Source organism: Rhodococcus sp. NPDC059234 (assembly GCF_042754225.1).
In the GTDB taxonomy this organism is placed as follows: Bacteria; Actinomycetota; Actinomycetes; order Mycobacteriales; family Mycobacteriaceae; genus Rhodococcus_G.
Map to the genome: position 1 here is coordinate 1 of NZ_JBHZAH010000031.1, position 44689 is coordinate 44689.

Below are 44689 nucleotides of genomic sequence, written 5' to 3' on the forward strand. Positions count from 1 at the left end.
CCTCTGGTTTGTCGAGACGCTACTTCGGCAGCGCCTGGTAGGCGTTCACCGCCTTCTGCAGGCGATCGAGCGCGGCGCCGTAGGCGTTGAAATCGCCGCTCTGCTGCGCCACCTTCAACGCGGCCATCGAGGCGTCCACCTCCGCCAGCGCCTTGTCCACGGCGGCCGACGGGGCGGGCGCAGGCACCGGCGTGAGCGGTGCCGCGGCGCCCGGCGGCGTCACCTGCCCCTGCTCGGGCTGCGCCGGCGGCGTCGCCACCGCACTCGGCGCGGTTGCCAGCGCTCCGACGGCCGGACTGAACACCTGGCTCAGGGCCTCGGCGAGTGTCGGCGCATAGCCGACCCGGATGCCCTTGGTGTCGCTGTAACTCAGCAGCACGCTGGTCAACTGCGGGAAGGCGTTCGTCGAATTCCGCTGCGTGTACAGCGGTTCGACGTACAGGATCCCGCCGTTCGCGATCGGCAGCGTGAGCAGATTGCCGTACTGCACCTTGTTGGACTGCTTGAGCAGCGACAGCGCGCTCGCCACCCGAGAGTTCGACGTCATCGAGGACTGTGCCTGCTGCGGACCCTGGGTCTGGGTGTCCGTCGGCAACTGCAGCACCGTGAACTTGCCGTAGTTCACCGGATCGGCGGCCACCGAGATGTACGCCGAGAGCAGTTCACGGTTGTAGCCGACCATCGGGCTCGTCAGCCGGAACTCCGGCTTGGCCGTCTCCTGGTTGCCCAGCAACACGTAGTACGGCGGCTGGTTCTTGTCCGTCTCGATCGTCGGATCGCTCGGCACCGACCAGAAGGCGTTGTTGGTGAAGAACTCGTTGGGATCGTCCACGTGGTACTTCGCCAGCATCTCGCGCTGCACCTTGAACAGGTCCTCCGGGTACCGGAAGTGGGCACGCAGGTCGTCGGTGACCGCGCTCTTCGGCTGGACCGTGCCGGGGAAGACGCCCATCCACGCCTTGAGGACCGGGTCCGTGTCGTCCACCTGGTACAGCGTCACAGTGCCGTCGTACGCGTCGACCGTCGCCTTGACCGAGTTCCGGATGTACGAGACCTCCTTCTTCGGCAGCAGCCGGCCCGTGTTGGCGTCCACGCTGTCGGTGACCAGCCCCTCGAGCGAGCTGCGCTGCGCGTAGGGGTAGGTGTCGAGCGTGGTGTACGCGTCCACGATCCACTGCATCCGCCCGTTGACCACCGCGGGGTAGACGGTGCCGTCGGTGGTCAGCCACGGCGCCACCTTGCTCACCCGGTCCCGGGGATCCCGGTTGTAGATGATCTTCGAGTCGGATCCGATCGCGCCGGAGAACAGGATGTTGCGCTCGGTGTACTTGGCCGCGAAGGCGAGGCGATTGAACCAGTTCCCGATCGGGACGCCACCGGAACCGGTGTAGGTGTACTTCGAGTCGTCGGTGTCGTACTCGCGCGGGGCGCTGCCGTTCGCGCCGACGATCGCGTAGTCCGCATCCGTCTTGGCGATCACCTCTCCGTAGTAGATCCGCGGATTGTCCACGTGCAGTGCCGGATCCGAAGGCTGCGTCTTGAGGTCGCTGACGCTGTAGATCGGGTAGCCGCCGGTGGCGTTCTGGCTCTCACCCTCCACCGCGGTGACCTGGTTTGCGGGCGCCGCGACGAAGCCGTTGCCGTGCGTGTACACGGTGTGCCGGTTGATCCAGTCGGTCTGGTTGCCACTGAGATTCGACGGCGACAGCTCACGAGCGGCCACTACGAAGTCGCGCAGCTGCCCGTTCATGTTGTACCGGTCGACGTTGAGGTTCGGCGGGAAGGCGTAGAAGTTCTTCAGCTGCTGCTGCGCGGTGAACGTGGGCGAGAGGATGTTCGGGTCGAGCAGTCGCGCGTTCGCGATCGTCGTCACGTCCGCCGGCAGGTCCTGCGGCTGAACCTTCGCGTCACCGCTGTAGTCCACGTACTGCACCTGATCGTCGGTGATGCCGTACGCCTGCCGCGTCGCCTGGATGTTGCGCTCGATGTACGGCGCCTCCTTCTGAGCGGCGTTCGGCTTGACCGAGAACTGCTCGACCACCAGCGGGTAAACCGCACCGACGAGGATCGAGGACAACACCAGGAGCGCCGTGGCCATGGCGGGGATCCGCATGTCCCGCAGGAAGATCGCGGCGAAGAACGCGAGCGCGCAGATCACCGCGATCGCGAGCAGGATCAGCTTGGCGGGCAGCACCGCGTTGATGTCGGTGAAGCCGGCGCCGGTGAACGTGGGTTCCTTCCGGCTGCTCGACAGCAGCGAGTACCGGTCCAGCCAGTAGGCCACCGCCTTCAACAGCACGAAGGTGCCGGCCAGGACCGCCAGCTGGACGCGGGCCGCCCGCGTCAACGCGCCGTCGCGGCCGCTCAGGCGCAGCCCGCCGAAGACGTAGTGCGTGACCAGGTTCGCCAGGAAGGCGATGACCACCGCGACGAACAGCCAGTTCAGCACCATCCGGTAGAACGGCAGGTCGAAGGTGTAGAAGCCGACGTCGAGGCCGAACTGCGGATCCTTGATGCCGAACGATCCACCGTGCAGGAACAACTGCACCGCAACCCAGTTCGACTGCGCGACCAGTCCGGCGAGCACGCCGATCACGGCAGGCACCACGACGCCGAACAGCCGCAGCCGGCCCATCACCGTGGTGCGGTACCGCGCGATCGGATCGTTCGGCCCCGCCACCGGCACGAACACCGGCCGGGACCGGTAGGCCAGGAACAGGGCGAGGAACACCGCGGCGCCGATGAGCAGCCCCACGACCAGGAACAGCAGCAGTCGCGTCACGAGAACGGTGGTGAAGACGTTGCGGAACTTGACCTCGCCGAACCACAACCAGTTCGTGTACGCATCGATCAGGCGGGGTCCGATCAGCAGCAGTGCCGCCGCTACGAGCGCGAGTACCAACAACACTCGGCTCCGTTTGGACAACGACGGTAGACCGGTGGGGGGCCGCATGCCCACGTGCCACACTCCCGTGAATCGGGCGGCGCGCAGGGCGACCGCGTGGTGTTTTGTCCCACTCTACGTCGCTTCGGCGCCGGGCAGCGGCGTCGTCCGAGATGCCCGAGTGGGAGGATGGATCGGTGAGTGATTTCGATGGCGAGTACCACAGCCCGGCCGATCTGTCCCCCGACGCACTGCCCCGCTGCGTGCGCGAGGTGGCCGACTACTCCGACGCGGGCGGCTGGGGGCACCCCCCGCAGATGTTCGCCCTCGTGCCCACCGCGGTCCTGGCGGCCGCCGAGCCCGACCTGCTCGACCAGCTCGAGGACGGCGCCGAGCTGACCCCGCTCGAACAGGAACCGTTCCCCGAGGACATCGGCGGGGGCTCCCCCGCCCTCGACGAGTTCCTCTCGACGACCAGCTGGCCGGCCGAGGTGGCCGGCTGCGTACTGGTCCAGGAGATCGTGGTGCTGCCGCCGGCCGCCGAGTCGGACCTCGACAGCGCGGTCGCGCCGGTGGTGACCGACGAGCACGCCGCCGACGAGATCGCCCGGGCCACCGCGCAGGCTCACCCCGAGAGGCGCGACGCCCGGCTGATCGCCGCGGTCCTTCGCGACGGACCGTCCGTCTGCGTGCTGCAGCTCAAGCCGACCGACGACGAACCCGACGCCGAGCCGGAGCTGCTGACCTACGAGGACCTCGCCCCGAACCTGATCAACGCGCTGTACGCGACCTTCGACGCGCCCGACGACTACTGACGGGCGTCAGCAGGCGGGCGCGTCGCCGCCGGCATTGAGCGACGCGAGCGCCTGCACGGCTCCGTCGAGGTTCTCGACCTTGACCAGCCGCAGTCCGTCCGGCGTCCGCTGCTTGGCCTCGTCGCAGTTGCGCGCGGGCACCAGGAAGGTGGTCGCGCCGGCGTCGCGGGCCGCGATGAGCTTGTACGGAATGCCGCCGATCGGACCGACGTCGCCGTCGGAGTCGATCGTGCCGGTGCCCGCGACGAACTTCCCGCCGTTGAGCTCGCCCGGCGAGAGCTTGTCGATCACCGCAAGCGTGAACATCAGCCCCGCCGACGGCCCGCCGACCTCCGCGAGATTGAAGTTCACCGTGAACGGCACCTCGGGCCGTTCGGTCGGGGTGATGCCCAGGTAGCCCTTGGCCGGGGCGCCGGGGCGCGCGCCCAGCGTGACCGGCACCGTGACGTCCTGGCCGTCGCGTTTGACGACGACGCTCACCACGGCGCCGGGGGCGAGGTCGGCGACCGCGCGCTGCACCTCGCCGACGGTCGTCACGGACTTCCCGTCGATGCTGACCAGCTGGTCGCCCACACGCAGTGCGTCCTTGGACGGTCCGTCCGGACTCACCTCGGACACCTCGAGCGCGACCGGCTTGTTCAGATAGTGCAGCGCGGCGAGTTCCGCAGACTGCTCGGACTGCTGGAAGTCCGCCTGGTTCTCCTGCTTCACCTCGTCCCGGCTCTTGTCCGCGGGGTAGACCTCCTCGCGCGGCACCAGTCCGTGGTTTCCGCTGAGCCAGAACCCGAAGGCCTCGAAGATGTTCAGGCCGTCGCGAACCGACACGGTGGTCATGTTGAGGTTGCCGGAGGTCGGATCGAGCTCGGTGCCCTCGATGTCCACCACCGGCTTACCGTCCACGTCCCCGAGGGTGTTGAACGTCGGGCCCGGCCCCAGCGCCACGAACGGCACCGTGACCCACATCCCCACCAGTAGCAGCGCCACCACCGGCACCAGCGCCGCGAACAGGGTCACCCTCCGTCGATTCACCCGGTCCAGGGTAGAGGTCGGGCCGCGTCGGCCGTGTTCGCCCTCGGCGTGATTTCCGCCGGCCCTCCGGAGGCCCGGGCCTTGTACCGTTGAGATATGAGCAATCTGCCCTTCGGTTTCTCGAACTCCGACGACGACCAGGACCCCGACAAGAACCGGTCCGGCGGCGAACCGACCGGACCCGGCGGTGTCCCGTTCGGTTTCAACCCCGAGGGCTTCGACCCTGCGCAGCTCGGGCAGATGCTCACCCAGTTCGGACAGATGCTCAGCGGCATGGGCAGCGCGATGGGCCCGGGAGGCTCGTCCGGGCCGGTGAACTACGACGTCGCCAAGAAGCTCGCCCTGCAGCAGCTGGGCACGGTCGCCCCCGTCTCCAGCGGCACCGCGGCCGCGGTCACGGACGCCGCGCACCTGGCCGAACTGTGGCTGGACGGGTCGACGACACTGCCCGCCGGCGCCACCCGCACGGTCGCATGGACGGCCGCCGAATGGCTCGACAACACCCTCGACACCTGGAAGCGGCTGTGCGATCCGGTCGCCGAGCAGGTGTCCGGGATGTGGGTCTCCGGCCTGCCCGAGGAGGCCCGCCAGATGGCCGGCCCGATGCTCGGCATGCTCGGCCAGATGGGCGGGCTCGCCTTCGGCTCGCAGCTGGGCCAGGCCCTCGGCCAGCTCTCCTCCGAGGTGCTGACCTCCACCGACATCGGTCTGCCGCTCGGCCCGAACGGGGTCGCAGCGCTGCTCCCGGCTGCGATCGAGAAGTTCAGCGAGGGCCTCGAACAGCCCGACCGCGAGATCCTCGTCTTCCTGGCCGCGCGTGAGGCCGCACACCAGCGGCTGTTCGTGCACGTGCCGTGGCTGCGGCAGCGACTGCTCGCGACGGTCGAGGACTACGCCCGCGGCATCAAGATGGACTTCTCCGCGATCGAGGAGGCCGCGCAGGGCATCGACCCGAGCGCGCTCACCGACCCGTCGAAGCTCGAGGAACTGCTGCAGCAGGGCACGTTCGAGCCGCAGACCACCCCCGAGCAGAAGCAGGCCCTCGAACGTCTCGAGACGCTGCTCGCGCTGATCGAGGGCTGGGTCGAGACGGTGGTCGCCGCCGCGCTCGGCGAGCGGCTGCCGGGTGTGGCCGCCCTCAGCGAGACGCTCCGTCGCCGCCGCGCGACCGGCGGTCCCGCCGAACAGACCTTCGCCACCCTCGTCGGACTCGAACTTCGGCCCCGCAAGGTCCGCGAGGCGTCCCAGCTGTGGCGTCAGCTCACCGAGGCCGCCGGCATGGACGGCCGCGACGGTGTCTGGGCCCATCCCGACCTGCTGCCCGACTCCACCGACCTGGACAACCCCGCCGCCTTCGTGGACCGGGTCGTCGGTGGCGGCTCGAGCACGTTCGACGACCCGATCGCGCAGCTCGAGGCCACCGAGGCACGCGAGCGGGAGGAGCGCGAGGGCCCCGGCGGCGCCGGGTCGCCGGAAAAGTAGTCCACCGACCCGTCGACGCAGGCCACAGCGCTGTCGCCCTGTGGACAACCCGGCCAGAGCCCGCGAGTCTCGGGTGCGGCCGTGGCACTGTCGGACCATGACACCGGTTGCCGCACCCACCGCCGGGCCACGGCTCGACCCGCGAATTCCGGTACTGGTCCGGCCCAGCGGGACGCTGCAGCTGGGTTGGGACCCCGAGCGCGCACTGCTGCTGCGTCCGCCGCACGGGGTGACCGCGGTCGCGCTGGCCACGCTGTTGCGCCGGCTCGACGGCCGGCACAGCCGTGCGGACGTCGTCTGGCAGGCCAACCTGGTCGGGATCGACACCGCCGACATCGCGCAGATCCTCGCCGAACTCGACGAGGCCGCGATCCTGCTGCCCGGCGTCCGCGCGGCGGTGGTGCGGTCGGTGCACCTGCACGGTCGCGGGCCGCTCTCGGACGGGATCGCCGCCGCGCTCGCCGACGGCCGAATCCGGTTGTCCCGCAGCGTCCCGGGCGGGCTCGGCGACCGGCCACGACTGCCGGCCGCCGACTGCGTGGTGCTCGCCGACGATCTCGTACCCGACCCGCGGATGGTCGCCGACCTGGTCGCGGAAGGGACCGCGCACCTTCAGGTCCGGTTACGTGACGGTCGCGGTGTGGTCGGCCCGCTGGTCCTCCCCGGACGTACCAGCTGCCTGCGCTGCGCCGACCTCACCCGGACCGATCTCGACGACGAATGGCCGCACCTGGCCGCCCAACTGCTCGGCGCGGTCGGGCACGCCGGACCGGAGACCGTGCTCGCCACCACAGGTCTGGTGCTGGCCGAGCTGGATGCGCTCGTCCGCGGCGACCCGTCGCGCGCCCCCGCGAGCCTGGACGCCACCCTCGAACTCGACGTCGGCTCGGCGCGTCTGCTGCGGCGACGGTGGCGTCCGCACCCGCGCTGCGGCTGCCGCGCGGGTATAGGCGAATCTCAGGATCGTCAGCAATGATGGGGGTCGTGCCTGACATCCCCCGCCGCAGCTCTGCCCGCACCGCCAAACTCGCGAGCATTCCGCTGGGGATCGCTGGGCGCGCCGCCGTCGGATTCGGCCGCAAGCTCGCGGGCGGCGACCGCGACGAGATCGACGCGAAGCTGACCCAGCAGGCCGCCGAGCAGCTGTTCACCGTGCTCGGCGAGCTCAAAGGCGGGGCGATGAAGCTCGGGCAGGCGCTGAGCGTGATGGAGGCCGCGGTCCCGGAGGAGTTCGCCGAGCCCTACCGGGACGCGTTGACGAAACTGCAGGCCGAGGCGCCGCCGCTGCCTTCCCGAAAGGTGCACCGCGTCCTCGACGAGCAACTCGGGACGCGGTGGCGCGAGCGCTTCAGCAGCTTCGACGACTCGCCCACCGCATCAGCGAGCATCGGGCAGGTGCACCGGGCGGTGTGGTCGGACGGCCGCGACGTCGCCGTGAAGGTGCAGTACCCGGGGGCGGACGAGGCGCTGCGGGCGGACCTCAAGACGCTCTCCCGCCTCGCCGGACTGTTCAACTCGGTGATGCCTGGTGCCGACGTCAAGCCCGTCCTCGACGAACTGAGCGCACGCACCGAGGACGAGCTGGACTACCGCATCGAGGCGAACAACCAGCGGGCCTTCGCCGCGACCTTCGACGGCGACCCGAAGTTCGCCATCCCGCACGTGATCGCGAGCGCCCCGAAGGTGGTGATCACCGAGTGGATGTCCGCGACCCCGCTGTCGTCGATCATCGCCGACGGGACCGCGGACCAGCGCAACAACGCGGGCGCACTGCTCGCCGAGTTCCACTTCGCCTCGCCCGCGCGAGTCGGGCTGCTGCACAGCGACCCGCACCCCGGAAACTTCATGATGCTCGCCGACGGTCGGCTCGGCGTGCTCGACTACGGCGCCTGCGCCCCGATGCCCGGCGGCCTGCCGCCGGTGCTCGGCCGAATGGTCCGCCTCGCCCTCGAGGAACGATTCGAGGAACTGACGGAGCTGTTGCGCGCCAACGGTTTCGTGTTGCCGGGCAAGAAGGTGACCGACGACGAGATCGCGAACTACCTGCGCCCGTTCACCGATCCCATCCACACCGAGTCGTTCCACTTCACACGGGCGTGGCTGCAGCGTGCGGCAGGCACGGCCACCGACTTCTCCTCGGCGCACTTCCGCACCGCCCGCGCGCTGAACCTGCCCGCCGAGTACGTGATGATCTTCCGGGTGCTGCTCGGCTCGGTCGGCATCTGCGCGCAGCTCGACGCGGAGGCGCCGTACATGGGGATCCTCACGCAGTGGCTGCCCGGTTTCACCGAGGACGTGCGGCGGGCCGAGTAGGGCCGGTCAGCCCGCACCCGAGGACGACCTACACTGGGCGACCGTGCGGATCGCTACCTTCAACGTCAACGGCATCCGGGCCGCGCAGCGGCGCGGATTCGAGGAGTGGCTGCGCGAGCGCGAGCCCGACGTGGTTGCGCTGCAGGAGGTCCGGGCCCGAGCGGCCGCGATTCCGGTGGGCGTGTTCGGGCCGTATCACCTCGCCTACGACGAGGGCGTGCACGCCGGCCGCAACGGGGTCGCGATCCTGACGAGGCGTGCTCCCGACGCGGTGCGGACGTGGAGCGGCACCGCCCTGTTGCGTGTTCCCGGCGAAGTGCACACCGCCACAGCAGAACTCGACCCGGTGCCGCTGGCCCGGGGGCTACGCGAGTTCGCCGCGCAGGGCCGGTACGTCGAGGTGGACCTCGCCGACGCGCCGATCACCGTCGCGTCGCTGTACCTGCCGAAGGGCGGACTGCCCGCGCACCTGCAGAAGCCGGGCCGGATGCGGGAGGCACCGGACGGCGGCGCCCGCTACGAGCGCAAGACGCGCTTCCTCGACGCGTTCGCACGGCAGCTGACGCGCTCACGCCTCGATGCCCGCTCGCGCGGCCGGGACCTGCTGCTCATGGGCGACCTCAACATCGCGCACACCCGCCACGACGTGCGGAACTGGCGGCGCAGCAACCAGGTCGAGGGCTTCCTCCCCGAGGAACGCGAATGGTTCGACTCCATCCTGTCGCCGCGCACGCTCGTCGACGTCGTCCGCAGCCGGCATCCGGACACGGACGGGCCGTACAGCTGGTGGTCGTGGCTGGGGCAGTCGTTCGAGGGCGACGTCGGCTGGCGCATCGACTACCACCTCGCGACACCCCGACTGGCTCGGTCGGCCGTCGCCGCGGGCACGGACCGCGAGCCGGCCGCGGACCGGCGGATGAGCGATCACGCCCCCGTCGTGGTCGACTACGCGCTCTGAGCGCACGCCGGTCCTGTGGTCGGGGCACCCGACCACAGGACGCGGTTCACGCGCAGACGGCGACCTTCCGTGGGCGGCCACGGGGACGCTTGCGGGCGATGACGACCCCCTGGTCGAGGATCTCCCCGCCCCATACTCCCCACGGCTCGGCGCGGTCGAGCGCGGCGCTCAGGCAGCGGGCGCGGATCGGGCACTGCCCGCACAGGGACTTGGCCTGCTCCAGTTCGGCGGGAGTGTCCCCGAACCAGAGGTCGGCGTTGTCGGCTCGGCACGGCAGCTCGCGTCGCACAGCGCCGATCACCGTCGGCTCGCTCGTGGCGGTCCGGGAATCGTCTCGGCAGGTGACGGTTGGCACGTCATGCTCCTTAGGCTTCTTCGGTGGTGTCAGGTCGTGGTGCGGACCTGTAGCCGGGCCTGGAGCTGGTGCTCGAAACAAAGAAGGCCACGGTCCGCTGGTGCGTCCGTGGCCGAGAGGAAGGAGGGTTCCTACCGAGTGGTGACTCGGCGTCTACTCCTGGGCACGGACGAGAGGGCTGCTGCGCGCGGTGCAGGTGCTGCACTGACTGCGTGTGCGCGATGGCGAGTGAGGCGCTCGGGCGCCGCCAACCACGCTGCCGCGGGCAGGTGAGCGGCGGGCGCGATACGAGAGGTCACCGCGACGCCTTGCGCGCTGCCGTTCCAATCGATCATGGCCAATCACCTCCCTTTCGCTCGTGCGGACTGTCGTTCCTTGCTGGGTCGAACTGCGGCAGGCCGAAGCTCACCGCGACGGAAACCAGGGTATGCGGTCTCCTGCGAACCGCACAACCTATTTTTGACCTGCGGTTTCGTGCACCACGACCGGCCTAAGCGTCTCCGATGGTCAAGGTCGGTTCGGCGAGGCCGGTCGGATCCTCGCCCCGAACCACCGCCAACACGTCGGCGCCGAACCTCTCGAGCTTCTTCGCCCCGATCCCCGGGATGGTCACCAGCGCACGGTCGTCACGCGGCTGCTGTTCGGCGATCGCGGTCAGAGTGGTGTCGCTGAACACCACGTACGCGGGGACCTTCAGCTCCTTCGACTTCGCCGATCGCCAGGCTTTGAGGGCGTCGAAGAGCGCGGCGTCGAGGTTCGACGGGCAGGACTCGCAGCGACCGAGCATCGTCGCCGCGGTGCCGAGCAACTGCTTGCCGCACACCCGGCAGCGGGGCCGCTTCTTCTGCGGTGCGGGCGCCGCGATCCGGGAGGCCGGCGACTCCTCGGGGATCAGCCCGTGCAGGAAGCGGGACCGCCGACGCGACTTGCGGCCGCCCTCGTTGCGGGCCAGCGCCCACGACACCTGCAGGTGCTCGCGGGCGCGGGTGACGCCGACGTACAGCAACCGGCGCTCCTCCTCGATCCCCGCCTCGTCGGGCGCGGACTTGCTGTCGCCGAGCACGTGCGCGATCGGCAGGGTGCCGTCCGTGACCCCGACCAGGAACACCGCGTCCCACTCGAGCCCCTTCGCCGCGTGCAGGGAGGCCAGGGTCACGCCCTGCACCGTGGGTGGGTGCCGGGCCTCGGCGCGCGCGGCGAGATCGCGCAGCAGGCCGGCCAGGTCGAGGTCCGGCTCGTGGGTGAGCAGCTCCTCGGTCAAGGCGACCAACGCGCCGAGGGAGGCCCACCGTTCCCGCGCCTGGGCGCCGGCCGGTTCGGCGTCGGTGAGTCCGAGCGGGACCAGAACCGCCCGCACCAGCGTCACCAGGGCGTCGCCGCGGTCCGCGCCCTCGGGCAGGTCGTCGCGCGATGCGGCCTGTCGCAGGGCGCTGACCGCCTGCCGCACCTCGGGCCGGGTGAAGAAGCCCTCCCCGCCGCGGACCTGGAAGGGGATGTCGAGTTCGGTCAGCGCCTGCTCGTGCACCTCGGACTGGGCGTTGATCCGGTAGAGCACGGCGATCTCCGCGGCGGGCGTCCCGTTCGCGATGAGTTTCTGGATCGACTTCGCGACCGCCGCGGCCTCGGCCGGCTCGTCGTCGAACTCCGCGAACTCGGGCTCCGGGCCGGGGGGCCGCTGGCCGATCAGCTGCAGCCGGGTCCCGGCGATCCGGCCGCGGGCGGCGCCGATCACCCGGTTCGCGAGCGAGACGACCTCCGGGGTGGAGCGATAGTCGCGTTCGAGCCGGACGACCGTCGCGTCGGGGAACCGCCGCGAGAAGTCCAGCAGGTAGCGCGGCGTGGCGCCGGTGAACGAATAGATGGTCTGGTTCGCGTCACCGACGACGGTGAGGTCGTCGCGCTCGCCGAGCCACGCGTCCAGCACCCGCTGCTGCAGCGGTGTGACGTCCTGGTACTCGTCGACCACGAAGCAGCGGTAGCGGTCCCGGAACTCCTCGGCGACGGCCGTGTGGTCCTCGAGCGCCGCCGCCGTGTGCAGCAGCAGGTCGTCGAAGTCGAGCAGCATGCCGTCGCCGCGGACCTTGAGCGCCTCGTACGCGGCATACACGTCGGCGACCTTGCTCGCGTCCGCGGGCGGTTCGCGCCGCGACCTGGCCGCCGCCGCCGGGTAGTCCTCCGGCGCGATGAGTGACGCCTTGGACCATTCGATCTCCCCCGCCAGGTCGCGCACGCTCTCGGTGCTGGTGGACAGGCCGACCCGGTTCGCCGCCTGCGCGACGATCGCGAACTTGCGGTCCAGCAGTTCCCACTGGGTGTCGCCGACGACCTGCGGCCAGAAGTAGCGCAGCTGGCGCAGCGCCGCGGCGTGGAACGTGCGGGCCTGCACCTGGCTCGCGCCCTCGCCGATGCCGAGCGTGCGCAGGCGGGCCCGCATCTCCCCCGCGGCACGCGCGGTGAAGGTGACGGCGAGCACCTGCCCGGCCGAGACGTGCCCGCCCGCGACGAGGTGGGCGATGCGGCGGGTGATGGTGCGGGTCTTGCCGGTGCCCGCGCCGGCGAGCACGCACACCGGCCCCCGAGGGGCGAGCACGGCGGCCGACTGCTGCGGGTCGAGTCCTGTGGCGTCGGCTGACATGGCACCCATCCTCTCAGGGACCACCGACACAGCCGCGCCGGAGGCGCCCGCGCGTGATCTGTATCCCGATCGGGGTGAGAATCGCGCACGGGCGGCGGAGCCGCGCGGAACAATTCGCGCGGGGCGTGGTGTTGTATGCGCCGTGACCGTTACTGACACCGACACCGCCCTGACCATCTACTCGACCACCTGGTGCGGGTACTGCCGCCGACTCAAGAAGCAGCTCGACGAGTCCGGCATCAGCTACGTCGAGATCGACATCGAGGACGATCCCGCCTCCGCCGAGTTCGTCGGCAGCGTGAACGGCGGCAATCACGTCGTCCCGACCGTCAAGTTCGCCGACGGAAGCACGGCCACCAACCCGACCCTCGTCGACGTGAAGAAGGCGCTCGGCCTGTAGTCACCCGGGGCCTGGCGCCGCGTGGACCGACCGCTCCGGTCGACGACTACGCGGCCCAGGCCTCGAGCATGCCGCGGGCGATGGAGACCGAACCCGGCACGAGCAGTCGCGCGTCCGAGGGCGAGGCCCAGTCCCCCGCGGCGAGTGCGGCACGCACCTCGTCACGACCGAACCAGTGCGCCTCCACGATCTCGCCGTCCGCGAAGGTCAGAGGCGACGCCGGGTCGGCGACCGCGGAGAACCCGATCATCACCGACCGCGGGAACGGCCAGGGCTGGCTGCCGAGGTAACGGATGTCGCGAACGACGAGCCCCACCTCCTCGGCGATCTCCCGGGCCACGCACGTCTCGAGCGACTCACCCGCCTCGACGAATCCCGCGAGCACGGAGAACCGGCGCTCCGGCCAGTTCCCGTTCCGTGCCAGCAGCACCCTGTCGGCCCCGTCGTGCACCAGGCAGATCACCGCCGGGTCGGTCCGGGGGAACTCCTCCTGCCCGGTGCTGGTGCTGTGCCGCGACCAGCCCGAGAGGGTGGGGACCGTCGGCGCCCCGTCGACGGGGCTGTAGCCCGCGGCGTCGTGCCAGTTCAGCACGGCGATCGCGGTCGTGAGCAGTCCGGCACTGGAGTCGTCGAGGCGGTCGCCCACGAACCGCAGGTCGCCGAGGTCCCCCGTCAGCGCGGGCACCCGCACGCCCCACAGGTGCCGCCCGTCGAGCCGGCCGAGGAAGACCGCGCCCGGGACGGGTTCCGGCCCGAGGACGGTGGCGGGCTCGAGCACCAGTTCGCCGCCGTCGAGCCGGGCCTGCCCCCGGTGATTGACGCGGAGCAGTCGTGCGTCGCCCCAGCCCGCGCGCAGGGCGTCGGTGTCCGAGCGCAGTTCCTCCGCACGGTCCAACGCCGACCGCGACAGCAGCGGCACCTCGGTCATCTCAAAGTCGGCCACGGCGCCAACCATATTCGTCGGCCCGTGTCGGCTCGCACGCTAGTGCCCGACCCGGCGGATGTAGAGCAGGCGGTCGGTCTCCTCCACCGCGTCGACCTCGGGTGAACCCACCCGCACCAGCCTGCCGTCGCGGACGACGCCGAGCACGATGTCCGACAGGTGCCGCGGCGACCCGCCGATCTCGTCGCGCTCGACCTCGCGCTCGGCGATGGCGAACCCGGCCTCCGGCGTGAGCAGGTCCTCGACCATCTCCACGACGGTGGGGGTGGTCCGCGCGATGCCGAGCAGGCGTCCCGCGGTCTCGGACGAGACGACCACCGAGTCGGCGCCGGACTGTCGCAGCAGATGCGCGTTGTCGGTCTCGCGGATCGCGGCGACGATCTTCGCGCCCGGCCCCACCTCGCGTGCGGTCAGCGTCACGAGCACCGCGGTGTCGTCGCGGTTGGTGGCGACGATGACCGACGCCGCGTTCTGGACGCCCGCCAGTCGCAGCACGTCGGACTTGGTGGCCGAGCCCTGCACGGTGACCAGCCCGAGCGAGGCGGCCGAGTCGAGCACCGTCTGGTCGGTGTCGACGACCACGATCTCGGACGGCTTGATGCCGTCGCCGAGCATGGCGTCGACCGCGGTGCGGCCCTTGGTGCCGTACCCGACTACGACGGTGTGATTGCGCACTGTGTGCCTCCAACGCTGGATCTTGAACGCCTGGCGGGACCGCTCGGTGAGCGCGGCCATGGTGGTGCTGATCAGGATGATGAGGAACAGCACCCGCAGCGGGGTGATGACGATGACGTTGATCAGGCGCGCGCCTGGCGTGATCGGGGTGATGTCGCCGTAGCCGGTGGTCGAGAGCGACACCGTCGCGTAGTACAGGCAGTCCAGGAAGGACAGCTCGTTCTCCTGCGCATCCCGGTAGCCGTCTCGGTCGATATAGACCACGACGACGGCCAGCATGAGAACCGCGACGGCCATCATCACTCGACGGAAGATGGCCCGGCCCGGACTGTGCAGGGCCTCCGGGATGCGGAGAACACCGACCAGCGCAAAATCGGGCCGGTTGGTCAGGGTGTCCTGATTGCGTAGGCGCGCACGCAATTTACCGGCCATGAGGGTGTTTCCCGTTCGCAGACATCGGCTGGCAGCCTATCCGAGGGCCGGACGCCGGGCGGCGCGGACGGATCACCTCCTGCGCGCGCCGACGAAATCGCACGCCTCGCGGCCGAGCGCCGACCACACGTGGTCGTCCTCGGCGGTGACACTCACCCATTCCTTCATCGGGACGCCCTTGCCCGCGTCGTAGGCCACGCCCACCCCCTCCTCGATCAGCGACCTGACCCGGTCCCGGGGCAGTTTCACCGTCAGGCGGCCGTGAGAGAGCATCGCGAAGATCGACCCGTGGACCTTCAGCGCCGAGGAACCGAACCCGCCGGAACCGGCAGCGCCGGGCACCTCGACGCCGGGTGCCCCCGCGAAATGTTCGATCAGCGCAGAAAAACGCTCCTCCGGGCCCATTCGTCCATTCGACGCCCACCCCGCTCGCGGCACAACCCCGTCTCGACCGGCGCGCCGGTACCGTCGAACACATGGCCTTCACACGCAGCACCGGACTGTCCGCCATCCTGCTAGGCGCGGGCACCCTGCACTTCGTCAATCCGAAGCCGTTCGACGCGATCGTGCCGAGGCAACTACCCGGCGACGCTAGGGCCTACACCTACGCCTCGGGCGTGGCCGAACTGGTCGTCGGCACTGCGATCGCCGTGCCGCGGACCCGCAGGCTCGGCGGCACTCTCGCGGCCGCGCTGTTCGTCGCGGTGTTCCCGGCGAACGTGCAGATGGCGGCCGACTGGCTGGGCAGGAGCTCGATTCCGATGCCGCTCAAGGTTCTCGGGGTGGCCCGCCTGCCCCTGCAGATCCCGCTGATCGCGGCCGCGCTGAAGGTCAGGCGCGACGCCGCCTGAGATCAGGTGGGATCCGAGACCTCCACCGACATCTCGGCGGCACTCGCGCCCGCCGTCTCGATCAGGGCGACCAGTGCGTCGGCGTCCGGTAGGTCGTTGGGAGCGATGGTCCGCCCGGTCCGCACGTAATGGAACGCGGCTCGCACCCGCTCCAGCGCGATCGGCTCCTGCCCTCGCGACACCGCGCGCGCCGACATCAGTTCGGCCCAGGCCAACCGGTACGCGGCGAGCTGCATGGTGACGGCGTGCTCGTTCGCCGCGGACGGTTCGGCTCCGGTCTTCCAGTCGATGACGGTCCAGCCACCGTCCGAATCGGCGAAGACAGCGTCGATCCGGCCCCGCACCACCGTGCCCGCGATGGAGGTCTCGAACGGCACCTCCACCTCGACCGGGCTGCGGTTCGCCCACGGCGACCGCAGGAACGCGTCCTGCAGCGCGACGAGGTCGCCGTCACCGGCACCGTCCACGTCCGCCGCGCCGGGCAGCTCGTCGATGTCCAGCAGCCTGGTCGCGCCGAACCTGCGCTCGATCCAGGCGTGGAACGCGGTTCCCCTGCGCGCCAACGGGTTCGGCGGGAAGGGCAACGGGCGCCGCAACCGCGCCGCGAGTTCGTCCGGCGAGGCCGCGAGGTCGACCAGTTGGCTCACCGACAACTGGGTCGGCAGCGCGACCTCCGCGCGTGCGGCGGCGCGCCGCGCGCGTTCGGCCAGCAGGGCCTCGACGTCCGCCGCCCAGCCCTCCGGATCGTCCTCCTCGGCCGGGTCCGCATCGGCTGGGGCGGCGATCGCGTCGAGCACGAGTTGCACGCCACGGTCGACACCGGCGCGCCTGTCCCCCAACGGATCCTGCGGCCACAGTGCCGTGACCGGCTCCGCCGTCAACGGGTTCTCCGCATCCGCCTCGGGCTCGGCCGCCCACTGCTCGACCACTCCGATCGGACTGCCCTCGGCCGCCGCGGCGTCGAGCAGGGCCCGCATCTCGAGCAGGAACTCGGACGGACCCTTGGGCTTGGCGCCCGTCTCCGACCACTGGTGGCCGGAGACGTACAGCGCGCGCTCGGTCCGGGTGAGCGCGACGTAGAACAGCCGCCGGTCCTCGTCGAGCTTGCGCCGCGTCAACGCGTCCTTGTGGGCGGCCAGCACGTCCTCGAGGTCCTTGCGATCGCAGACGTCCTCGAGGTCGAGAACGGGCACGCCGTCGGCGCCGTCCCCCTCGTGCGCGCGGTCGCCACGCAGGGCCGGCGGCAGTTCGGCAACCGCGCCGAGCCAGCTGCCCGATGCGGTGGTCGAGGGGAACACCCCGTCCACCACGTGCGGCACCGCGACGACCTCCCATTCGAGACCCTTGGCCGAGTGCACCGTCAGCACCTGCACGCGGTCCTTGGCGACCTCGACCTCACCCGGCGCGAGGCCCTTCTCGACGGTTTCCGCCGCTGACAGGAAGGCGAGCAGTCCGGTCAGCGTCGCGGAGGGGTTGCGGGCGTACGCCGCGACCGCGTCGGCGAACGCGTCGAGGTGTTCGCGACCGGCTCCGCCGCTGAACTCATGGCCGGCCAAGCCGGCGCGCGACCAGGGCAGGCGCGCCTGCGCCTCGATGCCGATGCCGAGGACCCGCTCCACCTCCGCGACCAACTCGGTCAACGGCTGGCCGATCCGCTCGCGCAGCGAGGTCAACTCCGCGGCGAGAGCGCCGATGCGGGCGTACCCGAGCGTCGAATAGCGCCCGGGCCGACCTGGATCGGCGATGGCATCCGCGAGACCCGCCAGCTCGGCGTGCTCGCCGGGCAGGGCCGCCTCCAGCGCCTGGTCCAGGCTGGCGGCGTCGGCGACCGCGCCCGCCGTGCCCCGGGTGGCGCCGATCGCCAGCTCACGCGCCCGTCGCCAGAGCGCGGCGAGATCGGACACGCCGAGCTGCCAGCGTGCACCGGTGAGCACCCGCATCGCCGCGCTGCCCGCGAGCGGGTCCGCGACCAGGCGGAGCATCGCGATGACGTCCGCGACCTCCGGAATGTGCAACAGCCCACCGAGACCGACCACCTCGACGGGCAGGCCGTGCCTGCGCAGTGCCGCCGCGACGGGCGCGGCGTCGGCGTTGCGACGGATCAGGACCGCGGCGGTCGGCGGGTCCTCGCCGCGGTCACGAGCAGCGGCGTAGTCGGCGGCGATCCGCTGTGCGACCCAGTCCCGTTCGCTCTCCACGTCTTCCGCGAGGGTGAGCCTGATGTCACCGGGTTCGGCACCGGGCTTGGGTCGCAACTCCTGCACCGGCACGCCCCGCTCGCGCAGCGGCGCGGAGGCCGCGTTCGCGAGGGTCAGTGCCTCGGCCGGGTTGCGCCAGCTGGTGAGCAGCTCGAGGCGCGGTGCGGGCCGGCCGTTCGGCAGCGGGAAGTCGGTGGCGAAGCGCGGCAGGTTGGCCGCCGAGGCGCCCCGCCAGCCGTAGATGGACTGCATCGGATCGCCCACCGCAGTCAGCGCCAGACCGCCGTCCTCGCCGCCGCCGAACAGCGACGACAGCAGCACCCGCTGCGCGTGCCCGGTGTCCTGGTACTCGTCGAGCAGCACCACCCGGAACCGGGCCCGCTCCGACCGCCCGACCTCGGGATGCTCGGCGGCCACCCGCGCGGACAGCGACATCTGGCTGCCGAAGTCGAGCGCGCCCTCGCGGCGCAGCGCCTCGGAGACCCGCTGCACCAGCGGCAGCAGCGCGATCCGCTCGTGCTGGGTGTCGAGGACGTCGAGGAGATCCTTCTTCGGGCCGCCGCGCTGGCGCGGGCCTCCGGGCAGGGTGTGGATCAGCTTGTCCAGCTCGGTGTGCGCCTCGCGCAGGTCGTCCGGTTCGACGAGGTGCTCGGCGAGCTGGCCGGACAGCGCGAGCACCGCCTCGGTCAGCGACGTCGGGTTGCGGTCGGTGTCGAGGTCCCCGTCCCACGAGCTGACCACGCGGTACGCCAGTTGCCACAGGGCGGTCTCGGAGAGCAGTTCCGCGGACGGTTCCATCGGCAGCAGCAGACCGTGCTCGGTGAGGAGCCGACCCGCGTAGGAGTGGTAGGTGCTGACCTCCGGCTCGCCCGAGAGGATGCGCCCCCGCAGCTGACCGCTCGGGTCGATCGAGCGCAGCAGCGGCGAACCGGCCAGGCGGGCGAGGCGTTGCCGGATCCGGCTGGTGAGCTGCTGGGCGGCCTTGCGGGTGAAGGTGAGGCCGAGCACCTGCTCCGGGTCGACCAGGCCGTTGGCCACCAGCCACACCACGCGGGCGGCCATCGTCTCGGTCTTGCCCGCGCCCGCACCCGCCACCACCAGTGTCGGTCCGAGCGGGGCGGCGATGACCGCTTCCTGCTCGTCGGTCGGCGGGAACTGTCCCAGCGCGGCGGCGAGCTCCGCGGGCGTGACCCGCACCTGTCGCGGCGTCATCGGCCGGTCACCTGCCGGCCCGTCTCCTGGGCCGGGCAGCTCGACGACACCGGGCAGTGTCGGCAGCCGTCGTTCGGCTTCGCCACGAACTGTGGCCCGCGCGTCGCCGCCGCGGCCGCGTGCACCGCGTCCAGCCACTGCTCCTCCGACTCCTCGGTCAGCGGCGCCTGCATCCGCTGCGTGGCACCCTCCTTGCGACTCGGCTTGGCCACGAACACGAGTCGGGCGCCGCCCGACTTCGCCGGGGGTTCGCCCTCGATCGCGCCCGCGAGCGCGGCGACCTGGTAGGTCGCAAGTTGGGCGTGCTGCTCGGCGGCCTCCTTGCTCACCGGCGTGCGTGCCGTCTTGACGTCCACGATCACCGGCCGCCCGTCCTGGTCGCGTTCGAGCCGGTCGATGCGACCGCGAAGCCGGACGGCGGGTTCGCCCGGCGCGCGCGGCTCGAGCACCCCGTCCACCGCGACCTCCACGCCGACCTCGGTGAGCTCGCCGCGGGTGCGGCTGAGCCACTCCGAGAAGGAATCGATCATCTGCGCGGTGCGGTCCATCTCGCGGCGCGAGTACCATTGCGACCCGAGGTCGACCGCGTCCCAGGCGGTGGCCAGCGCAAGCCGGACCTGGTCGGGGGGCATCTTGCCGGCGACGGCCTGCACCAGGGTGTGCACCAGGGTGCCCGTCACGGCGTGGGTGTTCTCTCCGTCGGTGCCGCCGTGCCGTTCCAGCGCCCAGCGCAGTGGGCAGGCGTCGAGCTGCTCGATCGTCGACGGCGAGAGCGGGACCGGACCGTCGTCGAGTTCCCACAGTGGCGCCGCCGAACTCGCGCCGCCGACGCCGTACCAATGCTCGGGGTGCGCGCCGCGCACCCCGGCGCGGGCCAACCGGGCGAGCTGTTTCGCGGCCCGCGCCTGCGCCGCGGGGTCGGACTCGGCCAGCTCGGGATCGCATACGGCCCTGCGCAACTCGGCGATCAACGACGGCAGCGCGAGCACCCGACTCGGCGAGGTGGGTTCCAGCCACGAGTCCGGATCCTCGGGGTCACCGTCGACGTCGCCGCGGCCGAGCAGTTCGTCGACGAACCGCGACTGCACCAGGTCGGCGTCCCCCGCGGCCGAGCGCACCGCCGTGACGAGCAGGGTGCGGCGGGCGCGGCTGCAGGCGAGCAGGAACAGTCGCCGCTCCTCGGCGAGCAGCGGCGCCGTGCGCGAGAGGGTGGTCTCGCCGCCCGGCGAGGGGTCGCCGATCCCGGCGGTGAGGTCCACGAGAGCCTCGGTCCCGAGCAGCGTCCCGCGGGCCCTCAGCCCCGGCCACAGGCCCTCCTGCACGCCGGCGACGACCACGACATCCCACTCGCGACCCGCCGCGGAGTGTGCGCTGAGCACCGCGACCGCCTCGCCGGGCACCGCCGCGGCCGACCGCGGATCGCTCGGGATCTCCTGGTCGGCAAGATATTCCACGAATCCGGCGAGGGTGGAGCGCGGGAGTCGGTCGACGTAGTTTGCGGCCGCGTCGAACAGCGCGACCACGGCGTCGAGATCGCGGTCAGCCTGCGCCCCGATCGGTCCACCGCGCGCGGAGGCCGCGGCCCACCGCTTCTCCAGTCCGGTCGCCTGCCAGCAGGCCCACAGGACGTTCTCCACCCCGCGGCCGCCGTGATGCGCCTTCCTCGCCCTGGCGAGGATGGTGAGCACCCGCCGCAGGGCGGCGAACTCGCCGTCGGTGAGTTTTCCGACCAGGTCCTGGTGCGAGTGGTCGCCCTCGACGATCAGCACGCGCAGCAGTTCGGCCGAGTCGCGCTCACCGCCCGCTGCGAGCTCGACTCTGCGGAGTCCGCGCCGGAGCCGGCGCAGCGTGACCGGGTCCGCCCCGCCGACCGGACCTGACACCAGCGCGAGGGCGTCCTCACCGGTGAAGGATCCGCCGGCGACCGCGCGGAGCACGAGCAGCAGGCCGCCCACCGAGTGCTGACGGGCGAGCGGCAGTTCGGAGGACCCGGTGGTGACGGGCACCCCGGCGGACAGCAGCGCCCGGCGCAGCGGCGCCAGCGCCCGCGGGACCGACCGCACGATCACGGCCATCCGGGACCACGGCACGCCGTCCCGCAGGTGCGCCCGGCGAAGGGTGTCGGCGATGAGGGCGGATTCCTTGCCCGCGGTGCCGAGCACCGCAACCTGGGCCTCGCCCTCCTCGCCGGGCCGGACGACCGCGCCACGATGCGGCGGCAGGCCGGGCAGACGCGCCGCGATCGAACAGGTGCGCTCGGCGATCCGCGCGGAGCTGCGGAAGTTGGTGTCCAACACGACCTGCCGGTCGGACCCGGACTCGGCCAGGTCCATCAGGAACCGCGAGTCCGCCCCGCGGAACCCGAACACGGACTGGTCGGGGTCTCCCGCGACCACCGCCAGGTCGGCGCCCCTCCCGAGCAGCCGGACCAGCTCTGCCGCCTGCGGGTCGAGGTGCTGGGCGTCGTCGACGAACAGGTAGCGCACCCGCGCGCGCTCGCGGGCGAGCAGGTCGGGATCGGTGGCGAAGGCGGCGAGCGCGGCCCCGACCAGCTCCGCCGCGTCGAGAGCAGGCGCGGTCGCCTCGGGCGCCTCCACCCCGACCGCGCCGCGCAGCAGCGTCACCTGCTCGTAGCGGGTGGCGAACTTCCCGGCGGCGACCCACTCCGGTCGACGGTGCTCACGACCGAGCTTGACCAGGTCCTCCGGACCGATCCCGCGTTCTCCAGCGCGCAGCATCAGGTCACGCAGTTCGACCGCGAACCCGGCCATCGGCAGCGCCGGCCGCAGTCGTTCCGGCCACTGGTGCGCCCCGTCTGCGACGTCCCCGCGCAACATCTCGCGCAGCACCGCGTCCTGCTCGGCACCGGTGATCAGTCGCGGCGGTGGATTCGAATGTGCGGCCGCCTGCAGGCGCAGCACCGCGAACGCGTACGAGTGCACGGTCCGCACCAGCGGCTCCCGGGTGGCGCGCGAGGACCCGGCACCGAGCAGTCCCGCGGTGATCGCCTCCCGTACCGCGGTCGCGGCCTTGCGTGAATGTGTCAGTACCAGAACCGATTCCGGATCGCCGTCCGGTCCGGCGATCCGGGACACCGCGAGGTCGACGAGCAGCGAGGTCTTTCCGGTGCCGGGGCCGCCGAGCACCTGCCACGGTCGCCGGGTCGACCGACCGGCGAGCTCAGCCGCGATCCGCTGGACGTCGGGCCCCCACACCCGCGGCTCCGCGGTCTCCGCCACGCGGCGGACCAGGGTGGCGGTCGCCCGCTGCGCCCTGTCCTGTCCCCCCGCGTCCGTCATGGCAAGCATTCCATCACGGGGCGCCGACAGGCCCCCGTGCGGGAAGATGGGCAGCAGCGTCGACGAAGGGGTGAGCATCGTGGCCAAGCTGATCTTCTCGGCGATCGCCTCGCTCGACGGCTACGTCGCCGACCGAGACGGCCGGTTCGACTGGGCCGCGCCCGACGAGGAGGTGCACGCGTTCGTCAACGATCTCGAGCGGCACGTCGGCACCTACCTGTACGGGCGCCGCATGTACGAGACGATGGTCAACTGGGAGTACGTCGGCGCGATGGCCGACGACGATCCGTCCGCCGTGCTGGATTTCGCACGGCTGTGGCGAGCCGCCGACAAGATCGTGTACTCCACGACCTTGACGCAACCGGCCAGCGCGAGGACCCGGATCGAGCGGAGCTTCGAGCCCGAAGCGGTCCGGGAGCTGAAGGCGGGGGCCGAGCGCGACATCAGCGTGGGCGGTCCGACGCTCGCCGCACACGCGATCCTCGCGGGGCTGGTCGACGACCTCCACCTGTTCGTCACACCGGTGGTGGTGGGCGGCGGCACGCGGGCGCTCCCCGACGGGCTCCGGCTGGACCTGACGCTGGTCGAGGTGCACCGGTTCGGGTCCGGTGTGGTCCACCTCCACTATCGCGCCGCGAACTGACCGGGACGGTGATCGGGCAAGATGGCGGGCGTGGCGGACCTCGAAACCCATAGATACGGCCCGGTGGACGGACCCCCGGTCCTTGCCCTGCACGGGATGACCGGGCACGGTCAGCGCTGGCAACACCTGGCCGACGGGTACCTGCCCCAGGTCCGGATGCTCGCCCCCGACCTGCGTGGGCACGGCCGCTCGACCTGGGCGCCGCCGTGGTCGATCGACAGTCAGGTGGACGACCTGGTCGACCTTCTCGAATCCGAGGCCACCGCACCCGTCGTGCTGGTCGGGCACTCCTACGGCGGCACCATCGCGTTGCACCTGGCCGCGCGGGCGCCGGGGCTGGTCCGGGCGCTGCTGCTGCTCGACCCCGCGATCGCCGTCGATCCGGCGAAGCTGCTCGAGATCGCGGACCTGACGGTGCGTTACCCGGACTACACCGATGCCGCGGAGGCCAGGTCCGAGAAGGTGCACGGCGCATGGGCCGACGTCCCCGACGAGGTGCTGGACGCGGAGATCGCCGAGCACCTGATCGAGGTCGAAGGTGGCCGGGTCGGGTGGCGCTACGCCGTGCCGGCGGTGGTGGCGTCCTGGGGCGAGCTCGCCCGACCGATCGTGGTCCCTCCGGCGGACCTGCCGACCGTGCTCGTGCAGGCGATGCGGGTGCAGCCGCCGTACGTGAGCAGAGAATTGCGCACGGCGCTGGCCCAACGGCTCGGAGACCGCCTGACGGTGGTCGAGATGGACGTCGACCACATGGTGGCGCAGTCGCGGCCCGCCGAGGTCGCCGCGCTGATCGAGAAGCTGCTGTAGGTGGCCGCGACCACCGAGGAGCAGGTCGAACGGGTCCGCGACCTGGTCGCCTCGATCCCCGCCGGGAAGGTCGCCACCTACGGCGACATCGCCGCGGCGGCGGGTCTGTCCAGTCCGCGGACGGTCGGCTGGATCATGCGCACCGATTCGTCCGACCTGCCCTGGCACCGGGTGGTCCCGGCATCCGGGCGGCCCGCCGCGCATCTCGCCCATCGCCAGATCTCGAGACTCGCGCTCGAGGGCGCGCCGATCGTCGACGGCCGGGTGGACCTCGTCGCTACGCGGCACCGATTCCCGCGACAGGGCTAGCGTCGAAACATGGCATGCAGGGCGGTGACCACCTGGCGGGGTCGTGAGCTGACCCCGGGAGGCGCTCGCGCCGCGGGCACCCGCGATGCGACCGGCATCCTCGACTGGACCAGTCTCGAGGTGGCAGCCCTCGACGAGGAGGTAAGTGTCCGCGAATCGGGTACGAGCCTCCTGCGCGTCGCCTATCGCTCGGTTCAGCACCGCATTCGTGCCGTGTACGCGCTCGACGACACCCAACCCACCTCCCGGACGATCGCGCGCGCCCGCGGCTCGTGCAGTCAGCGACTCGCCGTGGTCGAATCCCTGGCTCGGAGAAACGGTGTCGCCACCCGGGTCGAGGGCCTCGTTCTGCGCGGCGAGTTCTGGTACCCGCGATTCCGTTGCCAGCGTCCACTCGTCCCTGATCGGGTACTGATCGCATGGCCGAGCTTCCACGTCGACGGCGAGTGGATCGACGCGTCCGCCGCGTTCAGCGAACAAGGGTGCACGGCCTCTGCACCCTTCACCAACAGTGGCGCGGAGACCCTGTTCGACGCCGCGGGCCGCAGCCCCATCAGTTGGAGCGCCGCCACCACGTCCTCGGCATGCCTCGACCTCTCGGACCACGTCGTCCAGTCGCTCGGAACCTTCGATTCCCGCGACGATCTGTTCGCACGATACGGCCAGACCCTGGCCCGTCCGGTGCGGACCGTTCTCGAACCGTTCTGGAGTCGGTGGGGCGCGGGCTGACCGGGTGTCAAGATGCAGCGAAGATTGACCGGAAACGCCACCGCCCAACTCAGCGCGGACTTGCCCATTGACCTCCATCGAGCGCGCGGACCAACATCGTGCGGCTGTGCACAGGTGCCGGCAATCATCGTCAGGCGGTCCGGCTGATCAGACTTCGTGAACGTGGTTGCCCCACTAGACAACCGAGAGTAGTATCGAACATACATTCGAACTCGGGGGGTGATCGTATGACGACGGCGACGAAGCCCGCACACATCCCGATCACCGACCACGAACGGTCCCTGCTCACCGAAATCGACGACAGCGCCCGCGCCGAGAACGCCGCCGTCGCCCGCCGCATCGCCCAGATCAAGGACTACACCGCATCCCGCGGCACCTACCACCACCGCGCCACCGGCCCCCGAACCGCCCGATCAGCATCGACGTCGACCGCGACGACCCGGACACGCCACCACCACAACGCGATTCCGGCCTCGTCGTCTGCCGCTCCCGCGTCCTGCCCGCAGGCGCGCAACCCCGACGGTCCCGTCCCGACCCCCTACGCACTCCACGACTGCGCGACGGCACCTGCCGCCACCCCGGCTGCACCGTGCCCGCCGACCGCTGCCAGATCGACCACATCGTCCCGTTCGACCACAACAGACCCCGGCTCGGCGGCTGGACCGTCGCCACCAACCTCCACTGCCTCTGCGTCCTGCACCACCAACTCGAGACCGCCGGCCTGTGGCACTACGACATGCTCGCCGACGCAGTCGTCCACGCCCACAACACCATCGGACAGCACGACATCACCCTGCCGATCCTCCGACGAAGATACGACGAGCTGATCACCGAACCCGGGCCGCGAGCTCGCCACGGATGACTTCGAGTCCCCGGACCACCTCCGCGAAACTCGTACTGAGCGGGCTCAATCCGAGGCGCAGGCCCTCGGGAGCCCGGAAGTCGGGGATCACGCCCCGTTCCCACAACACTGGCGTCATCTCACGGAACATCGGGTGGTCGACTGTGACGTGACCGCCGCGTCGCTGAGGGTCGCGCGGCGACGCGATCGTGGCGCCGAGCGGGACCAGCCAGTCGTCGACCAACTCGATCGCGAACCCGGTCAGGGCGACCGACTTCTCCCGGATCGCGGCGATGCCCATCGCGTCGATCATCGCCACGGTGTCACGCAGGGCGATCATGCCCAGCACGGACGGGGTGCCGCTGAGGATCCTGCGGATGCCCTCGGCGGGCTGGTAGCCGGGCCCCATCTCGAAGCAGTCCGCACGGCCCATCCACCCCCAGATCGGCTGGACGAACGTCTCGAGCAGCCCGGCACGGACGTACCCGAAGGCGGGCGACCCAGGGCCGCCGTTCAGATACTTGTAGGTACAGCCGACGGCGAGATCCGCTCCCCACGAATCCAGTTCGACCGGAACCACACCGACGGAATGGCACAGGTCCCAGAGCACCAATGCCCCTACGTCGTGCGCGATCCCCGTGATCGCCGCGGCGTCGGCCAGGTATCCGGACCGGTAGGCGACATGGCTGAGCACCACCAACGCCGTCCGATCTCCGACCACGGCGGCCACCTGCTCGGCCCGCACCCCCGCACGCGGGTCCGAGGTGATCCAGCGCAGCGTCGCCCCCGACTCGGCCGCGACACCCTCGAGCACGTACCGGTCGGTGGGGAAATTGTCTGTGTCCAGGACGATCTCGTCGCGGCCGGGGCGCAACGCGAGCGCGCCGCGGACCAGCTTGTAGAGCAGGACGCTCGTCGAGTCGCCGACGGCGGTCTGGCCGGCGGCCGCGCCGAGCACTGCCCCGCCCAGTTCGTCGCCGATCGTCAACGGCAGGTCGAACCAGTCCTCGTCCCAGCCTCGGATCAGCCGCCCTCCCCAGCTCTCGGTGACGAATTGTTCGAGGCGCCGGGCGCTTGACAGGGGTGGACGGCCAAGTGAGTTCCCGTCGAGGTAGGACACGACGGACCCGTCTGCCGCACCGACGAACCGCCCGCGCTGCTCCCGCAACGGATCGCCTGCATCGAGCTCGGCAGCACGTACAGCGAATGACCCTGCGGCAGGATCGACTTCGTTCATCCGAACTGCTCCTCCCACTGTTCTACGGCAACGTTGCGGACCGAGGCGATCCACCTTGCCCAGTCCCGGTCGTCCGACGGCGGCAGGCCGGGCGCCCACGCGAGGCCCCGGCACCGCACCGGACCTGCGGGCCAGGCGAGCGTGATCGACTCGAGCACTGCCGAGCGATCGAGGCCGGCCGCCAGCAGTGCGAGCAGCTCACCCTCGTTGACGCCCACGGGCTGGGGCCCGTTGCCCTGATCGGTGCCGTAGACCACGACACCTCCGGCCGCGTGAAACCTTCGGAGGTTGTCGGCGGCGACCTCGAACGCCGCACCCTCGCCACCGCGCCCGTGGATGTCGAGGGTGCTGACCCACTGCACGGTCGGCGCCATCGCACCCAGCAGGTCCGCCGACAGCCGCTCGGTCCACGGCGTGTGCGCCAACCGGTCCACTCCCGCCGCGAGGGCCCGTTCGGCCTGGCCGGTTCCCTCCGCGTGCGCGACGACGGGGCGCCGGCCCGCGTGCGCGGCGCGGACGAGTGCGCCCAGCGTCGCGTCGTCGGGGGTGGGTCCGGCGTCCGCGTTCAGCATCACCTTGACGAAGTCGGCACCCGCGCGCAGCTGTTCGCCGACCGCTGCCGCCGCGTCGCCGGGCCCGGTCACCACGCGCACGGACCCGGCCCGGGCCCAGGTCCGGTCGCTCGGGTAGCCGCCCGGGGCGGTGAGGAACTGGCCGGCGAAGCGCACCTCCGGCAGCCCGTCGAGGACTCGACGGTCGGCGAACGGCGAGAGCGTCGACAGCGCGGAACCGAGGTCGTGCACCGCACTCAATCCGCCCGCGTACAGGTCGTGGGCCCCGACGAGGTCGAGATGCACGTGGGCGTCCCGCATTCCGGCGAAGACGCATCCCGGGACCGCGAGGACCCCGCTGCCGTCCGACTCGGTGCGCGGTTCGATCCGCTCGACGCGATGGCCACGCACCGTCAGCCGACACGGTCCCGACCAGGCTCCGCGCCACAGGTTTTCGACGTCGAGGGTGATCGTCGGACTCGTCATTTCCCGATCTCGGTGCGCGCGGCGAACAGTTCGGGGAAGAAGCTCTGGTCGAGCGCCCGTTGCAGGAAGCCTGCCCCGCCGGACGATCCACCGGTCCCCGGTTTCATACCGATGACTCGGAGCACCGTGCGCAGGTGCCGGAACCGCCACAGCTGGAAGCTCTCCTCCAGGTCGACGAACTCCTCGAACGACTCGTACGCGCGCCAATTCTCCTCGGGGTGTTCGTAGACACGCCTGACGAGCACCATCAGATCCGGGTTGAGCACATAGGCCCGGCTGACGTCTCGGTCGAGCGCGGAGACCGGGACGTCGTAGCCGGCGCGCGCAAGGCAGCGCCAGAACTCGTCGTAGAGGCCCGGCTCGCGCAGCAAGGCGTCGAGCAATGCGTGGGCGGGCGGGTCCGACTCGAAGACCGCGAGCATGGCCCTGTTCTTGTTGCCGAGGATGAACTCGACCGCGCGGTACTGGCAGGACTGAAACCCCGACGCGTTGCCGAGGAACCCGCGGAACTGCGCGTACTCGGTCGGCGTGAGCGTCGCGAGGATCGACCACTGCTCGGTGAGCGTCTTCTGGATGTGCTTGACCCGGGCGATGCATTTGAGCGCCATCCCGATGTCGTCCTCCGCGAACGCCCGCCTCGCGGCGCGGGCTTCGTGCAGGACGAGTTTGAGCCACAGCTCGGTGGTCTGGTGCGCGATGATGAACAGCATCTCGTCGTGGTGCTGCGGCTCGCTGACGGGATTCTGCGCGGACAGCAGTGTGTCGAGATCGAGGTAGGAGCCGTAGCTCATCGCGGACCGAAAGTCGGTCACGATGCCGGGTTCGAGCTCCCGGAAGTTCGAGTCTCCGGCCATCACTACCTCCTGGCGGCTGCATGGCGACGATCAAGACGAATGTCGCAGGTGCACGGGGCTCGGTCAACGATCACCTCGCGCGGCGAGTCGACCCCGACCGACATGGGACGATGAACCCATGACTGGCGAACCGTTCGAGGCCATCGTCCTGGCCGGCGGCTCGGCCACGCGCATGGGCGGCGTCGACAAGCCGTCCATCGAGGTCGGCGGGCGCACGATGCTGAGCACCGCGCTGGATGCGGTGGCGGGAGCGGCTCGTGTCGTGGTCGTCGGACCCCACCGCGACGACCTGAACCCGAGCGTCCGCCAGACCCAGGAGTCGCCGCACGGTGCCGGCCCCGTTGCGGCGCTCGCCGCAGGGCTGCGGAGTGCGGGAGACGCCGCGCTGGTCGTTGCGCTCGCCGCCGACCTGCCGTTCCTCACCCCGTCCACCGTCGATGGCCTGCTCGGCGCGCTCGCGGCCGACCCCGCCGCGGACGCCGCGTTCGCGATGGACGAGTCCGGACGCGTGCAGTTCCTGCTCGGGGTCTGGCGCCGGCCCGCACTGACGGCTCGACTCGACGCGCTCGGAACGGACGGCGCGGTCAACCGCGCGATGAAGTCTGTCGTTCCGAAAAACCATGTCACGGTGTCGATGTCGGGCATCTCCGACTGCGACACCGAGGCCGACGTCGCGGCCGCACGCGCCCGCGCCGCCGTCACACCGATGACGATCGAACAGGCCCGACGAGCCCTGCGCGACGGAGTGCCCGCCCTGCCCGTGCGTGTCCTGGCACCGACGGCCGCGCTCGCGGCCGTGCTCGCCGAACCGCTGGTCGCCGCCGCTCCCCTGCCCCGTTTCGATGTCTCCGCGATGGACGGCTACGCCGTGTCCGGTCCGGGCCCATGGGAACTCGACACCGCGATCCGGTACGCCGGGTCGGAGGACGACCTCGCACTCGCGCCGGGTCATGCGGTGCGCATCGCGACCGGGGCGCACGTTCCGTCCGGCTCGACGTCGGTGGTGCGCGACGAGCACGTCGAACTCGACGGCACCTCGCTGAGCCGACGGGCCGCCGCGCCGGTCCGTGACGACACCCGCCGCAGCGGGGAGGACTGGCAGACGGGCACACCCCTGGCGGCCGTCGGCACCCGTGTCACGCCCGCGGTCGCGTCGGTCGCGCTGAGCGGCGAGGTCGCCGGACTGACGGTTCGCGGACCGGTCCGCGCCCACGTGGTGGTCACGGGCGACGAGATCCGGCGGGACGGCCCCCTGCGCGCGGGCCAGACCCGCGACTCGCTCGGACCGCTTCTACCGCAGTTCCTTTCCTGGTGCGGGGTGACCACCGTCACCGAGACGCACCTGCGCGACACCGCGGGCGGATTCGACGAACTGCTCGCACGACCTGCCGCCGGCACCGACGCCGAGCTGATCGTCATCGTCGGTGCCACCGGCGGCGGGGCGGCCGACCACATGCGGCTGGCGCTGCAGCGACGCGGAGCCAGGACGATCGTCGGACGGGTCCTGGTCCGCCCCGGCGGATCACAGATCGTCGCGGCGTTGCCGGACGGACGAATCGTGTTGGGGCTGCCGGGAAATCCGTACGCCGCCGTCGCGACGCTGCTGTTGACCGCGCCCACGGTGGTGGCGGCGATGACCGGCGAACCGAGTCCGGTTCCCACGACCGGTGTCGTCGCCAACGCAGCCCAGGCCGGTTCGGACTACCCGCGGATCGTTCCGGTCACCCGCCAGCCGGACGGTGGTTGGCACGCGGCAGGGCACGTGCGCACCGCCCACCTGGCCGCGCTCGTCGGCGCTCAGGCCCTGGCGATCATCGAACCGGGGACATCCGATGGTGGTCGCGCGGAACTTCTGCCACTGCCGCGGTGACGTAGCGCGACACCAGTAGCCGCACCAGTTCCGGGTGCACACCGAGCGGCTCGGCCACCCCGTCGGCGCCCGCATCGGCGAGCCGCGTGTGAAAGAGGCCGTGCGCCAGCAGGTACGAGGCCACGAACACCCGGCGCCCGCTCTGCTCCCGCAGCCGGCCGACCACGTCGGGCACTCGCGGCCGGGCCGTCGCGACGTATCCGATCTCCACGCGGTCACCGGTCGTCGCGGCCAGCATGGCCGCGGCCCGGCGCACGTCTGCCAGCGCCCGACGATCCGACGATCCGGCGGCGGCGAGCACCACCGCGTCTCCCCGACGCCAGCCGGCCTCACGCAACCGCTCGAGCAGCACCCGCGCCAGCACCGGGTCCGGTCCCAGCGCCGGGGTCACCCGGACGTCCGGGTGACCCGAGTCGGCGACCTCGCGCGGCACGTCGGTGTGCACGTGGTAGCCGGAGGCCAGGAAGGCCGGCACCACCACCGCCGGACCGGAAAGGTCGCGCAGGACCTCCGATGGGGAGGGTCCGAGCACGTCCACGAACGCGACCCGGGTGGGTCCCACCTCGGCGGCCACCCGGTCGGCGAGCGCCGCGACCATGTCGACACCTCGCGTGCTGCGGGTGCCGTGCGCCACCAGCACCAGCGCGGGCCTAGTCATCCCCACGCTCCGGCTCGTCCCCGCAATCCACCGGGTCGAGGGCCAGTCGGTAGCCGCGCTTGACCACCGTTTGCACGATCTTCGGCGCACCGAGACTGGACCGCAGCCGTGCGATGGCCGTTTCCACCGCGTGCGTGTCGCCTCCGCCGCCCGGCAGCACCGCCAGCAGTTCGTCCCGCGAGACGACCCGCCCGGGCCGGTGCGTCAGTGTGCGCATCAATGCCATTGCGGCGGGCGGCAACTGGCGAACCTCGCCGTCGACGACCACGCACCTGCCGCGCACGCTCAGGTCGTGCCCGGACACCCGCAGCATCATCGACCGGCGCGGCAACTCCTCGGCGATGTGCCGCGCCAGCGATCCGAGCCGGGCCCGGGCCGGGATGCTGGTCGGGACGCCGAGCGCCTCGAGCGGGGCGGCGGTCACCGGTCCCACGCAGACCGCCAGAACGCGAGTGCGCAGCGAGTGCAGCAGCGGATCGACGAGACCGATCTCCTTGGCACGCATCAACATCGACGCGACCGCCGGTGCACTGGTGAAGCTGACCGCGTCCAGTGAGCCGCACACGGTCGCCTCGATCATCCGGTCCATGCCGCTCTGGTCCTCGGGTGGCGTCCACCGGTACACCGGCACCGGCACGACGTCCGCACCGGCCAGACGCAGCACCTCGCAGAAGTCGGGCAGCGGCTCCCACTCGGTGGTCGCACCGTGCAGCTGTACCGCGATCCGCTTGCCCTCCACCCCTTCCGCGAGCAGGTGGTCGATCACCTCGGCGGACGACTCCGACGGCGGCGACCACTCCTCGCGCAGGTCGGCGGCACGGATGGCGCCCTTCGCCTTGGGGCCGCGAGCGAGGATCCGCGAGCCGGACAGTGCGGCGGTCAATCCCTCGGCCAGTCCCCAGCCGTCCGCAGCCTCCATCCAGCCGCGGAAGCCGATGCCGGTGGTGGCCACGGTGATCTCGGCGGGCGAGTCGATCAGCTCCCTGGTGACCCGCTCGAGCTCGGCGTCGTCGACGAGCGGGATGATCCGGATGGCGGCCGCCGACACGACGGTCGCCCCGCGCCGGGTCAGCAGGGTGCTGAACTCCTCCGACCGCCGGGCGGCGGTGACCCCGACGGTGAAGCCGAGCAGCGGCTCGCCGATCCGGGGTACCGCCTCCGACTCGCTCATGCGCTGGCCCGATCGACGTCGAAGCCGCTGTGAACCTGCACGACCCCGGCCCACACGCGCACGTCGTAGACCGGGAGCCGCACCGACTCGTCGTCCAGGCAGCGGCCGTCGACCAGGGAGAAGACCTGTTTGAGCAGCGGCGAGACCACGATCGGTTCGCCGGCCCGGTCGCCGACCAGTCCGCGTGACATCACCGCGGCGCGGCCGAACGGGTCGATATTGCCGACCGCGTACAGGGAGCCGTCTTCGAGCAGGAACAGGGCGGCCTGCTCGGCGCCACGAATGAGCACCGCCACGCCCCGCCCCGGGATCAGGTGGCTGAGCGGACAGGCCGAGGTCCATTCGAGTTTTCCGTCGTTGACGCTCTCGCGTCCGGGTCCGGTCACGGTGTGGGCTCTCGTTTCGGTAACGGTCATCACGACCCTTCCTTCGTGCAGGCTTACTTTCTACGGTTCCGGTGTTACCTGGGCGTTAAGCTGCGATTCCCGGAGCGTAAGCAGACACGACGACTACTACTGGCCGGTAACATCGGCGGGCATCGGCGGCATTCCCATCAGCACCGGCACCTTGCGAGCGCCGGACTCGTCGAAGACCACCGTCGGGTCGGCCTCCTCGGGGGCGTTGACGAACGAGACGAACCGCGAGAGCTTCTCGGGGTCCTCGAGCACGCCCGCCCACTCGTCCTCGTAGCCCTCGACGTGCTTGGCCATCTCCGACTCGAGCTCCGACGCGATGCCGAGACTGTCCTCGCACACCACCGCCTTGAGATGGTCGAGACCGCCCTCCATGGCCTCCACCCACGGTGCGGTGCGCTGCAGCCGGTCGGCGGTGCGCACGTAGAACATCAGGTACCGGTCGATGTACCGGACGAGCGTCGCGTCGTCCAGTCCGCCGGCGAGCAACTGCGCGTGCTTGGGTGACTGCCCGCCGTTGCCTCCGACGTACAGGTTCCAGCCGTGTTCGGTGGCGATGACGCCGACGTCCTTGCCCCTCGCCTCCGCGCACTCGCGCGCGCAACCCGAGACGCCGAACTTGATCTTGTGTGGCGAACGCAGTCCGCGGTACCGGTTTTCGAGGTTCACGGCCATGCCGACGGAGTCCTGGACGCCGTAGCGGCACCAGGTCGACCCGACACAGCTCTTCACCGTCCGCAGCGACTTGCCGTACGCCTGACCGGATTCCATGCCCGCATCGACCAGTCGCTTCCAGATCGCGGGCAGCTGTTCGACGCGGGCACCGAACAGGTCGATGCGCTGACCGCCCGTCACCTTGGTGTAGAGCCCGAAGTCCCTGGCCACCTCGCCGATCACGATGAGCTGCTCGGGGGTGCACTCGCCGCCGGGCATCCGCGGCACCACCGAGTAGGTGCCGTTCTTCTGGATGTTCGCCAGGAAGTGGTCGTTGGTGTCCTGCAGCGACGCCTGCTGCCGGTGCAGGATGTGGTCGGAGTCGGTGGACGCGAGGATGGACGCCACCACCGGCTTGCAGATGTCGCAGCCGGTTCCCCTGCCGAACTTGGTGATCAGCGCGGAGAAGGTGCGGGTGCCGGTCGCCCGGATGATCTCGAACAGCTCCGCCCGCGACTGGTCGAAGTGCTCGCACAGTGCCTTGCTCATCACCACACCCGACGAGGTGAGCAGCTGCTTGATCGTGGGCAGGCAACCACCGCAGGTGGTTCCGGCATTGGTGCAGGACTTGACCGAGGCGATGTCGCACGCCCCGTCGGCGATGGCGCCGCAGATGGTGCCCTTGGTGACGCCGTTGCACGAACACACCTCGGCATCGTCGGGCAGGGACCCGGCTCCCGGCTTCTCCCCGGTCGGCGAGATCAGGGCGGCGGGATCACCGGGCAGCTCGCGGCCGACCAGCGGGCGCAGCGACGAGTACGGCGACGCGTCGCCGACCAGGATGCCGCCGAGCAGGATCTTCGCGTCGTCCGAGACCACCAACTTGGCGTAGGTGCCCTTGGCCGCGTCGGACAGCACGACCTCGAGCGCGCCGGGCGTCGCCGCGTGCGCGTCGCCGAAGCTGGCGACGTCCACGCCCATCAGCTTGAGCTTGGTGGACAGGTCCGCGCCGGGGAACTCGGCGGCGCCGCCGAGCAGCCGGTCCGCCGCGATCTCGGCGGTGGTGTATCCGGGGGCGACGAGTCCGTAGCAGGTGCCCTCGACCGCCGCGCACTCGCCGACCGCGTAGATCGCCTCGTCCGAGGTGCGGCAACCGAGGTCGGTGAGGATGCCGCCGCGCTCACCGACCTCGAGTCCCGACTCCCGCGCCAGCTGGTCCCGCGGCCGCACGCCCGCCGAGAACACCAGCAGCGCCGCCTCGATCACCGAACCGTCCGAGAGTTCGACGGTCACCCCGTCGGGACCCTCGGCGATGCCCGCGGTGCCGACGCCCGCGTGCACGGTGACGCCGAGGTCGGTGACCAGCCGGGACAGCAGCGCGCCGCCGCCCTCGTCCACCTGCAGCGGCATCAGCCGCGGCGCGAACTCGACGACGTGCGGAGCCATGCCCATCAGGCGCAGGGCGTTCGCCGCCTCGAGGCCGAGCAGCCCGCCGCCCACCACGACACCGACGGCGCCTGGGCCGGCCGCCTCGGCGCGGGCCCGGATGCCGTCGAGGTCGTCGAGGGTGCGGTAGACGAAGCACTCGGGCCGGTCGTGCCCGGGTACCGGCGGCACGAACGCGTACGAGCCGGTGGCCATCACGAGGGCGTCGTAGTCGAGCGTGTCGCCGGCCGACGTGGTGACCGTGCGGGCCGCACGGTCGACGGTGTCGGCGCGCACGCCGGTCCGCAGGTCGACGAGGGCGTCACCGCGGTAGTCGTTGCCGGCGAGCGCGAGTTCCTTTGCGTCCCACGATCCGACGTACGACGACAGCGCGACCCGGTCGTAGGCGGGCAGTTCTTCCTCGCACAGGACGGTGATCCGCCAGGTGCCCGCCTCGTCGCGGGCGCGCAGCGCCTCGACGAACCGATGTCCGACCATGCCGTGGCCCACCACCACTACCGACTTGCCGCTCATGCCGCACCCTCTTCCTCGATCGATCGTGTAACGCGGTTGTTCTGTTCTGCCGGTTCGGGATCCGACTGGCGGGCAGTCCTCGTCAGACCAGGACGGGAGACTGGTTGTCGTCGGTGACTCCGCGCTCGGCCGGACGGCGGAGGAACACCACCCAGGTCACGACCACGCACGCCAGGTAGAAGCAGAGGAAGACCCAGAAGGCCATCGTCGCGGACTTCGCCGGGCTGCTGTAGGACGCGCGGAGAACCAGGTTGATACCGACGCCGCCGAGGCCGCCGATGGCGCCGGCGAACCCGATCAGCGCGCCGGACATGCTGCGCGACCAGGCCGCCTTCTCCGACGCACCGAGCGCGTCCAGACCCTGCGCCTTCGCCTCGAAGATCGACGGGATGATCTTGTACACCGAGCCGTTGCCGAGGCCCGAGAGCAGGAACAGGGCGATGAAGCCGAGCACCAGAGCGGTCATCACGCCGGCGCCGGCTGCGGCGCCGGGGGTGGCGTCGCCGATGCTGCTCGCGGTGACCAGCACCGCCGCCGCCAGCGCCATCGCCACGAAGGTGTACAGGGTGATCTTGCCGCCGCCGATGCGGTCGGCCAGCTTGCCGCCGATCGGACGGGCGATGGACCCGAGCAGCGGACCGATGAACGCGATCTGGGCGGTGTGCAGGGCCGCCTGAACCGGGGTGTCGCCGCCGGCGAGGAAGTTGATCTGCATGACCTGACCGAACGCGAAGCTGTATCCGATGAAGGAGCCGAACGTTCCGATGTAGAGGAAGGCGATCACCCAGGAGTCGCGGAACTTCAGCGCCGCGCCCATCGCCCGCAGGTCGGCCTTCTGGTTGCCGAGGTTGTCCATGAACAGGGCCGCACCGACCGCCGCTGCTCCGACGAACACCAGGTACACGGCGCAGACGATCCATGCCTCGGTGTTGCCGACGGTCGCGATGACCAGCAGTCCGATGAGCTGGATCGTCGGGACGCCGATATTGCCGCCGCCCGCGTTCAGGCCGAGGGCCCAGCCCTTGAGGCGCTGCGGGTAGAAGGCGTTGATGTTGGTCATCGACGAGGCGAAGTTGCCGCCTCCGACGCCCGCCAGCGCCGCCACCAGCAGGAACGTGGTGTACGAGAAGCCCGGGTTGAGCATCAGGTAGAGCGTCCCGAGCAGCGGGACGAACAGCACGAGGGCACTGAAGACGGTCCAGTTACGACCGCCGAATCGCGCGGTGGCCACGGTGTAGGGGATGCGCAGGATGGAACCGACCAGGGTCGGGACCGCGACGAGGAAGAACTTGCCACCCGCGTCGATTCCGTAGACCCCGACCGGCATGAACAGGACCATCACCGACCAGATCGACCACACCGAGAAACCGACGTGCTCGGCGATGACCGACCAGATCAGGTTGCGCCGGGCGATCTGCTTGCCGCCCGCTTCCCAGGCCGCCACGTCCTCGGCGTCCCAGTGCTCGATGTAGTGCGGGCGCGGCGAGGCCGGAGCCTCGGGTGCGCCGGTCACTGCCGTGGCATCGTCCGAACGTGTGGTCACCGGGCCTCCTCGTATGCTTGGGTGTCCCAAAACTACGAGTCGGATGTTGCCCGGGTGCTGCGGTCAGTGACTCCGCAGTGAACTTGCGCTCACCTCAGCCGGACCCGGCCGGTGAGGAGGTTTTCCCAGGTAAACGCCGTGTTACCCGGTGTGACGCGCACCCCAGGAGTCTTCCAGGAAGCGCGGCTTGCAGGCCTGGTAGGCACCGAGGGTCATCACGGCCACGGCGCCGAGCAGCAGCGCGAACGGCCAGGTCCAGCCGTCGGTGGCGTCGTGCAGAATGCCGAAGAGCAGCGGTCCGATGCAGGCCACCGCGTAGCCGAGGCCCTGGGTGAAGCCGGACAGCGCCGCGGATCCGGCACCGGTCCTGGTCCGCAGATTGATCAGGGTCAACGACATCGGGAAGGTGCTCGGACCGAGCCCGACCGCGATGATCCACACGATCGGCGCAGCCATCGGGGCGAACAACAGTCCCCCGAAGCCGATCAGGTACGACACCACGCAGCCCAGGACCACGGGGAACGGGTTCGCAATTCGAATGCACAGCGACGGCGCGCCGACCGCGGCGATGAAGCCCACGGCCGAGAACAGCGCGACCATCGTGCCGCCGAAGCTCGTGCTGGCGCCTGCCTCGGTGAGGATCTTGGGAATCCAGGTGAACATCGAGTAGGTGATCAGCGAGGTCATGCCGAACATGCCCGCCATTCCCCACGCGACCGGCGAGCGCCAGGCCTGCCCCTTCGGCTCCCCGGGGCTGACGACCGGCTCCGCGGTGACGTCGACCCGGTCCCGACCACGACGGCTGGCGATCACCCCGATCCACGGCAGCGCGGCCGCGACGGGCAGCAACGCCCACACACCGAGCGACGTCCGCCAGCCGAAGGCCTCGGCGAGAGGCACCGCGACCAGCGCGGGCAACATGGTGCCGATCTGCACGCACGTGATGTAGACGGTGCTCACCACGGCCAGTCGATCCGAGAAGTAGCGCTTGACCAGCGGCGGGATCACCACGTTGCCGATACCCATGCCGCCGAGCGCCAACGCCGAGAAGAACAGCAACCCGAGGGTGCCGGACATGGCCGAGCGCGTCGCGATGCCGATCGCGGTCATCACCATCGCCACCAGCGCCACCCGCTCGAGCCCGAAGCGCAGCGCAAAGCGCGGGGTGAGGATCCCGAACACCGCGAACATCGCAGTCGGCAACATGCCGAACACCCCGACGACGGCGGAGTCGAAACCGATCTCCGTACCGATCTCGTCGAGCAACGGGGTGATGGACGTGACGGCGGTGCGCAGCGTCAGGGCGGACAGCACGATCGCGACGAGCACCATCAGTCGCCCGGCCACGAGCGAGCGCTTGGACATCGCGTCATCCTGCCGTCGGGCCGTTTGCACCGTCACCACTCACCTCGCGTGCTCTCGATTTTCGGTCCTGACATCGGACCGAGAAATCATAGGATGACTGGATGATCCGATGCAACCGACTATGATGCGGTGGCAGCCCAGCAGAGAGAGTGACAACCGTGCAGCCCGTTCGCCGTACCAGCCTGATCGCCCAGGTGACAGACCAACTCCGTGCCGAGATCACGGCCGGGAGATGGCCGGTCGGCGACCGAATCCCCACCGAGCCCGAACTCGCGGAGCTGACGGGGACCGGACGCAACACCGTCCGAGAGGCCGTCCAGGCTCTCGTACACGCGGGCATGCTCGAGCGCCGACAGGGCTCGGGCACCTACGTGATCGCCACCAGCGACCTGTGCGGCACGCTCGGCAAGTACTTCGCGTCCGCGCACGAGCGGGACGTGCTCGAACTGCGTCAGGCCCTGGACGTCACGGCAGCCGCCCTCGCCGCACGGCGCCGCGACGCGGCCGACATCGAGCAGCTTCGCACACTGTTGGAAGCTCGGAACACGTTGTGGCGCAACACCGCAGCGGTGACCGACACCGAACAGCGGGCGGCCGTGTCGGCGGACCTGGCCCTGCACCGCGCGATCGTGGCGGCCAGCCACAACGAGGTCTACCTCGAGTTCTACGACTCGCTGCTGCCGACCATCGAAATGACCATCTCGCGGCACCCCGTCGACCCCGCGAACTCCTTCGAGGCCGAACACCACGAGCTGGTGCAGGCCGTCATCGACGGCGAGGCCGAGCGGGCCGCCACTGCCGCCCGGCACTTCATCACCGAACTGCTCGCGCAGCGCACCCCGCCCGAGGCGAACTGACCGGTCCCCGCGCGCCAAATATGGCCTTCGACGACTACCGCCGCACCCGCTTCGGTTCGCCAAGCATCCGAGTGGCCGCGTCGACACCCCGTGACCAGGCAGCCGTCCCTAGACTGAGTCCGTGCGCACCGTTCACCACGCGAGGCTGGCCGCGACGGACCCCGTCACGCTGTACCGGATCATGATGCTGCGCACCGCGGTGTTCGTCCACGAGCAGGGCGTCGTCTCCGAACCCGAGCTCGACGGTCGGGACCTGGACCCGTCCACGACGCTGTTCTGGACCGAAGAGGACGGACAGGTGCTGGCCACCCTGCGGGTGCTGGCCGACGAGCCGACGGTGCACATCGGGCGGGTGGCCACCGCTGCGACAGCTCGAGGCCGGGGCATCGCCGGGGAGCTGCTCGCGGCGGCCCTCGCCTGGACCCCGGGCGAGGTGGACATCTCCGCCCAGGCCTACCTCGAATCCTGGTACGGCGGCTTCGGGTTCCGTCGGACCGGCCCCAACTACTTCGAGGCAGGTATCGAACACCTGCCGATGCGGCGATCGGCACTCGGGCCCGTACCGCCCGAATGAGGCATCGCGCTCAGAGCATCAGTCGGATCAGGTCCGCCGTGCGCACCAACCCCGGCAGCGCCTCCGGCGTGGACCTCGGATGCAGGGCATGGACGGCGAGACGGAACATCAACGCGCGCAACAACATCTGTGGCCACTCGGGCAGGTCCTCCCAGCGCCCGATGAGCTCCTCGTCCGCCCCACCCCAGGACAGCGCGTCGACGACGGCCACACCCGCGGCCCAGCCGGCGGGACGCCAGTACGGGGTGATGTCGGTGATGCCCGGGGCCTCCGAGCCGGAGAACAGGACCGTGCCGAACAGGTCGCCGTGCACCAGCTGGTCGGGGCTCTGCACCGGCTTCCGCAGGGTCGCCAGCTGACCGATCAGCTCGACGCTCGTGCGACCGTCGGCGGAGGTCGCCTCGAACTGTCCCTTGACCCCGCGCAGCGGAACCTGTTCCCAGGCGGCCCGGTCCGCCGCGACGAACACGTCGACGTCCGCCCACGGCGCGACGGGCGGTTGCACCAGGAACCGGGGGCGCTCGAGCGGCGCCGTCGCCGCGTGCAGCCGCATCGAGAGCGAGACCACCTCGTCGTGCCGGGGCTCCGGCGAGCCGTCGATGAACGTGTCGGCGCGCCAACCGGAGACCACGTAGCGACCGTCGGTGGCGCGCACCGGACGGGCCAGCCGGACCCCGTCCGGATTCAGCGTCTCGCGCACCTTCGCCGACCAGGCCGCACGGGCGTGATCGGCGACGGGTGAGAGCACCACGTCGTCGCAACGCCAGCCGCCCTCCCAGTCGGCGCCGAGCGGGATCGGCTCGACCTCACGCAGGCCGAAGGTGGACCGCACATGCGAGGGTGGTTCGACGGAGCTCACGTCCCCAACGCTACCGCCGTGACCCGGCGCGCCGAGCCTGACGCGCCGCCGCTCAGTAGACCGGCAGGGTCCGGTCCACCTGCCGCGCCCAGGCGACGATTCCGCCCTGCAGGTGGGTCGCGTCGGCGAACCCCGCCTGCTTCAGCGCGGCCAGCACCTCCGCCGACCGCACCCCGGTCTTGCAGTGCAGCACGATCGGCCGGTCCTGGGGCAACTCGGCCAGGGCCTCGCCGGACAGGATCCGATCCTTGGGGATCAGGACCGCCCCGGGCAGATGCACGATGTCCCACTCCACCGGCTCGCGGACGTCGATCAGCTCGATCTCCTTGCCTGCCTCGATCATTGCCGCGAGCTCCGGCGCGGTGACGGTCGACCCGACCGCGGCCGCGGCGCCCTCGTCCGAGACCACGCCGCAGAAGGCGTCGTAGTCGATCAGCGCGGTGACCGGTTCGCGCGCGGGATCGCGGCGCAACCGGATGGTCCGATAGCTCATCTTCAGCGCGTCGTAGATCATCAGCCGGCCGAGCAGCGACTCGCCGATGCCGGTGATCAGCTTGATCGCCTCGGTCGCCATGATCGATCCGATCGACGCGCACAGCACGCCGAGGACCCCGCCCTCCGCGCAGGAGGGGACCATCCCCGGCGGCGGGGCCTCCGGGTACAGGTCGCGGTAGTTCAACCCGCGACCGTCGGGGGCGGCCTCCCAGAACACCGACGCCTGACCCTCGAACCGGTAGATCGACCCCCACACGTACGGCTTGCCCGCCAGGACGGCGGCGTCGTTGACGAGGTAGCGGGTGGCGAAGTTGTCGGTGCCGTCGAGGATCAGGTCGTACTGCGCGAACAGGTCGACGGCGTTGTCGGGTTCGAGCCGGAACTCGTGCAGCCGGACCTCGACGTTGTCGTTGATCTCGAGGATCGAGTCGCGGGCGCTGTGCGCCTTCGGCCGGCCGACGTCCGAGCTGCCGTGGATGACCTGCCGCTGCAGATTCGACTCCTCCACCTCGTCGAACTCGACGATGCCGAGGGTGCCGACCCCAGCCGCCGCGAGGTAGAGCAGCGCAGGCGAGCCCAGTCCCCCGGCCCCGATGACGAGCACCCGGGCGTTCTTGAGGCGCCGCTGCCCGACCGTCCCGACGTCCGGAATGATCAGGTGCCTGCTGTAGCGCGCGACTTCCTCACGGCTCAGCGCGGCGGCGGGCGCCACCAGCGGCGGCAGGGAGGTGCTGGGCGACGAGTTGGACGACACCACCCCATTGTCCCCCGGTCGGCTACGGTCTAGCGCGCCGGTCCACCGATCCCAGGAGTCCCGATGAGCAGCCCGTCCGATCCCGTCGCCTACCGCGCCGTCGTGTCCGTGCGCTGGTCGGACATGGACGCGTTCAAACACATCAACCACGCCCGGATGGTGACCCTGCTCGAGGAGGCCCGGATCGACTGGTTGCAGGCCGTGGACCCCGAGGCCGCGGCGTTGTTGCAGAGTTCGGTGGTCGCGCATCTCGATGTCCGGTACCGCTCGCCGTTGACGCATTCCGACGCGCCGCTGGCCGTGACGATGTGGCTGGAACGGGTGCGCACGGTGGACCTGACGGTGCGCTACGAGGTCCGCGCGGCAGCCGCGCTCGCCGATTCGAAGCCCGCCGTGGAGGCGATCACCCAGCTCGCCCTCGGCGACCCGTACACGCAGAGCCTGCGGCGACTGACCGCGGAGGAACGCGCCCACCTGGAGCCGTGGGTGCGGGCCTGACCGACTGAAGGCCGCGCTCAGCCTCGCGGGTACGGCCAGGGGTTGAACCGGCAGGTCTTGCCGTCCATCGGGACCACGCCCTCGGGATCGAGCCGCGCGATGTCGTTGTTCGAGACGCCGAACGACTGCTGCATCATCACGGGCGCCAGCCCGCCGTCCACCTCGCACGGCTGGTGCTGCTGGTAGCCGATGGCGTGCCCGACCTCGTGGTTGATCTGGTACTGCCGGTAGGACCCGATGTCGCCCTGGAAGGCGACCGCGCCGCGCACCCAGCGAGCCTCGTTGAGCACGACCCGACCGATGCCGGGGTTGTAGCACGAGCTGTCGACCGGGATGTCGTATCCGCAGGCCTGCCGGGTGGTCATCTGCGACGTCAGCGAGATGCGGAAGGTCGGGTCGCCGTTGTCGACACGCTGGAATGCGAACCGGTGGTCGTTGGTCCAGCTCTTCGGGTTGGCGAGGGTCTGGTCGACCATCCGTCCGAACGACTCGTCGCCGCCGAAGCCCGCGGTGTCGACGCCGTCCTCGACCTCGACGGTGTAGGTGAAGACCTGCTCGGTGCCCTGTCCGGTCTTCGGTGTGGCGCCGGGAATCACCCGCCAGTTCCCCGCACCGGTGGCGGTGAACGGACCGCCGTCGGGCAACGCCCCGGATGGCAGCGACGCGGCGAAGGCACCATCCGCCTTCGGCGGCGCACCGACCACGCCGGTGCCGTTGGTACCGGTGCTCCGAGTGCCGAATCCGGGGTCGCCCGTCGCACTCTGATTCACCCCGCCGCCGTCGCCGCGCACCGCATCGACCACCACCAGCACCGTGACGACGAGCAGGATCGGGATCGCGTAGGCCCGCCAGCCGTACATGGCGACGAACTTGCCCAGCTTGCTCTGCTTGCGCGCGCTGCGTTCCGGGCGCGGGGTGCGCGGCCGGCCGAGTTCCCGACCGATCGGATCCCACTGGGCCCGCAGCGGCTGGTGCGACCCGACGCTGCCGCGCTCGCGATCGTCCGAATCCGAATACGTGTCGTCGGAGCGAGTGCGGTCGTCGGGAACCCTGGGGTTCTCGCCCCGCAGACGCGGTCCACCTCGATCCGTCACCTAGCCAGAATCTCACAGTCCCCGTCCGCCGACGTCCGGCGCGCCGATCGGGCTTTACCAGACCGTGATGCCAGTCACTGCGCAGGGGGCGAAGGGATGCTGGCCACTGGCACCCATTGCCGTACCTGGAATACTGGTCCGCACAGCACGCGCCATTACGCGGAATGGTCCGGGAACCATCCGGTATCGTTCGACTACTTTGTGCACCCAGTGCAGTGAGCACCCTCACACACGCCGCACGAGGCACGCGATGGTGGTTACGCAGATTGGGAGCACGATGACAGAACTCGCTGACCGGACCTCGTCCGATCGTTCCGCAGCCCCGGCCGGGCGCGCGACCACCAAGCGCAGCACCCGCCTGCCTCGGGACGAACGTCGACTGCAACTGCTCCAGGCCGCCAGTGAGGTCTTCGTCAGCCGCGGCTACCACTCCGCGGGCATGGACGAGATCGCCGAGTGCGCCGGCGTGAGCAAGCCCGTCCTCTACCAGCACTTCCCCGGCAAGCTCGACCTCTACCTCGCGGTCCTGCAGAGCTACGTGGACAGCCTGATCTCCGGGGTGCGCCAGGCGCTGCGCTCGACCACCGACAACCGGCAGCGCGTGCGCGCGGCGGTGCAGGCGTTCTTCGACTTCGTCGACAACGAGAGCCAGGGCTACCGGCTGGTGTTCGAGTCCGACCTGATGGGCGATCCGCAGGTGCTCGCCCGCGTCGACCGCGCCACCGAGGCCTGCGTCGATGCCGTCTTCGACCTGGTCGCCCACGACTCGGGCCTCGACCCGTACCGGGCCCGCATCCTCGCCGTCGGACTGGTCGGCACCAGCCAGTTCACCGCACGGTACTGGCTGCAGGCGAACCGGCCGATCCCCAAGGAGGAGGCCGTCGACACCACCGTCGTGCTCGCCTGGGGCGGCCTTTCACACGTGCCGCTGCAGTCCTGACCCGGACATGAGAATGGGGCGCGGATCGAGATCCGCGCCCCCTGGTC

38 protein-coding genes are annotated in these 44689 nt (G+C 70.8%); 17 read left to right on the forward strand and 21 right to left on the reverse strand.

The genetic code is table 11. The features are described from left to right. Positions 1-19: 19 nt before the first annotated feature. Positions 20-2959: a UPF0182 family protein gene (locus tag ACFXGJ_RS09500; RefSeq protein WP_378618140.1), complete on the reverse strand. Its 2940-nt coding sequence runs from the start codon at positions 2957-2959 to the stop codon at positions 20-22. A gap of 122 nt (positions 2960-3081) precedes the next feature. Here ACFXGJ_RS09500 and ACFXGJ_RS09505 point away from each other — a divergent pair, with 122 nt between their 5' ends. Then, positions 3082-3699, forward strand: a complete 618-nt coding sequence (locus ACFXGJ_RS09505) for a PPA1309 family protein (protein ID WP_378618142.1) — start codon at positions 3082-3084, stop codon at positions 3697-3699. A 6-nt stretch (positions 3700-3705) separates the two neighbouring features. Here ACFXGJ_RS09505 and ACFXGJ_RS09510 read toward each other — a convergent pair whose 3' ends face one another. Then, on the reverse strand, positions 3706-4728 hold the full coding sequence (locus tag ACFXGJ_RS09510) for a PDZ domain-containing protein (protein ID WP_378618144.1): 1023 nt from the start codon (positions 4726-4728) through the stop codon (positions 3706-3708). Positions 4729-4824: 96 nt separating this feature from the next. Between ACFXGJ_RS09510 and ACFXGJ_RS09515 the strand changes: the two genes are divergently transcribed. From ACFXGJ_RS09515 to ACFXGJ_RS09530, 4 genes are all read left to right on the forward strand, one after another. Then, positions 4825-6210, forward strand: coding sequence for a zinc-dependent metalloprotease (locus ACFXGJ_RS09515; protein WP_378618147.1), 1386 nt, complete (start codon positions 4825-4827; stop codon positions 6208-6210). Positions 6211-6307: 97 nt separating this feature from the next. After that, the gene (locus ACFXGJ_RS09520) at positions 6308-7186 is read left to right on the forward strand and encodes a hypothetical protein (RefSeq protein ID WP_378618149.1); all 879 of its coding nucleotides are present in this window, start codon (positions 6308-6310) and stop codon (positions 7184-7186) included. Then, entirely contained in the window at positions 7183-8523 is a 1341-nt protein-coding gene (locus ACFXGJ_RS09525) for an ABC1 kinase family protein (RefSeq protein WP_378618152.1), read from the forward strand. The genes ACFXGJ_RS09520 and ACFXGJ_RS09525 overlap by 4 nt, the downstream gene beginning before the upstream one ends. A 43-nt stretch (positions 8524-8566) precedes the next feature. Continuing rightward, complete coding sequence (locus ACFXGJ_RS09530) at positions 8567-9481, forward strand: exodeoxyribonuclease III (protein WP_378618154.1); 915 nt, start codon at positions 8567-8569, stop codon at positions 9479-9481. A gap of 46 nt (positions 9482-9527) precedes the next feature. Here the strand turns inward: ACFXGJ_RS09530 and ACFXGJ_RS09535 are convergent, their stop codons facing one another. Next, positions 9528-9782: a WhiB family transcriptional regulator gene (locus ACFXGJ_RS09535; RefSeq protein WP_378618221.1), complete on the reverse strand. Its 255-nt coding sequence runs from the start codon at positions 9780-9782 to the stop codon at positions 9528-9530. Positions 9783-10326: 544 nt separating this feature from the next. Then, the gene (locus ACFXGJ_RS09540) at positions 10327-12471 is read right to left on the reverse strand and encodes an ATP-dependent DNA helicase UvrD2 (RefSeq protein ID WP_378618157.1); all 2145 of its coding nucleotides are present in this window, start codon (positions 12469-12471) and stop codon (positions 10327-10329) included. A gap of 142 nt (positions 12472-12613) precedes the next feature. Here ACFXGJ_RS09540 and ACFXGJ_RS09545 point away from each other — a divergent pair, with 142 nt between their 5' ends. After that, entirely contained in the window at positions 12614-12871 is a 258-nt protein-coding gene (locus ACFXGJ_RS09545) for a mycoredoxin (protein WP_378422621.1), read from the forward strand. Between the two features lie 46 nt (positions 12872-12917). On the opposite strand, the gene nudC is transcribed toward ACFXGJ_RS09545, so the two are convergent. From nudC to ACFXGJ_RS09560, 3 genes are all read right to left on the reverse strand, one after another. Then, complete coding sequence (gene nudC, locus ACFXGJ_RS09550) at positions 12918-13799, reverse strand: NAD(+) diphosphatase (protein ID WP_378618224.1); 882 nt, start codon at positions 13797-13799, stop codon at positions 12918-12920. A gap of 54 nt (positions 13800-13853) precedes the next feature. Next, on the reverse strand, positions 13854-14921 hold the full coding sequence (locus ACFXGJ_RS09555; RefSeq protein ID WP_378618160.1) for a potassium channel family protein: 1068 nt from the start codon (positions 14919-14921) through the stop codon (positions 13854-13856). A gap of 72 nt (positions 14922-14993) precedes the next feature. Then, complete coding sequence (locus ACFXGJ_RS09560; RefSeq protein WP_378618163.1) at positions 14994-15326, reverse strand: hypothetical protein; 333 nt, start codon at positions 15324-15326, stop codon at positions 14994-14996. 71 nt (positions 15327-15397) lie between these two features. Between ACFXGJ_RS09560 and ACFXGJ_RS09565 the strand changes: the two genes are divergently transcribed. After that, positions 15398-15772: a hypothetical protein gene (locus ACFXGJ_RS09565; protein ID WP_378618165.1), complete on the forward strand. Its 375-nt coding sequence runs from the start codon at positions 15398-15400 to the stop codon at positions 15770-15772. A gap of 2 nt (positions 15773-15774) precedes the next feature. On the opposite strand, the gene ACFXGJ_RS09570 is transcribed toward ACFXGJ_RS09565, so the two are convergent. Continuing rightward, positions 15775-19182, reverse strand: coding sequence for an ATP-dependent helicase (locus ACFXGJ_RS09570; protein WP_378618167.1), 3408 nt, complete (start codon positions 19180-19182; stop codon positions 15775-15777). Next, on the reverse strand, positions 19179-22481 hold the full coding sequence (locus ACFXGJ_RS09575) for an ATP-dependent helicase (protein ID WP_378618169.1): 3303 nt from the start codon (positions 22479-22481) through the stop codon (positions 19179-19181). The genes ACFXGJ_RS09570 and ACFXGJ_RS09575 overlap by 4 nt, the downstream gene beginning before the upstream one ends. Positions 22482-22560: 79 nt before the next feature. Between ACFXGJ_RS09575 and ACFXGJ_RS09580 the strand changes: the two genes are divergently transcribed. The 5 genes from ACFXGJ_RS09580 to ACFXGJ_RS09600 all read left to right on the forward strand — a co-directional run bounded on the left by ACFXGJ_RS09580 (position 22561) and on the right by ACFXGJ_RS09600 (position 25831). Then, positions 22561-23124 carry a dihydrofolate reductase family protein gene (locus ACFXGJ_RS09580; protein WP_378618226.1) on the forward strand — a complete coding sequence of 188 codons (564 nt, stop codon included), beginning with the start codon at positions 22561-22563 and terminating at the stop codon, positions 23122-23124. 21 nt (positions 23125-23145) lie between these two features. Further along, the gene (locus tag ACFXGJ_RS09585; RefSeq protein WP_378618172.1) at positions 23146-23931 is read left to right on the forward strand and encodes an alpha/beta fold hydrolase; all 786 of its coding nucleotides are present in this window, start codon (positions 23146-23148) and stop codon (positions 23929-23931) included. Beyond that, positions 23932-24240: an MGMT family protein gene (locus ACFXGJ_RS09590; RefSeq protein WP_378618175.1), complete on the forward strand. Its 309-nt coding sequence runs from the start codon at positions 23932-23934 to the stop codon at positions 24238-24240. A gap of 9 nt (positions 24241-24249) precedes the next feature. Then, the gene (locus ACFXGJ_RS09595) at positions 24250-24969 is read left to right on the forward strand and encodes a hypothetical protein (protein WP_378618177.1); all 720 of its coding nucleotides are present in this window, start codon (positions 24250-24252) and stop codon (positions 24967-24969) included. Between the two features lie 589 nt (positions 24970-25558). Beyond that, positions 25559-25831, forward strand: a complete 273-nt coding sequence (locus ACFXGJ_RS09600) for a hypothetical protein (RefSeq protein WP_378618180.1) — start codon at positions 25559-25561, stop codon at positions 25829-25831. Here ACFXGJ_RS09600 and ACFXGJ_RS09605 read toward each other — a convergent pair. Genes ACFXGJ_RS09605 through ACFXGJ_RS09615 form a run of 3 tightly spaced genes read right to left on the reverse strand, consistent with a single transcriptional unit; the run spans position 25797 to position 28938 of the window. Beyond that, positions 25797-27047, reverse strand: a complete 1251-nt coding sequence (locus ACFXGJ_RS09605; RefSeq protein WP_378618183.1) for a kynureninase — start codon at positions 27045-27047, stop codon at positions 25797-25799. The two genes, ACFXGJ_RS09600 and ACFXGJ_RS09605, sit on opposite strands and share 35 nt — an antisense overlap. After that, positions 27044-28084: a hypothetical protein gene (locus ACFXGJ_RS09610; RefSeq protein ID WP_378618186.1), complete on the reverse strand. Its 1041-nt coding sequence runs from the start codon at positions 28082-28084 to the stop codon at positions 27044-27046. Before ACFXGJ_RS09610 ends, ACFXGJ_RS09605 begins: the two co-directional genes overlap by 4 nt. Next, complete coding sequence (locus tag ACFXGJ_RS09615; protein WP_378618189.1) at positions 28081-28938, reverse strand: tryptophan 2,3-dioxygenase; 858 nt, start codon at positions 28936-28938, stop codon at positions 28081-28083. Before ACFXGJ_RS09615 ends, ACFXGJ_RS09610 begins: the two co-directional genes overlap by 4 nt. A 118-nt stretch (positions 28939-29056) precedes the next feature. Here ACFXGJ_RS09615 and ACFXGJ_RS09620 point away from each other — a divergent pair, with 118 nt between their 5' ends. Then, positions 29057-30808: an NTP transferase domain-containing protein gene (locus tag ACFXGJ_RS09620; protein WP_378618192.1), complete on the forward strand. Its 1752-nt coding sequence runs from the start codon at positions 29057-29059 to the stop codon at positions 30806-30808. On the opposite strand, the gene ACFXGJ_RS09625 is transcribed toward ACFXGJ_RS09620, so the two are convergent. From ACFXGJ_RS09625 to ACFXGJ_RS09650, 6 genes are all read right to left on the reverse strand, one after another. Beyond that, entirely contained in the window at positions 30750-31466 is a 717-nt protein-coding gene (locus ACFXGJ_RS09625) for a sirohydrochlorin chelatase (protein WP_378618194.1), read from the reverse strand. The genes ACFXGJ_RS09620 and ACFXGJ_RS09625 overlap by 59 nt on opposite strands. Beyond that, complete coding sequence (locus ACFXGJ_RS09630) at positions 31459-32637, reverse strand: uroporphyrinogen-III synthase (RefSeq protein WP_378618197.1); 1179 nt, start codon at positions 32635-32637, stop codon at positions 31459-31461. Before ACFXGJ_RS09630 ends, ACFXGJ_RS09625 begins: the two co-directional genes overlap by 8 nt. Then, positions 32634-33053 carry a nitrite reductase small subunit NirD gene (gene nirD / locus ACFXGJ_RS09635; protein WP_378618200.1) on the reverse strand — a complete coding sequence of 140 codons (420 nt, stop codon included), beginning with the start codon at positions 33051-33053 and terminating at the stop codon, positions 32634-32636. Before nirD ends, ACFXGJ_RS09630 begins: the two co-directional genes overlap by 4 nt. Positions 33054-33149: 96 nt before the next feature. Further along, on the reverse strand, positions 33150-35663 hold the full coding sequence (gene nirB / locus ACFXGJ_RS09640) for a nitrite reductase large subunit NirB (protein WP_378618203.1): 2514 nt from the start codon (positions 35661-35663) through the stop codon (positions 33150-33152). Positions 35664-35745: 82 nt separating this feature from the next. Further along, positions 35746-37176, reverse strand: coding sequence for an MFS transporter (locus tag ACFXGJ_RS09645; RefSeq protein WP_378618229.1), 1431 nt, complete (start codon positions 37174-37176; stop codon positions 35746-35748). Positions 37177-37347: 171 nt separating this feature from the next. Beyond that, positions 37348-38571, reverse strand: coding sequence for a CynX/NimT family MFS transporter (locus ACFXGJ_RS09650; RefSeq protein ID WP_378618206.1), 1224 nt, complete (start codon positions 38569-38571; stop codon positions 37348-37350). Between the two features lie 158 nt (positions 38572-38729). Between ACFXGJ_RS09650 and ACFXGJ_RS09655 the strand changes: the two genes are divergently transcribed. Then, positions 38730-39428: a FadR/GntR family transcriptional regulator gene (locus ACFXGJ_RS09655; protein WP_378618208.1), complete on the forward strand. Its 699-nt coding sequence runs from the start codon at positions 38730-38732 to the stop codon at positions 39426-39428. Between the two features lie 121 nt (positions 39429-39549). Continuing rightward, a complete protein-coding gene (locus ACFXGJ_RS09660) occupies positions 39550-40002 on the forward strand; it encodes a GNAT family N-acetyltransferase (RefSeq protein ID WP_378618211.1) in 453 nt (150 codons plus the stop codon). 10 nt (positions 40003-40012) lie between these two features. On the opposite strand, the gene ACFXGJ_RS09665 is transcribed toward ACFXGJ_RS09660, so the two are convergent. Both ACFXGJ_RS09665 and moeZ read right to left on the reverse strand, forming a co-directional pair. Continuing rightward, positions 40013-40861 (reverse strand): TIGR02569 family protein, encoded by an 849-nt coding sequence (locus ACFXGJ_RS09665; protein WP_378618213.1) that lies wholly within the window; start codon positions 40859-40861, stop codon positions 40013-40015. Positions 40862-40913: 52 nt separating this feature from the next. Beyond that, positions 40914-42110, reverse strand: a complete 1197-nt coding sequence (gene moeZ / locus ACFXGJ_RS09670) for an adenylyltransferase/sulfurtransferase MoeZ (RefSeq protein ID WP_378618215.1) — start codon at positions 42108-42110, stop codon at positions 40914-40916. 63 nt (positions 42111-42173) lie between these two features. Between moeZ and ACFXGJ_RS09675 the strand changes: the two genes are divergently transcribed. Further along, positions 42174-42608: an acyl-CoA thioesterase gene (locus ACFXGJ_RS09675; protein ID WP_378618217.1), complete on the forward strand. Its 435-nt coding sequence runs from the start codon at positions 42174-42176 to the stop codon at positions 42606-42608. 17 nt (positions 42609-42625) lie between these two features. Here ACFXGJ_RS09675 and ACFXGJ_RS09680 read toward each other — a convergent pair whose 3' ends face one another. Next, a complete protein-coding gene (locus tag ACFXGJ_RS09680) occupies positions 42626-43702 on the reverse strand; it encodes a DUF3152 domain-containing protein (protein WP_378618219.1) in 1077 nt (358 codons plus the stop codon). Positions 43703-43979: 277 nt separating this feature from the next. Between ACFXGJ_RS09680 and ACFXGJ_RS09685 the strand changes: the two genes are divergently transcribed. Next, complete coding sequence (locus tag ACFXGJ_RS09685) at positions 43980-44642, forward strand: TetR/AcrR family transcriptional regulator (protein WP_378422569.1); 663 nt, start codon at positions 43980-43982, stop codon at positions 44640-44642. Positions 44643-44689: the final 47 nt, after the last annotated feature.

Excerpts from the sequence above, each read along its gene's own strand:
- ACFXGJ_RS09615 (WP_378618189.1), bottom strand. The coding sequence starts at position 28,938 with ATGGCCGGAGACTCGAACTTCCGGGAGCTCGAACCCGGCATCGTGACC.
- ACFXGJ_RS09570 (WP_378618167.1), bottom strand. The coding sequence starts at position 19,182 with ATGACGCCGCGACAGGTGCGGGTCACGCCCGCGGAGCTCGCCGCCGCG.
- nirB (WP_378618203.1), bottom strand. The coding sequence starts at position 35,663 with ATGAGCGGCAAGTCGGTAGTGGTGGTGGGCCACGGCATGGTCGGACAT.
- ACFXGJ_RS09520 (WP_378618149.1), top strand. The coding sequence starts at position 6,308 with ATGACACCGGTTGCCGCACCCACCGCCGGGCCACGGCTCGACCCGCGA.
- nudC (WP_378618224.1), bottom strand. The coding sequence starts at position 13,799 with ATGACCGAGGTGCCGCTGCTGTCGCGGTCGGCGTTGGACCGTGCGGAG.
- ACFXGJ_RS09565 (WP_378618165.1), top strand. The coding sequence starts at position 15,398 with ATGGCCTTCACACGCAGCACCGGACTGTCCGCCATCCTGCTAGGCGCG.
- ACFXGJ_RS09555 (WP_378618160.1), bottom strand. The coding sequence starts at position 14,921 with ATGGCCGGTAAATTGCGTGCGCGCCTACGCAATCAGGACACCCTGACC.
- ACFXGJ_RS09575 (WP_378618169.1), bottom strand. The coding sequence starts at position 22,481 with ATGACGGACGCGGGGGGACAGGACAGGGCGCAGCGGGCGACCGCCACC.
- ACFXGJ_RS09605 (WP_378618183.1), bottom strand. The coding sequence starts at position 27,047 with ATGAACGAAGTCGATCCTGCCGCAGGGTCATTCGCTGTACGTGCTGCC.
- ACFXGJ_RS09585 (WP_378618172.1), top strand. The coding sequence starts at position 23,146 with ATGGCGGGCGTGGCGGACCTCGAAACCCATAGATACGGCCCGGTGGAC.
- ACFXGJ_RS09625 (WP_378618194.1), bottom strand. The coding sequence starts at position 31,466 with ATGACTAGGCCCGCGCTGGTGCTGGTGGCGCACGGCACCCGCAGCACG.
- nirD (WP_378618200.1), bottom strand. The coding sequence starts at position 33,053 with ATGACCGTTACCGAAACGAGAGCCCACACCGTGACCGGACCCGGACGC.
- ACFXGJ_RS09525 (WP_378618152.1), top strand. The coding sequence starts at position 7,183 with ATGATGGGGGTCGTGCCTGACATCCCCCGCCGCAGCTCTGCCCGCACC.
- ACFXGJ_RS09650 (WP_378618206.1), bottom strand. The coding sequence starts at position 38,571 with ATGTCCAAGCGCTCGCTCGTGGCCGGGCGACTGATGGTGCTCGTCGCG.
- ACFXGJ_RS09620 (WP_378618192.1), top strand. The coding sequence starts at position 29,057 with ATGACTGGCGAACCGTTCGAGGCCATCGTCCTGGCCGGCGGCTCGGCC.
- ACFXGJ_RS09685 (WP_378422569.1), top strand. The coding sequence starts at position 43,980 with ATGACAGAACTCGCTGACCGGACCTCGTCCGATCGTTCCGCAGCCCCG.
- ACFXGJ_RS09595 (WP_378618177.1), top strand. The coding sequence starts at position 24,250 with ATGGCATGCAGGGCGGTGACCACCTGGCGGGGTCGTGAGCTGACCCCG.
- ACFXGJ_RS09675 (WP_378618217.1), top strand. The coding sequence starts at position 42,174 with ATGAGCAGCCCGTCCGATCCCGTCGCCTACCGCGCCGTCGTGTCCGTG.
- ACFXGJ_RS09630 (WP_378618197.1), bottom strand. The coding sequence starts at position 32,637 with ATGAGCGAGTCGGAGGCGGTACCCCGGATCGGCGAGCCGCTGCTCGGC.
- ACFXGJ_RS09610 (WP_378618186.1), bottom strand. The coding sequence starts at position 28,084 with ATGACGAGTCCGACGATCACCCTCGACGTCGAAAACCTGTGGCGCGGA.
- ACFXGJ_RS09515 (WP_378618147.1), top strand. The coding sequence starts at position 4,825 with ATGAGCAATCTGCCCTTCGGTTTCTCGAACTCCGACGACGACCAGGAC.
- ACFXGJ_RS09560 (WP_378618163.1), bottom strand. The coding sequence starts at position 15,326 with ATGGGCCCGGAGGAGCGTTTTTCTGCGCTGATCGAACATTTCGCGGGG.
- ACFXGJ_RS09540 (WP_378618157.1), bottom strand. The coding sequence starts at position 12,471 with ATGTCAGCCGACGCCACAGGACTCGACCCGCAGCAGTCGGCCGCCGTG.